The organism is Ensifer adhaerens (assembly GCF_002940685.1).
Taxonomy (GTDB): Bacteria; Pseudomonadota; Alphaproteobacteria; order Rhizobiales; family Rhizobiaceae; genus Ensifer; species Ensifer adhaerens_E.
Window position 1 is genome coordinate 224,483 of record NZ_PNFP01000012.1, and the last position, 53,680, is coordinate 278,162.

Below are 53,680 nucleotides of genomic sequence, written 5' to 3' on the forward strand. Positions count from 1 at the left end.
CGGTGCTGCTGGTCGTTCGCGACGTCGGCAACCCCTTCTATCTCGAAATCCTCAAGGGTGTGGAAGCGACGGCGCGCGCGGCCGGCTACGCCGTTCTCATGGGCAATACCGAGAACGACCCGGACCGCGAGGTCGAGTATTTCAACATGCTGCGCGACGGCCATGCCGACGGCATGATCCTGATGACCGGCAAGCTGCCGCCGCCTGAGCCGGGCGAAAGTGCCGATCTCTCGCATCTGCCTGTCGTCGTCGCGCTCGAAATGATCGAGGGGTCCGGTTTCCCGCATGTGCAGATCGACAATGTCGCGGCGGCGGAGGCCGCCGTCGAGCATCTGATCGCGCTTGGACACCGCCGCATCGCCCATATCGCCGGCCCGCTGCCGGAGGTGATGGCGGCGCACCGGCGTGACGGCTACCGGGCCGCCATGAAAGCCGCCGGCCTCACGATCCCCAGGGGATACGAGGTCCGCGGCGATTACCTGCTCGAAAGCGGCGAGGCCTGTGCGGCGGACTTATTCACTCTGCCGGAGCCGCCGACCGCGATCTTTGCCGCCAACGACGAAATGGCCTATGGCGCGATCCATGCGCTCAGGCGCCTTGGTCGCGACGTGCCCGGCGACGTCTCGGTCGTCGGCTTCGACGATCTCTATCTCAGCAAGGCCTTCTATCCGCCGCTGACGACCGTCAGCCAGCCCCGCGCCGACATCGGCCGCACGGCGATGTCGCAGCTTCTCAATATCCTGTCGGACGACGACATCGGCGCAGAGCCGGCCATCGTCCTGCCGACCACGCTCAACATCCGTGGCAGCACCGCACCGCCGCGAAAGTAGCCGGAGCGGGTTGGTCGTGCGCGGTTCGCGCGCCGGCCGCCGTTACCAAACTCGATAAACGGGAGAAGAGAATGACACAGCTACCGAAGCAGACGCTGCGCGTGGGTTTCGTCGGATCGGGCTTCATCGCCCATTTCCACCTGAAATCGATGATCGGCGTGCGCAATGTCGAGGTCACCGGCGTCTTCAGCCGCAAGTCCGAGAACCGGGAGAAATTTGCCAAGGAAGTCGAGGCCCTCGGTCTTGGCACCTGCCACACCCATGAAAGCCTGGAAGCGCTGCTGACCGCCGACGACGTCGATGCGGTCTGGATCCTCTCGCCCAACTACACCCGCATCGATGTCATGCGGACACTGCACAGGGCGGTCAAGGACGGCCGCAGCAAGGTCTTCGCGGTTGCCTGCGAAAAGCCGCTTGCCCGCACGGTCGCCGAGGCACGCGAGATGCTGTCGCTCGCCGAAGATGCCGGCCTCAATCATGGTTACCTCGAAAACCAGGTCTTCTGCACGCCGGTGCTGCGCGGCAAGGAGATCATCTGGCGGCGCGCCGCTTCCACCACCGGACGTCCCTATCTGGCGCGCGCCGCCGAGGAGCATTCCGGCCCGCACGAGCCCTGGTTCTGGCAGGGCGACAAGCAGGGCGGCGGCGTGCTCTCGGACATGATGTGCCACAGCGTCGAAGTGGCGCGCTACCTCTTGACCGCGCCCGGAGCGCCACGCAACTCACTGAAGATCAAGGCGGTGAACGGCACCGTCGCCAACCTCAAATGGACGCGTCCCCACTATGCCGAGCAGCTGCGCAATCGCTTCGGCAGCGAGGTCGACTATCGCAACCGGCCGTCCGAGGATTTCGCCCGCGCCACGGTGACGCTCGAAGACCAGGACGGCAACGAACTGATGATCGAGGCGACCACCTCCTGGGCCTATGTCGGCGCCGGGTTGCGTATCCAGCTCGAACTGCTCGGGCCGGAATATGCGCTCGAATACAATTCGCTCAGCACCGGCCTCAAGATCTTCATGTCGCGCGAAGTCAGGGGATCGGAAGGCGAAGACCTCGTCGAGAAGCAGAACGCCGAGCAGGGCCTGATGCCGGTGCTCGAGGACGAGGCCGGTGTCTACGGCTATACGGATGAAAACCGCCATATGGTGGAGTGCTTCCGCAAGGGCGAAAAGCCGCTTGAGACCTTCGAGGACGGGCTTGCGGTGGTCGAGATGCTGATGGGTCTTTATCGCTCGGCGGAGATCAACGCGACGCTTCAGTTTCCCGCGCCCGAGCTCGAACACTACGTTCCGGTCGTCGCGCGCCGGAGTGCCTGACGACTGTTTATGAACCAACCATGGGGCGGGGGCCGTAACGGCCTTCGCCGCTTCGCCCAGCGCAAGCATCCGCGCGCCGAGCTTCCCCCCCCGCAATTATACGCTGGCCTCCGTGACCTCCTGTTGACCGGGATCAATGTCGCCGGCCGCGCGCCCGCCTAGGCTGAACCAGATCCCAAATCTGGTCGCGAGGAGGAAATGCGATGACATACAAGACGATTCTCGCCGTGGTCGGCGTCGATCATTCCGCAGATGACCTGCGTGCGGCGGCACGGGTCTGCGCTTCCGCAAATGCCCACCTTGCCCTGCTCGTCGTCAAGCTCGCCGCCGCGCCGCCGATCGGCGATTTTGCCTCCGCCATTTCGATCGATTGGCTGAACGAGCGGCAGGGTGACATCGAGAAGCTCGATTCCTCAGCGGCAAAGGCAAACGACGTTCTTGCGAAGGAAGGCATCTCGTTCAGCGTCGAGACGAAATACACTGAGTTTGCCTGGGCCGATGACGAGATCGGCGAGCGCGCCCGCTACGCCGACCTGACGCTGGTCGGCGATGGCCTGACGCTGGACCCGGAACTGCGCTCGCGCACCATCGACGGCACTTTGTTCAGCTCCGCGAGACCGGTTCTCGTCATGCCCAGGGGCAAGCCCGCGCGGCTTGATCCGAAGACGGTGGTGCTTGCCTGGAATTCCAGGCTGGAAGCCGCCCGGGCAGTGCGGGAAGCGCTGGACATGCTGGTTACCGCCGAGATCGTCTACGTGACGATGGTCGATCCTCGCTCTGCCTACGGCAGGAACGGCGAAGAACCGGGCGCCGATATTGCCGCCTACCTCGCACGGCACGGCGTTTCCGTTTCCGTCGAGAGACTGCCAAGTGGCGGACACCGGGTCGACGAGGTGATCAATCGCTTCGCGTCGGACGTGGCGGCCGATCTGATCGTCATGGGGGCCTATGGCCACTCCCGAATGCGCGAGCGCGTCTTTGGCGGGGTCACCCGTTCGATGCTCGAAAACGCCGTGGTTCCCGTGCTGATGGCGCATTGAGGGCCGTCGGGTACCAGCGCGCAGCCATCCGCCTGCGCGCTGGCGACACTCAGCCGGCAAAGGCTGCGCGTCCGGTCACCTCGTCGATCTCGATTTCGAAGAAGAGATGCGGCGAGGTGCCGGCAATCGCCTGTTCACCGGGCTTCAGGCCGCCCGGCTCCCACCAGTTCGTGCGCTGTTCGAGCAGCGACCAGGCGTTCATGCGCTCGCGGTGCCATTGCTTCGTGTCGGGCAATTCCTGATAGCGGCCGTAGATGACGACGCTTCGCCAGCTCTTTCGGTCCGCTGCCGTGTCGATCTGCAGGCAGACGCGGGGATTGGCCCGCATCCAGTCGATCTTCCGCCCGGGCATCGAGAATCCATAGAGCCTGTTGGCGGCAAAGGCATATTGGATGGGCACGACATAGGGTTGGCCATCCCGGACGCACCCGAGACGGGCGATGTGGTTCTCGGCGACGAGGTCGATGCATTCCTGCCGCGACATTTCCCGGATCAACATGAAGCTCTCCTTTTGAAAGAGGTCATCTGGCACCAGTGTCTGCCTGTCAGGAGAACAGGCATTGATCTGGCTCAATTCGGGCTTTCGGACCTCCAGCGTCGAAAATTGTCGGGCGCGAGCGGAATAAACCGCCCGACGCCCCGTTTGCCCTCCCACGAAATCAGCCCGGTGGCTTCCGTGCGGCGCGGTTGCCGCGCGCGAACCTGGGCCAGCAAAAAGGGAGCGTAGCTATGACCATCAGCCCGGTGATCGCTTCGGAGAAAGACCTCGTCACCCTGAACGCGGCGGTAGCGGAACGCGTTGACGGCCACATGCCTGTGAGCCAGGTGCGCCTGCTCGTCGGCGCGATGCTCGTCGCCTTTGCCGCCGTCCTCATCTTCCTCGCGGCCGACGGCCTGGCGCTGCCGATGCGTCTTTCGCTGATGGTGTTTGCGACGACGCTGATCTGCTGGACCATCTTCGACCTGCCGGAAACGCCGGTGGCGCTTGCCGGGGCTGCGGCATTGGCGGTGACCGGCGCCGTCGGCGAAGAGGCGGTCTATGCCGCTCTCGGCAACGACATCGTCTGGCTGATGATGGCGGCATCGGTGATTGCGGCGGTGTTGCAGGCATCCGGCCTCGTCGAGCGACTGGCCTTCCGGCTGCTCGCCCGCTTCCGCCACGTCAGCCGGCTGTTCTGGTTGGTGACACTGACGATCTTTGCGACCGCCTTCATCATTCCCTCGACCTCGGCGCGGGCGGCGATCTTCATGCCGGTCTTCCTGGGGCTTGCCTCGACCATCGGCCGCCCCGGCATCACCCGCGCGCTGGCCCTCCTGTTTCCGTCGGTGATCCTGCTTTCGGCGGCCGCCTCGCTCACCGGCGCCGGCGCCCATCTCGTCGCCGTCGACTTCATCCGCCGCAGCGGCGGCGAAGCGCCGGGTTTTCTCGGCTGGGCCTTGCTTGCAGCACCCTTCGCGCTGCTGACGAGCCTGATTGCCTGCGGCCTGATCCTGCGCTTCTTCCTCGACGATGCCGATCGCAACTGGCGCCTCGACCTGCCGGCCGCGCCGACGGAGAAGCGTCCGTTTTCCGCGCGGGACAAGGCGATCCTCGCCGTCACGGCGGCCACCGTCGTCGCGCTTGCGACCTCGGACCTGCATGGCATCGCGCTGCCGGTCGTCGCCCTCGTCGGCGCGCTGATCCTGGCGTCGGAGAAGATCTCCGGCATGCCGTTCCGCAAGGCGCTGAAGGGGGTCGAGTGGAACCTGCTTCTGTTCCTCGCCGGCACCCTCGTCATCGGCGAGGCCCTGCTTTCGACCGGAACGGCGACCGAGCTTGCCGACCGCCTGATCGGCGCCTTCGGCCAGATCGGCAAGCCGCCGGCATGGATGGTCGTGCTTCTCGCCATCGCGGTGGCGACCTTTGCCCATATCGTCATTGCCTCGCGAACGGCGCGGGCGACGGTGCTCATCCCGGCCGTCGCGCTGCCGCTGGCGGGCTTCGGGGTCAGCCCCGCCAGCCTGATCATGGTGACAGCCATAGGTAGTGGCTTCTGCCAGACGCTGATGGTTTCGGCCAAGCCCGTCGCACTCTTCGGAGGCATGGAACCACCCGCCTTCAGCCCGTCCGATCTCCTGCGCCTGGCCTTGATGTTGGCTCTCCCGTTCATCGCGCTGCTTGCCCTGTTCGCGCTTATGATCTGGCCGGCGGTGGGGTTGGAAGCATGACGCTAAGTATCTGATATAGAGTATTTTAAAGAGCCGAAGCGGCTATCGCTTCGGCTCTTTTTCTTTTCTTTTCGCAAAAGAAGGAATTCTGCATTTCGGCCGGAATAAACACCGCGGGCCGCCGTTTCTCCCCTGCATCCGCATTGTCACAAAAGTGCAAGGAGATTGTCACATGTCACTTACCATTCTGGTTGCACCGTCCGGTTTCAAGGAAAGCCTGTCGGCCGAGGAAGCTGCCGACTGCATCGAGAAAGGCGTGCTGCGCGCCTGCCCGAACGCTGAGGTCATCAAGGTGCCCATGGTCGACGGCGGCGAAGGTTTCACCAAGGCGCTGGTTGCGATCACCGGCGGCAGCCTGCACGAACTGACGGTCACCGGTCCGCTCGGCGAGCCCGTCGCCTCGCATTTCGGCTTCCTCGGCGGCCAGTCCGAGCGCACTGCCGTCATCGAAATGGCTGCGGCCGCCGGTTTGCGGCTGGTGCCGCGCGATCGCCGCAATCCCTGCATCACCACCAGCTACGGCGTCGGCGAACTGATCCGGGCGGCGCTCGACGCCGGGGCGCGCCGCATCCTGCTTGGCTGCGGCGACAGCGGCATCAATGACGGCGGCGCCGGCATGGCCGCAGCGCTCGGCGTGAAACTGCTCGACCGGGAGGGCAAGCCGCTTGCGCCCGGCGGGGCGGCGCTCGCGTCGCTGGCGCGCATCGACATTTCGGGCCGCGATCCGCGCCTCGCCGAAGTGCGCATCGACGCGGCCGTGAACTGGCACAATGTGCTGCTCGGCGAGCGTGGCGTTGCCCGCGTTTTCGGGCCGCAGAAGGGCGCGACGCCCGAGCAGGTGGAACTGCTGGCGGCGGCGATGGAGACCTATGCCGCCGCCATCGGGCAGACGACCGGCATCGCCGTCGGCGACGCGCCGGGGGCGGGCGCATCCGGCGGCCTCGGTGCGGCTGTCATGGGGCTGCTCGGCGGGGCGCTGCACCCGCGCTACGACATCGTCATGCGCTATCTCGAACTCGACGGCATGATCGCCAAGGCTGACCTGGTGATCACCGCCGAAGGCAGCCTCGACGGCCAGACGCCGTTCGGCAAGGTGCCGGCCGAGGTCGGGCACAGGGCCAAGGAGGCGGGCCGCCCGGTCATTGCGCTCGCCGGAACGATCGGCAAGGGCGTCGCGCTGAACTTCGACCATGGCATCGACGCCTTCGCTTCGATCCTGAAGGCGCCCTGCACCCTCGACGATGCCATCAACGCCGCGCCGAAACTGCTCGTGCGCGCCGCGGAAGACGCAGTCCGCATGGTGCGCGTCGGCATGCTCCTCAACGAACGCGGCCTTGCCGCCTGACGAAGCGGCCACAGCTCTGGCGGGGCGGCGGCGCTGCCGTCTCCCGCCGGAGCCGCGCGGCGCTCGCGCCAGGAGAGGCCGTCGGGCGAAGCGCTGGACGTTTTCGTCGCGCCGCCATGCAATCGCCAAGGTTGCTCTCGCAGTCTGCGCACCACTGCATCACCGATCACGGGGGCCGATTTCCAATGACGAACGGATGGGAGGAATCTGCGCAAGCCTGGATTTTCGGGCTGGGCGCCGAGGGGGATTTTGCGCGGCGCTTCGTGCTCGATGCGCCCATGCTTGAGAGGGCGCGGCAAGGCGGAGCAAGGACTGTCCTGGACGTCGGGTGCGGCGAGGGCCGGTTCTGCCGGCTGCTTGCGGCAGAGGGGATGCGCGCGGTCGGCATTGATCCCGCCGAGACGCTTGTCAGCCAGGCGCGACGACTGCATCCCGATGGTGATTACCGCATCGCACAGGCCGAAGAGCTGCCTTTCGAGCATGCGACTTTCGATCTCGTCGTTGCCTATCTCAGCCTTATCGACATTCCCGATGTGCGGGCGGCGATCGGCGAGATGAACCGGGTGCTCCGCCCGGGCGGTCATCTGCTGATCGCTAACCTGACCAGCTTTTACAGCGCCAGCAACCCGACCGGCTGGCGCGATGGCGCCGATGGCAATCGCAGTTTCATGATCGATCACTACATGGACGAACGGTCCGACTGGATCGGCTGGGGCGATCTGCGGGTGATGAACTGGCACCGGCCGCTCAGCACCTACATGTCGCTTCTGCTGGGAGCGGGCCTGCAGTTGCGCTCCTTCGACGAACCACTGCCGCACGGCGGCGACTCGGAACAGAGGGACCTCTTTCGAAGGGTCCCCTCGTTCCTGGTCATGGATTGGCAAAAGCCATAGCCGGCCAGCGCCGTTTCCCGGCGCTTGCGGTGTGCACGCGGACTAGGAGCGGCAGAGCTCGCGGGCGTTCAAGACACCCCAGCCGAAGACGGGATCCTTGCCCGGGGCGCCGAGATCCTGCGTCGTCTCGGTGACGAGTCCCGCGATTTCTTCGGCCGAGAGATTGGGGTGCGATGCCCTGAGAATGGCCGCGGCGGCGGTGACGAAGGGGGCGGCAAAGGAGGTGCCGGTCTTCGGTGCGGCTCCCTCGATCGAGGCCGCCGTCCAGACGCTGGTGCCGAGTGCGGCGACATCGATATGGTCGCCTCGTCCAGCACGGCGATAGGGCCTGAAGTTGCGGTCGACAGCGGTGACCGCGATCATCGCCGGATAGGCGGCCGGGTAGACGGGCTTTGCCCGCGGGCCGTCATTGCCGGCGGCTGCCACCTGGATGATGTTCCGCTCGGCAACGAGTGCGACCGTCTTTTCGAGCAGCAGATTGTGCGGCCCGGAGAGGCTCATATTGATGACCGTGACATTGCGCGAGGCCAGCAGATCGATGGCGCGCACCAGATCGTAGGTCTCTGCGATGTCGGTCTCGCCTGCTTTGCGCTGGAAGGCGTCGACGGCGATCAGATGGGCATTGCCGAGCAGGCCCGGCGCACGGCTGTCGCTCCGCCCGGCGATCAGGGCTGCGACTGCGGTCCCGTGCTGGCGGCCGGATTCCGGTGCCTCCTCATCCGCCAGCCTGACGATGTCGAGTCTGACGTCCTTGAGCGAGGGATGGGCGGGGTTGATCGCTGTGTCGATCAGCCCGATGGGACCGGCGGCCGTGCAGGCCGCGCCGGCATCGGGCCAGCCGATGGCGGTGCGGACGAGCGCACAGCCGCCATCGGCGCAAGGCGCTGGTGAAGCCGCGCCTTCGTTCGGCTCAAAGTAATGGTTGAGGTCCGCGATCGCGCCGGGCGTCGCATCCGCGACCTGCTGGCGGGCATTCTCGAGCGTCATGCCGCGGGGAACGCCGAGTTTGACGATCTCGGTGCTGGAAAGGCCTACGGGCTCCCTTTCGCGCACCGCGAAGCCGCTTTCCTGAAGGCGCTGGATGGCCGCATCGTTGAGGCCGAGCGCGATGATTTCGCCGGGAACATGGGTTGCGCGGCGGGCTGGCGGACGCTGGCGCACGACACGCCGCTCCGGCGTCGCGCGAAAGAGATCAAGCAGATTGCCGCCACCGCGCCAGGTGTCGCTCGAGTTGCGATCGCTTGAACCGCGCGACGAGCCACCGCCGCCATCATCATCGTCGTCATCGTCCGCCTGGGCCTGGCTGACCCAGGCAAAGCGAACGGCCGAATTGCCGTCGCCGCCGCCAAAGGAGAGGTCCCCTGCGCCCGCTGCCAGGCCGCACAACGACAGGACGGTCAGTCGAAACAGACGGTTTTTCAAGGCTCTCTCCTTGTGTAGCGGCATCCGAAAACGAAAGCTTACCGTGAACGAAAGGACCATAAGTGGTGACTTTCGGGTGCACTTCCCATAACGCTCAACGGATGAATGGACAAATTATTCCACCGGTGACGAAGGGCGGCGCCGAAAGGAGCGCGCGATGAGCGATCCGACCATCGCCTTTGGCGAGCGCCTGGTCGCGTTTCTGCCGAACCTGCGCCGCTTTGCCATTTCGCTTTGCCGGTCGCGGGACGTGGCCGACGATCTGGTGCAGGCCGCCTGCGAAAAGGCGCTTGCCGGTTCTGACCGCTTCGAGCAAGGCACGCGCTTCGACGCTTGGATGTTCCGCATCCTGCGCAATCTCTGGATCGACCAGCTGCGCCGGCAGAAGACCGCCGGCCCGACGGAAGAGATCGAGGCGCAGGCTGAACTTGCCGTTCCCTCCGGCGAGGCCGGGAGTGAGGCGCGCATGGCGCTGAAGAGCGTGGCGGCGGCGATCGACGGCCTGGTGCTGGAACAGCGCGAAGTGCTGATCCTCACCTGCGTCGAGGAGCTTTCCTACAAGGAGGCAGCCGAGGTCCTCGGCATTCCGATCGGAACCGTCATGAGCAGGCTTGCCCGGGCGCGCAAAAATCTTGCGGAGGCAACGGGAATAGAACCGCCGGTCGCGCGTTCACAGGACATGAGAGGCGGGACAAGATGAGCGACACGGAATTCAGCGATGAGATCTTGATGGCGTTTGCCGACGGCGAACTCGACGAGGAGACGACGCGCCGTGTCGAGGCGGCGTTGGAAACGGACGACGACGTGATGGCGCGCGTCGCGATGTTCATGGAAACGCGCGCCGCGGCAAGCGAGGCGCTGAAGCCGGTGCTCGACGAGCCGGTACCGGACGAACTGGTTGCCAAGGTGCGCGCCATGGCGGCGGCGAGCGGCGCAGCGCGCGCGGCGGATGCACCGACGGCAGCCGGCGACAATGTCGTGGCCTTCCGGCGCCCTGCCGATCAGCCGGCGTCGCCGCGTGGTGGCCCGTCGCGGCTGCTGATGGCGATGGCCGCTTCCTTGCTCGTCGTCGTTGGCGGCGCCGGCGGCTACCTGCTTCGCGGCGGCGGGCTGGCGGATGCCGGCTCGGTACACGTGGCCGGCACAGTCGGCCCGGCGCTCTCTGCCATCCTCGACCAGGCAGCCTCGGGAGAAGACGTTGCTGTTGGCGAAGGGAAGGGGACGGTGCGGCTGGTGTCGGCCTTCGAGCTCGGCTCGGGGCAGCTCTGCCGCGAATACGAACTCACGCAGCCCGGCGAACCCGGCCTCGTTTCGGTCGCATGCCGAAGGGCCAACGTCTGGCAGACGCGGCTCGCCGTCGCCAGGCCGGAGGGCGGCGACGGATACGCGCCCGCCTCGTCGCTCGAGACCGTCGATGCCTTCCTGACCTCGATCGGTGCCGGGCAGCCGCTCGATGCGGACGCCGAGAAGAAGGCGCTCGCCGCTTCGAAGTGAGCGCGTGATGTTGAGGCATCCGCGCGGGGTGCCGAGCCTCTGCCCTGCTAGAGCGGGACCGAAAGCCCGACCTTCACCGGATCCATCGTCACGAAAGTGCGAAAGCGCTTGATGTTCGCATTGCCGAAGAACATGCGGCGGGTGAAGGCCTCGTAGTCGGCCATGGTCGGCACGATGACGACGAGCATGAAATCGACATCGCCGGTCACGTAATAGCATTGCTGCACTTCGGGTGCCGCGGTAAATGCCGCTTTCGCCGCGTCGAGCAGCGCGATCTGCTCGCTCTCGACCTCCACCTCCACCAGGATCGTCAGCGCCTGGTTGACGCTGACCGGATCGATCAGCGCGACATTGGCGCGGATGACGGCTGCTTCCTCCATGCGCTTGATCCGCCGCTGGACGGCTGGCGCCGACAGATTGACCGCCTCGCCGATCTGGCGTTGCGGCGTCGTGTTGTCCTTCTGCAGGATGGCAAGGATCGCGAGATCGAAACGATCGAGCTCGACCTGGGGTTTCTTCGACGGGGCCATCCGGTGCCTTTCGGTTCGCGGGGTCGGAGCGGCTGCGCGCAACACACCATGCGTCGGCCCCTCAGCTTTACAAACTTGCATCCATGCATCTCATTTAGAGCGCAATTCTCGGCAGCGATGAAATAGATTTTCGTGAACCTACGGAGATTGCACCATGTTTCTTGCCAATACCCTTGCCGAATTCGGCCGCCCCCTGCTGCCCGAAGATGCGGAGATGCTGTCGCTCGCGGCCGCCGCCGATGTCGAACAACAGCTCGCCCGGCGTCCCGATCACAGGCCGACACCGCTTCATGCCTTGCCCGCTCTGGCCGGTGAACTCGGTCTTGCCGGCGTCTTCGTCAAGGACGAGGGGTATCGTCTGGGACTCGGCAGCTTCAAGGCGCTCGGCGGTTCCTATGCGGTGATCCGGCTGGTGGTCGAGGAGGCGGAACGGCGCCTCGGCCGCAGTGTCGATCCTGACGAGCTGGAACAGCCCGAGGTCCGGGCGATTGCCGCGGCGATGACGTTTGGCTGTGCCACCGACGGCAATCACGGCCGCTCGGTCGCCATGGGCGCCAGGCTGGTCGGTGCGAAATCGGTCATCTTCGTGCATGCGGGCGTCAGCGAGAAGCGCATCGACGCGATCGCTGCTTACGGCGCCGAGATCGTTCGGGTCGCCGGGACCTATGACGATTCCGTGCGCGAGGCAGCAAGGGTTTGCGACGACAACGGCTGGACGGTCGTCTCGGACACGACATGGTCGGGCTACGAGTACATTCCCGGCCTGGTGATGCAGGGCTATACGGCGCTGCTCAGCGAGGCGCTGCGGCAGATGGAGGAGCCGCCGACCCATGTGTTCGTGCAGGCCGGCGTCGGCGGCATCGCCGCGGCCACCGCCGGACATCTGGCCGTGCGCTATGGGGCGGAGCGGCCGCGTTTCGTCGTTGTCGATCCGGCCCGCGCGGCCTGTCTCTACGAGAGCGCGAGCGCCGGCCGTCCCGTCAAGGTGGAGCATGGCGAGCCGACGATCATGGCGATGCTCGAATGCTACGAGCCGTCGCTCGTTGCCTGGCGTATCCTGTCGCGTGTCGCCGATGCCTTCATGACCGTCGAGGAGGAGGACGCCGTTTCGGTCATGAACCGGCTGGCGCGGCCGCAGCGCGCCGACCCGGCGATCGTCTCAGGCGAAAGCGGCGGCGTCGGCCTGGCGGGGCTGCTTGCGGTGGCCCGCGATCCGGCGCTGCGCCAAGCGCTCGGATTGACCGCGCAGTCGCGCGTCTTCGTCATCAATACCGAGGGCGCGACTGATCCTGAGCGCTACGCCGCCCTTGTCGGCCTGTCGTCCGAAGCTGTCGCGAACACACCGAACGAGAGAGGGTGACCCATGACGGGAATGGATTTCGACCGGCTTCAGAAGGACATGACCACCTGGCGTCGCGACCTGCACGCCCACCCGGAGTTCGGCTTCGAGGAACAGCGCACCGCGTCCTTCGTGGCGTCGAAGCTTCGGGAGTTCGGGCTCGACGAGGTGGTGGAAGGCGTCGGCGGCACCGGTGTCGTCGGCCGGCTGAAACGCGGCAGCGGCAACCGCGCTGTCGCACTTCGGGCCGACATGGATGCGCTGCGCATAGCGGAGCAGGGAGAGCTTTCCTACCGATCGACGAAGCCCGGCACCATGCATGCCTGCGGCCATGACGGTCACACGGCGATGCTGCTCGGCGCCGCCAGGATGCTTTGCGAAGACGGCGGTTTCGATGGTACCGCGTGCTTTATCTTCCAGCCGGCGGAGGAGTGGGGCAAGGGCGCGCTCGCGATGCTTGAAGACGGCCTGATGGAGCGTTTCCCCTTCGACGAGATCTACGGTCTGCACAACATGCCGGGGCTGCCGGTCGGCCGTTTCGAGACCCGCGTCGGCGCGATCATGTCGGCGGAGGACAATTTCGAGATCGTGCTGAAGGGCGTCGGCGGGCATGCGGCCCGGCCGCACTGGGGCAACGAGACGCTGGTCGCCGCCTGCGCCACCGTCGTCAATCTGCAGACAATCGTTTCGCGCCGCCTGTCGCCGACCGATATCGGCGTCGTCTCGGTGACCGAGCTTCTGACCGACGGCACGCGCAATGCCTTGCCCGGTCTCGCCCGCATTCTCGGCGATGCCCGCAGCTTCCGTCCCGAGGTCAGCGCCAAGATCGAGGCGGAGATGCGCGTGATCGCCAAAGGCACGGCGGATGCCTATGGCTGCGAGGTCGAGGTCAACTACACGCGCGAATTCGTGCCGCTCACCAACGACCCCACCTTGACCGGTCATGCCTTTGCTGCGGCCGAAGCGGTGTTCGGGGCGGAGAATGTCGCAACCGCCGCCGAGCCGATGACCGGTTCGGAGGATTTCGCGCGCTTCCTCGAGCACGTGCCGGGCTGCTTCGTCTTCATCGGCAACGGCGAGGCGTCGGCGCCGCTGCACAATCCGCGTTACGACTTCAACGACGAGGCCCTGATCTTCGGTGCCCGCTACCACGCCGAAATCGTCAGGCAGAGACTGGCCCCGGCCGACAGCCAGTCATGAGCAGAAATTCAAATGAAAGCAGGACAGAGATGCCAGTTTCTTCCATCGACGCTGTGCGGCTGATCGGCCGCATCCGTGAACTCGGCGAAATCGGCCGCGATGCGGAGGGGCGACTGACCCGGCTTGCCGGGTCCGACAACGACAAGGCCGGTCGCGATCGCCTTGTCGCCTGGATCGAGGCGGCAGGACTCGACGTTGCGGTCGACCGTATCGGCAACATCTTCGGCATCTGGCGCGGCGAGGAGAACCGCGGCGAAGGGCCGATCATGCTCGGCTCGCACATCGATACGGTCATCAATGCCGGCATCTATGACGGATGTTATGGCGTACTCGCCGCGCTCGAAGTAATCGAGACGCTGAAGGACCGTGGCGTGACGCCGGCCCGACCGATCGTCGTTGCCGCCTTTACCAATGAGGAGGGCGTGCGTTTTGCGCCCGACATGCTCGGCTCGCTCGTCTATGTCGGCGGCCTGCCGCTGGACGCAGCGCTCGCGACCATCGGCACGGATGGCTCGTCGCTGGGCGAGGAACTCGAGCGGATTGGCTATGCCGGCAACGTCGAGCCGGGCTTCCTTGCGCCCCACGCCTATGTCGAGCTCCATATCGAGCAGGGGCCGGTGCTGCAGCGCGAGGGCTTTGCGATCGGTGCCGTCGAGAACCTGCAGGGCATTTCCTGGCAGCGCGTCACGATCGATGGCATTGCCAACCACGCCGGCACCACGCCGATGGCTATGCGCAGCGATGCCGGTCTTGCCGCCGCCCGCGTTGGCCTGCTTCTGCGCGAGCATATCGCCCGGTCGAACGCGCCGAGTGTCGCGACCATCGGCACCATGCGTTTCGAGCCCGACGCGATCAACGTCATCCCATCGCGTGCCGTCTTCACCGTCGATCTGCGCGATCCGGACGAGGATCGGCTGCAGGCGCTCGAAGCGGCGTTTTCGGACTTTCTGGTGCGCATCGGCGCGGAAGAGGGGGTTACGATCTCGGTCGAGCGGCTTGCACGCTTCCAGCCGGTCGTCTTCGACCAGGGCATCGTCGAGGCGATCGAGGCTTCGGCCAGCGCGCGAGGCCTCAAGAGCCGGCGCATGACCTCTGGCGCCGGTCATGATGCCCAGATGATCGCCCGCATCGCGCCGACGGCGATGATCTTCGTCCCAAGCCGCGACGGCATCAGCCACAATCCGCGCGAACACACGGAGCCGGGCGATCTGGTGGCCGGCGCCAACGTGCTGCTCGATGTGGTCGAGCGGATTGCTTGCAGCGGCTGGAAAGGCAGATAGGAACGGGCGCGGTTTTCACGTATCAGAACCCGTCTCTGCACGCACATCCGGAGTCCGGTGTCGAGAAAGAGCGCAGGTCCCCTTCGTTGCCACGAAGTTGACCTCAATTCAGCGGCCTCAATTCGTGTGAGTGTTCTTCTGTCGGGCAGACGATTGAGGCTGGCTCTGTTCGCCATCCTTTTCCGGCGTCTGACGGAAAAGGTTCAGGAAATTGCTGCCGCCGTGCCAAACGTTGCCGCTTGGTCCGTAATCCCGTTGGTCGCGCCCGGATGAGTGGTGCTCGCTAGGGCTATCGCCGTCGCTATCGCTGTCGCTATCGCTATCGCTATCGCTATCGCTAACGGCAGCACCTCCGCCGCCTGCGCCGGTACCGCCGGGCTCAAGGCCGGGCTCAGGGCCTGCGCCGCTACCGTCGCCGGTGCCCCAATCGCCGCCACCCCCATGGCCGCCACCCCCATGGCCGACACCTTCTGTGCCGTTGCTTCCGCCGCCCTCGCCGCTTTCGCCACCCTGGTCGCTGCCGCCTGTGCCGGTTTCACCATTCCCACCGCCGGTATCGGCGCCGTCCGCATGGGCGGCGGAAATCCAGGAAAAACCCGCGGCTAAACTGCCGTCATCGTTAAGGTGTGGCAAATCTCCGGCCAGTGCCGCAAGGCCGCCTATCGACAGGGCCGTCAGTCTCAGCAGGCGCGTCCTCAAGTCTTTCTCCTCGTAAACGGCGTTACTCGTCGTCTTGCAAGGCGTCGCAGAAGATCGCAGCCTGGCATGAATGACGGGTTCGCCGGCGGCGACTTTTGCGTGAGCCTTACATATCGTTCAACCGCTGAGGGGGCAAGCCATTCCCCCAGGGGCCCAGCATCCGCCTTGCCGTCGGGAGGGAGTACGAGGCGTCCCTCCCGACGTGTTGCGCCTTAACTCTTAGGCTTCGACCTCAGCGACCGGCATATAGAGGTCGCCGCCCTCGCGGTACTTTGCCGCCATCGCCTCCAGCCCTTCCTTCTGCGCTTCGGCCCTGATGTCGTGTGAGATCCGCATCGAGCAGAATTTCGGACCGCACATGGAGCAGAAATGCGCGACCTTGTGCGCCTCCTTCGGCAGCGTCTCGTCGTGGAAGTTGCGGGCGGTCTCCGGGTCGAGCGAGAGGTTGAACTGGTCCTCCCAGCGGAACTCGAAGCGCGCGCGCGACAGCGCGTCGTCGCGCACCTGGGCTGCCGGATGGCCCTTGGCGAGATCGGCGGCATGGGCGGCGATCTTGTAGGTAATGACGCCGACCTTGACGTCGTTGCGGTCGGGCAGGCCGAGATGCTCCTTCGGCGTGACGTAGCAGAGCATAGCGGTGCCGAACCAGCCGATCATCGCCGCGCCGATACCTGAGGTGATGTGGTCGTAGCCCGGCGCAATGTCCGTCGTCAGCGGTCCGAGCGTGTAGAACGGCGCTTCCCCGCAGACGGCGAGCTGCTTGTCCATGTTCTCCTTGATCTTGTGCATCGGCACGTGGCCGGGGCCCTCGATCATCACCTGACAATCCTTGGCCCAGGCGATCTTCGTCAATTCGCCGAGCGTTTCGAGTTCGGCAAATTGCGCCGCGTCGTTGGCATCGGCAATCGAGCCGGGGCGCAGGCCGTCGCCGAGCGAGAAGGAGACGTCATAGGCGCGGCAGATGTCGCAGATCTCCTCGAAATGCTCGTAAAGGAAGCTCTCGCGATGGTGATGCAGACACCATTTGGCCATGATCGAGCCGCCGCGCGAGACGATGCCGGTGACGCGGTCGACGGTGAGCGGAATGTAGTGCAGCCGCACGCCGGCATGGATGGTGAAGTAGTCGACGCCCTGTTCGGCCTGCTCGATCAGCGTGTCGCGGTAGACCTCCCAGTTGAGATCCTCGGCAATGCCGTTGACCTTCTCCAGCGCCTGGTAGAGCGGCACGGTGCCGATCGGAACCGGCGAATTGCGGATGATCCACTCGCGGATGTTGTGGATGTTGCGGCCGGTCGAAAGATCCATGACCGTATCGGCGCCCCAGCGCGTCGCCCAGACCATCTTCTCGACCTCCTCGGCCATCGACGAGGTGACGGCGGAGTTGCCGATATTGGCGTTGATCTTCACCAGGAAGTTTCGGCCGATGATCATCGGTTCGGATTCCGGATGGTTGATGTTGGCCGGTAGAATTGCCCGGCCGCTGGCGATCTCCTGGCGCACGAACTCCGGCGTCACGTGATCGGGGACATGGGCGCCGAAGCTCTCGCCGTCGCGGACTTTCGCACGCGCTGCGTCGCGGCCGAGGTTCTCGCGGATCGCGACGAACTCCATCTCCGGCGTGATGATGCCGGCGCGGGCATAGGCAAGCTGCGTCACCGCCCTTCCGCCCGTCGCCTTCAGCGGCACATGCTGGAACGGGAAGGTCGGCGTCAGCCGGTCGCCCGTGGCAAAGCCGTTGTCCTCCGGCCGGACGATTCGCCCTTCGTAGCTCTCCACGTCGCCGCGGCCGACGATCCAGTTGCGGCGCAGCCGCGGCAGCCCGTCCTCGATGCGGATCTCCGCATCGTCGGCGGTATAGGCACCGGAGGAATCATAGACCGTGACCGGCGGTTCGCCGGAGGTTGGGTGCAGAGCGATCTCGCGCATCGGCACGCGGATATCCGGATGGAGAACACCCGGCTTGTGGACTTTCCGGGAGGCCGGCAGCGGGCCTTGGGTGACCGCGAGGGCTGCGGGTTTGGTGGCAATATTCATGACGAGGCTCCAAGTTTGCGATTGGAGACCCAGTTCTGATGCCGGAAGGATGAAAGACGCTCCGCCAGGTGCTCACCGCACGGAATCCTGGCTTCGATATCTGCACCGTCCCTACGCCAGTATGAACTGGATCAGGTTCAACGGGTCACTGCGCCACAGCCGGGAAACCGGCCATCCAGCAGAATCTCAGCCCCTTGCGGGACCCCCCTGGTGAATGCCTAGATGATAGCCATCGAACGGCCTTGGTCGTCAAGCGTGAATTCGCCCGCCGATGAAGATGCACCTATTGCGTGCATTTTCGCAATTGGGTTCGATACTAGCGCTCGGCCTTTTCCGGCGTGCCGCGCCCGGCGTAATCGGCGCGGTTGATGCCGTGGCGCTGGAGCTTGTCGTAGAAGGTCTTGCGCGGAATGCCGAGCGCTTCGATCGTCGCCTTGACGTCGCCGCGCTGGGCGCGCAGCGCCTCCTTCAGGATCTCCGCCTCATAGCGTTCAAGCCGTTCCGGCAGCGCAGATCCGGGCTGTTCGACCGGCGCAGAAGGCTGTCCGAGCGGCCCTTCGACGCCCAGCGCCACGCGTTCGGCAAAGTGCGAGAGCTCGCGCACGTTGCCCGGCCAGGCATGGCTCATCAGGTGCCGTTGCACCGCCGGCGAGATCGCGGGAACATCGCGCTTGAAGCGTTCGGCCGCCCGCGTCAGGAAATGCGAAAAGAGCAGCGGAACATCGTCGCGGCGTTCGCGCAGCGGCGGGATTGACAGCGTTACCACGTTCAATCGGAAGTAGAGGTCCTCGCGGAAGTCGCCGCGTTGCGCCGGATCGCCGAGATCGATCTTGGCGGCGGCGATGACCCTGATGTCGACGGGACGGACCTGGTTGGTGCCGAGCGGCGTGATCTCGCGGGCCTCGAGCACGCGCAGCATCTTCACCTGGGTTGCCGGCGGCATGGCCTCGATCTCGTCCAGGAACAGCGTGCCGCCGCTCGCATGTTCGATCCGGCCGATGCGCTTCTTCAAGGCGCCGGTGAAGGCGCCCGGTTCATGGCCGAAGAGTTCGCTTTCGATCACCGTTTCCGGCAGCGCACCGCAGTTCAGCGCCACGAAATTACCGTTGCGACGCCGGCTCCAGTTGTGGAGCAGGCTCGCCACCACTTCCTTGCCGCTGCCGGTTTCGCCGGCGACGAGCACGTCGACGTCGGTATCGGCGATATGCCGGATCGTCTGGCGCAGCCGTTCCATGACGGGCGTCTGGCCGATCAGCGGCAGGCTGTCGCCGGCCGTCTCCGCCGCCCGTTTCAGCGCGCGGTTCTCCATGACCAGTTTCCGCTTTTCCAGCGCCCGGCGGACGCTCTGCACCAGCCGGTCGGCGGCGAAGGGTTTGGGGATGAAGTCGTAGACACCGTCCTGCAGCGCCTGGACCGCCATCGGGATGTCGCCATGGCCGGTCACCAGGATCACCGGCAGGTCCGTATCGAAGGCGGCGATACGGCGATAGAGCGCCAGACCGTCCATGCCGGGCATACGGATATCGCTGACGACGATGCCGTCGAAGTCGCCATCAAGCCTCTCCAGCGCCTCGGTGGCGCTGGCAAACGAGGTGACTGCCAGGCCGGCGAGTTCCAGCGTCTGCGTCATCGCCTTGCGCAGATGGTTGTCGTCGTCGACGAGATAGACGGTCGGCTGCATCGCTCAGGCCCTCTTCAGGCGCACCGTGAAGACGGTGCCCTTGTCGCTGGTTTCGACCGTGATATCGCCGCCATAATCGGCGACGATCTCCTTGGAGATGGCAAGGCCGAGCCCGAGCCCGTCGTCCTTCGAGGTGTTGAACGGCGTGAACAGATCCTCGCGGATGTGTGGCGGAATGCCCGGGCCGTTATCGCCAACGACGAGCGAAACCGTGCCGGAGGGGCTGTCCTCACAGCGCACACGGATCTCGGCGTCGCCGCGCTCCCCGAGCGCTTCCAGCGCGTTCTGCAACAGATTGATCAGCACCTGTTCGAGCCGGATGCGGCTGCCGAGCACGCTGAGGCCATTTTCCGGCAGGTCGATGACGATCGCATCCATGCGGCCGGCAAAGCGGCTGCGCAGCAGCATCATTGCCCCCTCGATCACGTCGCGCATCGGTGTCGGCTCGGCGACAAAGCGACCCTTGCGGGCGAAGCTTCTAAGCTCGTCGGTGATGGTGCCGACGCGGTCGGTGAGTTCGGCGATGCTGACGAGGTTTTCGACCGCCGTCTGCTGCTGGCCGCGATCGAGGAACGTGCGGGCGTTGTCGGCATAGGCGCGGATGGTGGCGACCGGCTGGTTGATTTCGTGCGCGACGCCGGCGGCCACCTGGCCGAGGATCGCCAGCCGGTTGGCCTGGACCAGCTCCTGCTGAACTGCCTGCAGCTTTTCGCCGGTGCGCCGGTGATCGGCGATCTCCGTTTCGAGATGATCGCGGGCAAGGCTGAGGTCATGGGTGCGTTCCGCCACGCGGACCTCCAGTTCGTCGCGCGCGGCGCGCTCCCTCGTGGCGACCAGTGTCAGGGCCTGGCGTCGGCGCAGCAGGAAAGCGGCGAGCGCCAGCAGCGGCACGACGACGGCGAGCGCGAGAAGCCGCGCTTCTCGCGTTGCCGCCGCGATCGCGCCATCGAGTGGTGCCAGTTGTTCCAGCCGCCAGCTCGTCGTCGGAACCATGGTCTCGACCCGCAGGAACCGCCGTTCGCTGTCGCCGGGCAAGAGCGCGCGCAACTCGCTGGAACCGTCGCTCGTCGGCTCGATGTCGCGGAAGGGTAGCGGCAGCAGCGAGGCGTCGCCGAATTGCAGGCTGTCGCGGATCGCAGCGACGCGATCGCGCGGAATGGCCCGGGTCGTCATGAAGCGCCAGGATGGGAAACTGGTGATCAGCACGATGCCGCGCCGGTCGGTGACATAGACCGGCTTGCCGGTGGCGAGCCATTCGGATTCCACGTCGTCGAACTCGAGCTTGGCGACGACGACGCCGATCGGGCCGTCGGGGCCCTGGACCCGGCGGGAGATATAGAGGCCGGGCCGCTTGCTGACGTTGCCCATGGCGAAATGCTCGGCCTTGCCGTCGCGCATCGCCATGCGGAAATATTCACGAAAGGCATAGTCGTTGCCGACGAAGCTCGTCGGCTCGCGCCAGTTGCTGGCAGCGACGGCGATGCCGTCGGTGCCGATCACGTAGATGACAGCGGCATCCGTATTGGCGGCGAGCGCCTGCAGCTTCTCGTCCAGCCGCTGCAGGGTCTCTGTGCTGCGGGTCGAAAGTGCCGCCTTGACCTCGACATCGTCGGCCAGCACCAGCGGTGTCGAGCGCTGGCGTTCCAAGACGGCGCGCAGCAGCGACGCCTTCAGATTGGCATCGATCCGGCTCTGGGCGTCGACCGTTTCCAGTGCCCGGGCGCGGCCATACGCGCCGGCGAGAAGGAGTGCTGCGACCAGCAACGCGACGGCGAGGCCGGCAAATGCCAACCAGCTGCGGCGCATGGACCGGTCGAGATCTGCCAGGTCGAAGGGGGTGGACGGGGGCTTGAACATGGGTCTGATTGTGCATGTTTTCGCCCTGCCTTCCAGATGACTTGTGCGGAAATCCGCTCAACTCTTCGTGCTCACCCAGCCATGGGCAGAAAAGATCGTCATTGATTCAATGGTTTAGCTGACGTCGCGGCGAACTGGCACGGCCGTTGCAAATGACATCCTCATGACAGCCCGAGCTGTCGCGCATCGGAAATTGACCCGGGAGGCCCGGCATGACGCCGGACTGGGTCCAGTGGAGGATCTCATGATTATCGACCAATCCGCGGAACCGCGCGGCAAGACACCTTTTTATCGTCATCTCTATGTCCAGGTCCTGGCGGCGATCGCAGCCGGCATCCTGCTCGGGCATTTCTATCCGTCGCTCGGCACCGAGCTGAAGCCGCTTGGCGATGCCTTCATCCGTCTCGTCAAGATGATCATTGCGCCGGTAATCTTCCTGACGGTCGCGACCGGCATTGCCGGGATGACCGATCTTGCCAAGGTCGGCCGCGTCGCCGGCAAGGCGATGATCTACTTCCTGACGTTTTCGACACTGGCGCTGATCATCGGCCTGATCGTCGCCAATGTCGTCCAGCCCGGCGCCGGCATGCACATCGATCCCGCCTCGCTCGACGTCAAGGCGGTGACGACCTATGCCGAAAAGGCGCATGAGCAGACGATCACCGGCTTCCTGATGGGCATCATCCCGACGACGCTGGTCGGCGCCTTCGCCGATGGCGACATCCTGCAGGTGCTGTTCATCTCCGTGCTCTTCGGTCTGTCCCTCGCCATGGTCGGCAAGAAGGCCGAGCCGGTCGTCGACTTCCTGCATGCCCTGACGCTGCCGGTATTCAAGCTCGTCGGCATCCTGATGAAAGCCGCCCCGATCGGCGCTTTCGGCGCGATGGCGTTTACCATCGGCAAGTATGGCGTCGGCTCGATCGCCAACCTCGCGATGCTGATCGGCACCTTCTACATCACGTCCTTCCTCTTCGTGTTCCTCGTTCTCGGCGCTGTCGCCCGCTACAACGGCTTCTCGATCGTCGCGCTGATCCGCTACATCAAGGAAGAGCTGCTTCTGGTTCTCGGCACGTCCTCGTCGGAAGCGGCGTTGCCGGGCCTGATGAGCAAGATGGAAAAGGCCGGCTGCAAGCGCTCGGTCGTCGGTCTGGTCATCCCGACCGGCTATTCCTTCAACCTCGACGGCACCAACATCTACATGACGCTGGCGGCGCTCTTCATCGCCCAGGCGATGGACATTCCGCTTTCGCTCGGCGATCAGGTGCTGCTGCTGCTCGTCGCCATGCTGAGCTCAAAGGGGGCTGCCGGCATCACCGGTGCCGGCTTCATCACGCTGGCTGCAACACTTTCGGTGGTTCCGGCCGTGCCGGTCGCCGGCATGGCGCTGATCCTCGGCATCGACCGCTTCATGTCGGAATGCCGCGCACTCACCAACTTCGTCGGCAATGCGGTCGCAACCATCGTTGTTGCGAAGTGGGAAGGGGAACTGGACGAGGCGCAGATGGCGGCCGTTCTTGGTGGCCGTACGCCGGAAGCCCTGCCGCAGCCGGCCCTGCAGCCGGCGGAGTAAGTTTGCCTCCCAAGGCATGACTGCCCTGGAGCATCCCGCATTCAATTCCTTGAAAGCGGACAAGGTGCTCCAGAATCAAAGTGCTAGAGCGTCCTTTGCGCGTTCATGGGAACGCGCGGCGCTCTACCGCAGTCCGAACGCGGTCCGTGGCAACACGGGCCGCGTCGTCGTTTTAGCTATTGACCGCTCAGCTTCATCTTCGACGTCTCGGGAGCGCCTGCGTTCAGATAGGCGATGAACTCCCGCAGCATCGGCACCCGGCGCGGACGGAAGCTCTCCTCCGTCATGCTGAAATCGACGATGCGGTCGACGCGGAACTTGCGGTAGCCTTCCCTGAGGCAGCACCAGGCGAGAAGCACCAGCACCCGTTCCAGATAGACGATGGCAAGCGGCAACACCTGTCGGTCGGTCCGCTGCCCGCCGGCATCCACATAGCCGATGACGACGGCGCGTTCCTGCCAGGAGGCTTCGCGCAGCAGGGAGACGTCGACGGGCGGCGGATCCCTTTTGTCGAAACGATAGACCTGGGAGACCGCATGAAGCGCCTGGCGTTGCAACCGATCGGGCAGTGTCGCCGTTATCTTGGAAAGAACGGCGCGTGCGGCTGCCGCGAGATCCGGCTCGCCCATGTGCTGCACCTCGGCAAGGCCGAGCACCAGCGCCTCGATCTCGAGGCGGGTAAAGGTTTGCGGCGGCAAGGCGATATCCTCCGTCAGCCGGTAACCGAAACCGCGCTCGCCGTCGATGACGGCGCCGGCAGCCCGCAGACTGTCGATGTCGCGATAGAGCGAGCGCAGCGACACGCCGGTCTCCTCGGCAAGGCGCGCGGCCGTCACCGGGGAGGGGAGGGTGCGGAGTGCCTGGAGCAGGCGGAACAGACGATCGCTACGAGCCATGACCGAGAGGATAGATGAAGCCTACTGACGAAAACTGGCAGTTGGCCGACTGTATATGCTTGGCATCGACAAACACAACCGAGGACCCAAGACCATGTTGACACTCTTTCACGCTCCCCGTTCGCGCTCGTCGCGCATCATCACGCTGCTTCGCGAACTCGACGCGATTGACAAGGTGGAGATCGAGATCGTCGACATCACCCGAGGCGACGGCAGCGGCGGCAAGGATCCGAGGAACCCGCACCCGGAGGGCAAGGTGCCGCTGCTCGTGCACGACGGCGTCGTGCTCTGGGAAAGCATCGCGATCATTCAGTATCTGACGGATCTTTTCCCGGAGAAGAAGCTGGCTCCGCTTGGCGGTGATCCGCAGCGTGGTCGCTATCTCAGCTGGCTTGCCTGGTATGCCGGTGTGGTCGAGCCGGTGCTGATCGCGCAAGCCGCGGGGGTTTCGCACCCCTATTTCGACGCCACCTTCCGCGGCCCGACAGAGATGGCGGCACGCCTGGCAAACGCGTTGAAGGACAGTCCCTATCTGATGGGGGAGCACTACTCGGCGGCCGACCTGCTCTTGCATTCGCCCTTCGCCTGGTACCCCGCGGCAACACCGGATAGCGCCGTCATCAAGGACTGGGTCGAGCGCTGTGGCGCGCGGCCGTCGCTGCAATGGACTGCGGATTTCGATGCCCGGGTGGCAGCGGTAGCCTGACGGCGCCGGCAACGCGCCAATTCCCACCCAGGAGGGGATGGAGGCGCAAGGCTATTTTCGCTTGAGATTGATCTCGCTCGTGACGATCCGCTTGCCGGAAGCGGGATCGACATCGATCGTCTTCAACTGCATCCCGTTGGCGCCGACCTTGCGTAAGGTCAGGTCGGCGCTGCGGTCGCCATTGACCTCCTTCGCCCATCGAATGGTGAGGTTGATCGCATCGCCGCGTCGTGTGCCATTGAGCCCGGCGCGGCCGCCGCGAGGGCCGAGATAGGAGCCGCTATAGGTGGACCCGGTAAAACGCAGCTTCGCGTCGATGGATCGCGAAATCAGCAGCATGCCGCGGCAGACGCCCTCCATCGACAGGGCGGCGTCGCTCGCCTTGGAGCTGAAGTTGCAGGAAATGTTCATCGGCGACATGTGGGCACGGATGCGCACCGTTCCGGTGCCCGCCCAATTGCCGCCAAGGGTTTTCAGGAACGCACCCTCGTCTGCCCGTGAGGCACTCGTGGACGGCAAGATGAGTGCGGCCATCAGGAGCCATCGCCACATGCCCTGCACCTCCCGTTTGGTGGATGCTGCAACACCCCGTTGCCGCACACGAGCGTCAACGCAAGATGTGGCGGCGAAGTTCCTCAGGGGCTTCTTTATCCGGCCGGATTCCACGGTCGATCAAATCGGACGACGCAGCCGGCAGCCATCAAAAATGTAATCCCCGGCGCTGTTTTATCAGATTTGCGTGCCCGTGCGCTGCCGTTTCCAGTGCCCTTGTTAACGTTGATCTCCGAAACAGCGTCTCGTCGTCTCCATCCGTAAAAACGGGTAAAGACTTCGTTACCGTCTAAGTATAGACCTCGATCCGCGCTGTCTGTCCAGTTTAGCTATTGGTCACCGGGGCAGGAGGGGACTGGTTTATGTTCGGTGTCACGTGTTTTTTGCTTTCTTCAATTGCTCGGGGTGGCCGGATCCGCCTTGAGGCACCCGCCAGCCACCGGTTCATTTCAAGCGGTCGCACGCAGCGAACAGCGGCTACGCTGCCAGGAGGCTGCCCGTGACGGCGCAACCCGCAAGTCTGCGACCCCCGGGCGGCGAAACGCCGTTCACGCTCGAGCGGCTCATTGGCTATCCGCTCTATGGGGAGGCGTTACGTCAGGCGGCCCTTCATATGGTTGCGATACATGACGCCGCTCCGCGCATCGTGCGCTATACCGCAAGCCTGAGAAAGTGGCTGCTCACCCAAGCCATCCTGACGCTGCATTTCGAGCGTCTGACCGACCCATCCCGCCCCGAGCTGACCACGGCAAGGCTGGTCGACTTTATCGCTGGCAACAACGTTGCCAGCAAGAACACGGCGGCGGCGCACCTGGCCGAGATGCGCAACTATCGACTGCTTCTCGATGCGCAACAGGGCGGCGACAGGCGGATCAGGCCCCTGATCCTTTCCGATGTCGCCGAGGGCCTGATCCGGCAGTGGTTCGACGGGCACCTTTCGTCGCTCGACAGGCTCGACGAAGGAACAAGGCTGGCGCAGTCGCAAACCCAGCCGACCTTGATGCACTATGCACTGCCACGCGCAATGCGGCGGCTCATCGCCGATCCCGCCTGGTGCGACCCGCCCGAAAGCGTCGCTTCCTTCGTCTCGACGGAGTCGGGCAGCAACATCCTGCACGATCTGGTGGCACGGCTGCCGACGGATGTTTTGCCCGATCAGCGGATTTGGGTCGGGCCGCTGAAGCTGAGCGAAATCACCAGCCGCTACATCATCTCGCGCACCCATGCTCAAAGGGTTTTCTCGCGCGCCGGTGATCTCGGCATCCTCGGCTGGGAGAGTCCCGGCAGCCGCGGTCCGCTCTGGATTTCGCGTGACCTGGTCGACGATTACCGCCATTGGCAAGCGGTCAAGTTTGCGGCACTCGATGAGGCCTTCGCCTGGGCAACCCTGCAGGCAAAGTGAAAGGCGCGGCCCGAGCGCGTGCAGATTGCTGCTTGCGATGCGTACCGGTCGGCTGTCGCTTTCAGGATGCGTCGACCTGCCCTTGCCGCTGGACGTGGCGCAGGGCGGCAAGGAACGGGACGAAAAGCATTTCCGGCCTGCCTATAGACCGTGCAGAACCTGGGTGGCCTTCACCGCAGCGGATGCCCGGTTCTCGACGCCGAGCTTGACGTAGATCTGTTCCAGATGCTTGGTCACCGTGCGCGCGCTCAGGCCCAGGATCTCGCCGATGTCGCGGTTCGCCTTGCCCTTGGCGATCCAGAGCAAGACTTCGGATTCCCGCTGCGTCAACGCGAAATGCTGCCTCAGCACCGCGTCGTCGGACCGGCGGTTTTCGGCGGTCAGGCGGAAGAGATGTTCGTTCGGGCCGATCGAGCCGAGGAAAGCTATCTGCAGCGCCGACAGGTCGGGCTGGTCGAGCGTGAGGGTGCCATCGTCCGGCGCGCCGCCGCGCGGCCGGTTCGCCATCCAGCCCGCGATGCGTCGAGTGACGATCGCCAGGCCATCGTCGCGGCCGGTTGCGGCGTTGACGAGCCGGGTTGCCTGCGGCGTCGACCAGCACACGCCGCCGTCGCTGCGGACGGCGAGAAGATGGCGGCCGGCCGCATCGAGCGCGACGCGCGCGCTCTGGGCGGAGCGGGCATTGGAGAGATGGACGCGGATGCGCGCCCTCAGTTCATCGATGTTGATCGGCTTGGTCAGATAGTCGACGCCGCCGGCCTCGAGCGCACGCACCACATGTTCGGTCTCGGTCAGCCCGGTCATGAACAGCACCGGCGTCTGGCCGACGGCGGCATTGGCCCTGAGACGGCGGCAGGTCTCGAAGCCGTCGATGCCGGGCATGACGGCGTCGAGCAGGATGACGTCGGGGGTGATGCGTTCGGCAATCGAAAGGGCGGCATTGCCCGATGTCGCGATCAGCACGGAAAAGCCCGATTGCTCCAGCGCTTCGGTCAGAAAGCCGAGCGCCTCCGGGGAATCGTCGACGAGAAGCACGATGTCGCGGCGGTCGTTGGTCTCAACCATGGGCATCGTCTCCGTTGATTTCCGTGTTCTTGAGGAAGGCGTCGTAGCCCGAGAGGTCGAAGGCCTGCACATAAGCGCGGGCGGCCTCGGCGAAAGGCTGGTGTTCCGGCTGCAGGGCGATCTCCGTCAGTTTGGCCTCGATGCCCCTGACGTAGCCGATCTCGCCGAGGCGGATCAGTTCTTCCAGATGATTGGCGTCGGGACGCATCAGCGGTCTTGTCACCGGTGTCGGGTCGGCATGCTTCTCCTCCCCTTCGTGAACCCAGGTGAGGCCCAGATGCACGGCGAGCTTGTCTGCGAGCTGGCCGACGGCGAAGGGCTTGGCGAGCGTGTCGTTGTGGCCGCGGAGAGTCCCGGTCGCCGAACCGTCGCCGATATTGGCCGAAAGCATGATGATCGGCGCGACCTGCCCACTTCCGCGCAGCTGTTCGACGAGCTCCCAGCCGCTCATGCCCGGCATCGAGATGTCGATCAGGAAGAGGTCGGCGCCAACGTCGCGAGACAGCGCCAGGCAATCGGCCCCGGACGCGGCGGCAAGCACCGTGAAGTCCATCGGCGCGAGGATCTCGCGCATCAGCGCGCGGTGGTCGGCATTGTCGTCGACGACGACAATGGTGCGCCGCGGTCCGAGATAGGAGGTGATGCGGCGAAGGGCTGCGGGCGGTAGCGGCCGATCGACCGCGGACAGCATCAGCCGCACGCGGAAGGTGGTGCCCTCCCCAAGCGTACTGGTGACGGCGATTTCGCCGCCGAGCGTCTGCGTCAGCAGCCGGGTGATCGTCAGGCCCAGACCGAGGCCCGGCATGCTGCCGAGATGTTCGGCCTCCCCGCGCTGGAACGGGTCGAAGATGCGCGGCAGGTCCTTGTCGGCAATGCCACGGCCGCTGTCGGCAATCGTGAAGGTCGCCACCTGGCTGCGATAGGCGACGTCCAGGCGAATGCCGCCGCGTTCAGTGAATTTCAAGGCGTTGGAGAGCAGATTGACGAGGATCTGGCGCAGGCGCTTCTCGTCGGTCTTCACATAACGCGGCAGGCTGGCGGCGCGTTCATGCTCGAAGCTGATGCCCTTGGCCAATGCCTGCGGCCGGAACATTTCGACGACCTGGTCGAGGAAGTCGTGAATGTTGATCTCGTTGGAATAGACCTGCAGCTTGCCGGCCTCGATCTTGGAGATGTCGAGCAGTCCGTCGATCAGACCGGAGAGGTGATCGGCGCTGCGCTTGATCACCTTGATCGCGCCCTGGCGCGCCGGCGGAATGCTCTCGTCGCGCTCCAGCACCTGGGCATAACCGAGCACGGCGTTGAGCGGCGTGCGGAGCTCGTGGCTGAGGCCGACGACATAGCGGCTCTTGGCGCGGTTGGCGGCCTCGGCCGTCTCCTTTGCCTGTTGCAGGGCGGCGTCGGTCTTCTTGTGGGCGGCGATTTCCTTCAGCAGCAGGGTGTTCTGGCGCGAGGATTCCTCCTCGGCGACCACGCGGCTGTCATGGGCAAGCACGTAGAACCACGAGACGATGCCGGCAAGCACGGCAAAGACGAAGAAGACCACGGCGACGGTGCGTTCGACGACTGCAGCGACCTCGGGGGATGAACCGGCGGTCTGGTGCGCGATCATTGCCAGAATGAGGCCGATGCCGGCGATCGAGAGAACCGCCGAGATCGCATAGCGGCCAAGCCGCGTCGCGAGCTTCTCGGTGACGGCGCGCGGCAAAAGGGTGTTGGCGACGGTTGCGACCTGGGCGTTGAAGCGCGCCTTCGGTTTGCACATGTCGTGGCAGCGGCTGTCGAGCGAGCAGCAGAGCGAACAGATCGGCGCGGCATAGGCGGGGCACCAGGCCGTGTCCTCCGGCTCGAACGGATGTTCGCAGATCGAACAGGTGATCTCGCTCTGGTTCGCCCAGCTCCGGCGCGGCTTGCGCGCGAGGTAGAACCTGCCGTCGGTCAGCCAGGCAATCAGCGGCGAGGCAACAAACGCGACGACCAGCGCGATATAGGGCGCAAGCGAAGCGGCGATCTCGCCGAAGGCGCCGAAATGCGCCGCCAGCGCCACCGTCGCCGAGATCGCCATGGCGCCCAGGCCGACCGGGTTGATGTCGTAGAGATGGGCGCGCTTGAACTCGATTCCGGGCGGCGAGAGGCCGAGCGGCTTGTTGACGAAGAGATCGGCCGAGATCGTGCAGAGCCAGGCCATGGCGATGATCGAGAAGACGCCGAGCGTTTCCTCGAGCAGCCGGTAGATGCCGAGCTCCATCAAAAGCAGCGCGATGGCGACGTTGAAAATCAGCCAGACGACCCGGCCCGGATGGCTGTGGGTCAGCCGCGAGAAGAAGTTCGACCAGGCGAGCGACCCGGCATAGGCGTTCATGACGTTGATCTTCAGCTGCGACACGACGACGAAGGCGACCATCAGCAGAAGCGCTGCCGTGTCAGACGGGAACATGTAGCCGAAGGCCGTGTAGTACATCTGCGCCGGATCGGCAGCCTTGGTCGAGGGCACGCCGGTCGAAAGCGCGAGCACGACGAGGAAGGAGCCGGCGAGCAGCTTCGGCGCACCGACGATCACCCAGCCGGAGCCGGCGAGGAACACGGCGATGCGGTGATGCAGCTTGCGTTGGCCATCCGGCGGCAGAAAGCGCAGGAAGTCGACCTGTTCGCCGATCTGCGCCATCAACGCGAAGATGACGGCAGACGCCGCGCCGAATTCGACGAGATCGAACGGCGCGAAGGTGCCGGGCGGGCCCGAGGCGTGGTGAATGCCCGAATAGGCAAGCCAGGCGCCGACTTTCTGCCAGTCGGCAAAGGCGATGAAGACGAAAGGCAGGACGTTGAGCACGATCCAGAAGGGCTGCGTGAGCAACTGAAACTTGCTGATCAGGCGGACGCCGTGGGTGACGAGCGGGATGACCACGACGGCGCTCAGGATGTAGCCGATCCACAAGGGGATGCCGAGCGCCAGTTCGAGCGCACCCGACATGATCGAGGCCTCGATCGCAAAAAGAATGAAGGTGAAACTCGCATAGATCAGCGAGGTCACGGTGGAGCCGATGTAGCCGAAGCTGGCGCCGCGGGTGAGCAGATCGATATCGACGCCGTGGCGGATGGCGTAGCGGCTGATCGGCAGCCCCACGGTCAGGATCATCAGGCTGGCGACGACGATGGCGACGATCGCATTGGTGGTGCCGTAGGACATGGTGATGGCGCCGCCGATGGCTTCCAGCGCCAGGAAGGAGATCGCGCCGATGGCGGTCTGGGAAATGCGCTCGGAGGAAAAGCGCCGGGCGCTCTTGGCGGTGAAGCGCAGCGCATAGTCTTCCAGCGTCTGGTTGGCGACCCAGCGATTGTATTCACGCCTGACAGGAATGATGCGCTGGCGTGCCGCCATGGGGATCCTAACGTGCCATCGATGGAGTTTCTGCCTTTTTTCTTAGCACGGAAGGTTTCTGCTTAAAATTGCTGCAACTGAGAAAATGTGCGTTGCAGCAAAGAAATGTCCGCCCGGTTTCGGTCATTGCCAGAGCCGAGACCGGGGCGTTTGAAAGTGTCGGGGGTGCTTGAGCGCCGCGAGCGTCAGGCGGGACGGCAATAGACCGGGTTGCTGATCGCGCGCCGGATGGCTCGGCTTGTGAGATCGTCCTCGGAAAGTTCCCAGGGCAGGCTTTTGCCCGGAAGCGCATCACGGAACCCATCGACGATTGCTGCCCGGCTCTTAACGGCGACGATCTCTGTGCGCAGGAAGCGCGCGGGCGAGCCGACATAGCGGCCAGTCCAGTCGTCCGTTTCGATCGTTTGTTCGCCGATGATGCCGGAGGCGTCCATCCATACAAGCCTGTCGCCCCCGGCGCCGCGGACCCTGGCCTCCGCGGTCACCGGGCCGGTGACCGCGGAACCCATCGGTTGGCCGTTGGCGGTCAGTTCCAGATGCGGGCCGGTCGGGCTTTCCGTCACGTAGCCGTGGCCCGATTTCATCGCGCCGAGCACCGCGTCTTCGGAGAGTTCGTCCAGGTAGAGGACCGTCGTCGGGCGGGCGAGCACAAGCGGTCCCTCGGGCATCAGTCGTGCCGGCTGGTGGAAGTCGCTGCCGCCGATCGCCGAGATCTTCAGGCCCGAGGCGAGACGCTGCTGGTAACGCTCAAGCGACACCCAGTTCCAGGCAAGCCAATGGGACTGCCAGACCTCCATGCAGTCGATCGCGGGTAATTCGTAGTCCCAGGGGATCGTCGGCTTGTCGTGGTTGACCGAGAGCAGCCCGCCGCGCCCGTGCACGAGGTGTTCGAGCGTATGGGCGTGCTCGGGCCGCGTCATGCGGAAATCGATCCAGTCGTCGACGCCGAAGACATTGGCATGGCCGGTCGCCGTGGTGATTTCCATCGCACGAATGAAGACGAGATCGGGCGATGAATGCGGATGGAAGTAGCGCCGCTGGGTGATGGTGTTGTGGTCGGCGACCGCAAGGAAATCGAGGCCCGCCTGTCTGGCGGCGGCGTGCAGCAACTCGGGCGAGCCGGCCGCATCCGAATGGAAGGTGTGGCAGTGCAGATCGCCGCGATACCATCCGGCCTGTTTGCGCACAGGGAAACGTCGTTCCGGCTGGGGCGCGACCGGGCGCGGGTTATCGCCGAATTCGACCGTCACCCGGATGTCGGCGCCGCCCTCGGGGATCTTGTAGAGACCGAGCATCACCTTCCATCGGCCTGACGGGATTGCGCCGTGGACATAGCCGGGCGTCGCGTCGTCTGTGGCAATGAAGAAGCGGTCGCGTGCGCCGCCGCTCCAGCCGCGAAAGCCTTGGCTGGTCGGATAGTCGGTGGCCCGCGGATCGAGCGCGCCGAGGTCGATGATGCACGCTTCAGACTTGGGGTAGCTCAGCGTTACATCGATGCGCGTCACGCCTTTGGGGACGTCAAAGGGCATGTAGAAATAGGGATCTTCGGCCTGATGCTCGCGGGTGATCCGCGCGGAAAATTCCTGCATGGCGGTCTCAGCGCTCGTCGGCGGCGGGAATGCGCGCACCGCTGTCGTCGAATAGGGTGACGTGCCTGGTGTCGAAGGCGAGATGTACGGAGGTTCCGACCCTGATCTCGTCGTCGGTAAAGATGCGCGCGGTGACCCGGCCGTTGTCGCCACGCTCCAGCGTGACAAGGCTTTCCGGCCCCATGTTCTCGTTGGCGAAGAGGTCGCCGGAAACCACGTTGCGGTCGCTTGGCTCAGCGATGCGAAGATGCTCGGGGCGAACACCGAGCGTCATCCTGCCTGATGTCGCCGCCTTGGCGATGGCGTCGGTGAGCGCGATCGGCGCAAGCTGCAGGCCGTCGGCCTTGAGATGCAGGGCGCCTTCGCCGATCGATGCTTCGACAGCGATCAGGTTCATCGGCGGATTGCCGACGAAGTTGGCGACGAAGGTGGTCGCCGGACGGCGATAGATTTCGATCGGCGGCGCGAACTGGACGATGCGGCCCTTGTCCATGACGGCGATGCGGGTCGCAAGCGCCATGGCCTCGGCCTGGTCGTGGGTGACGTAGACGGCAGTCATGCCCATGTCGCGCTGCAGGTGGTTGAGGAAGCCGCGTGCCTCGAGCCGGAGCTTGGCATCGAGGTTCGAAAGCGGTTCGTCGAAGAGATAGACCTCGCTCGGATAGACCAGCGCACGCGCCAGCGACGTGCGCTGCTGCTGGCCGCCGGAGATCTGGCTCGGCAGCCGTTTCATCAGGTCGCCGATCTTCAAGACGTCGGCCACTTCCTTGGCGCGGGCGTGGCGCCTGGTCTCCTGCTCGCCGCGCACCTTCAAGGGATAGGCGATGTTGTCGGCGATGTTCATGTGCGGGTAGAGCGCATAGTCCTGAAAGACCATGGAGATGCCGCGATCCTTCGGATGCAGGTAGGTAACGTCGCGCCCGCCGATCATCACCCGGCCGGAAGAGGGCGTTTCGAGACCTGCGATCATGCGCAGGCTGGTCGTCTTGCCGCAGCCCGAGGGCCCGAGCAGGCAGATGAATTCGCCGTCGGCGATCTGGAAGCTGATGTCGGGCACGGCGACGAAGGCGCCGAAGGTCTTGGAGATGTTCTGGAATTCGACAGAGGCCATGGCAGGTTTCCGATTACGACTTGATGCCACCGAAGAACCGGAAACCGAATTTCCAATTCACGAAGAGATAGAGGGCGATGACCGGCAGCGAATAGATCAGCGAATAGGCGGCAAGCAGCGTGACGATCGGCGTGCCAGCTTCCGAATAGAAGGAATAGATGGCGACCGATGCCGGCATGAGCTTGTCGCTGCGCAGGAGGATGAAGGGGATGAGGAAGCTGCCCCAGATGTTGACGAAGGCCCAGACGACCACGACCACGATGCCGGGCCGGATGACCGGCAGCGCCACATCGAAGAACGCCTGCAGCGGCGAGGCACCGGCGACCATGGCGCTTTCCTCGTAGGAGCGTGGAATGGCGTCGATGAAATCGCGAAGAATGAACATCGCCGTCGGCAGCAGCCCGCCGGCAAAGACGAGGATGACGGCGAGATGGGTATCGATCAGCCCCGCTGCCGAGATGATCAGGAAGATCGGCACCATCGCCGCCGAGCCGGAAACGACGGACGAAAACAGCAGCAGGATATAGGTGACGGCGCCCTTGCCAGGGATCGGCGAGCGCGACAGCGCATAGGCCGCCAATGTCGCCGCGCCCCCGACCAGCACCACGCCGCCCGCCGCCTGGATGAGGCTGTTCAAAAGCGCCTGCATGGCGAAGGTGTTCTGGAATACGGTGGCGAAATTCGACAGCGTGAAAGGCGACGGGATCGCAAGTCCGAGTTCGGCGCGCGCATTGAACGGCGCGAAGATGAACCAGACGAGCGGCAGGGCAAAGATCGTGCCGAGGAAGGTGGCGGCGGCCGCAAAGATCGTGCGCCGGACGAAGATGTTCTGGGTTCTCTTCCGCATCATTCCGCCTCCACCGGCTTCTTGTGGGCAAGGCGAAGGTAGACGAGCGCGAAGGCGAGGTTCATCAGCATGATCACGACGCCGACGGCAGCGCCCTTGCCGAACTCGAAATCCTTGAACGCGATGCGATAGGTGTAGATCGACAGGATCTCGGTGCGATAGGACGGCCCGCCATGGGTGAGCAGGAACGGCGTGAAGACGTTGAAGGTCCACATGGTGATGAGGATCAGGTCGGTGACGACATGGCCGCGGATCAAGGGCAGGGCAATGTCGCGCAGCTTCTGCCAGGAGGTGGCGCCGGCGACGTCTGCTGCTTGAAAGTAGCTCGGCGGGATTGACTGGAAGGCCGAGTTGAACAGCATCATCGAGAAGGCCGCACCCCGCCAGGTGTTGAAGAACACGATCACCCAGAACGGTTGCTGCAGCAGCCAGTCGCCCGGCGGCAGGCCGAGGCCGCGCAGGATCATGTTGAGCGTGCCGTTGTCGTAGTCGAGAAAAGCGAACCAGGCGAAGCCGATCACCACTTCCGGCAGGATCCAGGCGGCGATGACTGCGGTCTGCAGGAAGGATTTGAGCGTCGGGGTGACCGTCTGGCTGAGCCAGGCGAGCAGCAATCCCAAGAGCGCCTGGCCGATCAGCGCCGACAGCAGCACGAACTGGATCGTCAGGATCAGCGAAAAGCCGAACTGGCCGCGGGTGAAGAAGGTCGCGGGATTGAAGAGGGCGAAGTAGTTCTGCAGGCCGACGAAGTCAGGGTCGACCGCCGTGCGCCCGAGCAGCGTGCGGTTGGTGAAGGAAACGAAGATCACCCAGAAGAAGGGAATGATGACGAAGACCCCGACCAGAGCCGAGGCTGGCGCGAGAAAGAGTGCGCCGGCGCGCGTCGAAAGCAGTGAGAATTTCTTCATGCGCGTTTCATGCCCATATCCTGGATCGGGAGCCCGGCCACGGATGGCAGCCGGGCGCTCTGTCGTTGGATCGAAGCGGGATGAGGGCCTCTTTGCGGCCACATCCCGCATTGGCTTTAGAGCGTGCTGACGGTGTTTTCTTCGCCGACGATGGCGATGACGGCCGCCTTGTACTGTGCCATCGCATCTTCAGGTGAGAGCTCGCCGGAAACGACGCTTTCGGTCATGCGCTGGATCTCGGTCGAGACCTTGTTGTAGTTGGCGTCGTTGGGACGCGCCGTGGTGATCGGCAAGAGCGTGGTCGCCGTTTCCGTCAGGAACGGCGAGTTCGGGATCGCCACGTCGTCGCGGATGCGGATCGCCGGCTGGATTTGCTGGAAGGCGTCGAGCTGCTCCTTGCTGTTCATGAACGAGAGCAGCGCCCAGGATTCGGCAGGCGCGTCCGTATGCGGATTGATGACGAAGCCGGTGCCGCCGGACATCGTGACGAAATCCTGGCCGCGCAGGCCCTTTCCGGGTGCTGCGGCGGGCATCTTCTTCCAGGTCATGGTGTTGTCGCGATCGGCGACGGCGAATTCGGCGCCGGGTGCGGTCACCGAACGGTAGAACCAGTCGCCTTCGACGAGCATCGCCGTCTTGCCGTCGCGGAAGTTGGCGAAGGTGCGGTTGCGGCCGTCGGCGAGCAGCTGCGCGCGCTGGTCGCCGAGCTTGTCGTCGACATAGATGGTCTTGTAGAGCTTGAGGGTGTCGAGGATGCCCTGGCTCGAGACGATGTATTTGCCGCTGTCGTCGGTGACCTGTTCGCCGGTGCCGAGCAGCGCCATCCAGTAGCCCTGCATCGTCGTCGCCTCACCCATGGAGACGCCGGCGTTCAATTGCAGCGGGAAGCTCTCGGGGGCGGCCGCCTTGATCTTGCGCGCGGCGTCGAGCAGTTCGTCCCAGGATTTCGGCTGCCAGCTGTCGGCGTCGAGACCGGCCGACTTGAAAAGGTCCTTGCGCACGAAGATCATGCGCGCATCAGTGCCGAGCGCGATGCCGTAGGGCTTGCCCTGGTAGCTCATCAGCGCCTTGGTGCCATCGGAAATATGCTGCCAGCCCTCCCATTTCGGCACGTCGGGGCCGGCCACTTCCTCAAGCGACTTCAAGAGATTGCCCTGAACGAAGCTCGGGATCAGGAAGCCGTCGAAACCGGAGACGTCAGGGCCGGCGCCGGTCGAAAAATCGAGCGCGAGCTGCTGCGTCAGCTGTTCGTCTTCACCGCCGAACTGGGTGAGCTTGACGGTGACGTCCTTGCCCTCGGCCTTCATCTTCTCGGTAAAGGCCGGAATGACCTTCTTTTCGATCCACTCGGCCATGCCGCTGTTTACGCCGCCAATGACGCAGCGGCAGGTGATGTTGAGTTCGGTGGCGCTCACCGGTGCTGCAAAGGCGATGGCCGCGGCGGCGCTGAGCAATAGGGAATGAAACCTGGTACGCATGTTTTCTCCTCCCGATAGGTCCGTTCAAGGACCTGAATGTCTGGTGCGACAGGCCGTCCCTCCTCCAGGTTCGGCGTCCCGGGTCAAGAATGAACACGCTTTCATTTTTGTCAACACGGATCACGCGTTCCGTGCGCAAATATTGGCGGAATACCTATTCCACTTGACGAAATCGTTGTGTTGCTCTCTTTTGTTGATGAACACGTTTTCATTTTGTGACGGACTGATGAACGATCGCGCCGACAAGAAAGCCGCCCGAGCCACCGCAGACCAGGTGGCGCGCGAGGCCAATGTTTCCCGTGTCGCGGTGTCGCGCGCGTTCAATCCGAACGCGTCGCTGAAGCCGGAAAAACGCGATCGCATCCTGCAGGTGGCGCGGGAGCTGAACTACACGCCCGACATGGCAGCGCGCTCGCTGGTGACCGGCCGCTCGCATCTTGTCGGCATGATCGTGCCGGATGTCTGCAGCCCCTGGGAAAGCCAGGAGATCGACGCCCTGACGACAGCACTCCAGGCGGAGGGGTTTGCGACCTTGCTGTTCAAGGCCAAGGCCGACTTCAGCATGGATCCGCGCCTGCTCACCTACATGCGTGGCTTCAATCCGGATTCGGTGATCGCCTTCACCGAGAATATCCTTCCCGATGTGCTCTGCGGTTTTCTCGACCGCGCCGTGCCGATCTACGTGATCTATGACGACGTCGCACAGTTTGCAGGCGCGGCTTCGGGAACGCTCTACGACCGGCTGCTCGTTCGCCAGAAGAACGGTATCGAGCAGGCCGTGGCGCTGCTCCAGGGGTATGGCGTCCGCCGCATCGCCTATCTCGGCGGCAAGGCGCAATCGCTTGCCAATGCCGAGCGCGAGCGCACGCTCAAGGAAACGCTTGCCGAACGCGGCATGGATGCGCCGATCGTGCTTGCCGGCGACTACACCTATGACACCGCCTTTCGGGCGACGCTCGATCTCTTCCGGATTGGCGAAGGAGCCGACGCGATCTTTGCGGCCAACGACGTCGGTGCCTTCGGCGCGATCGATGCGCTGCGCCACGAGCTCGGTCTCTCCGTGCCTGAGGACGTCAAGGTCGTCGGCTTCGACGACATCCCGCAGGCGCACTGGAAGAGCTACAACCTCACCACCGTGCGCATCGACCTCGAAGAGCGCGTGCGTGCGCTCGTCCGCCTCATCCTCATGCGGCTCAGGGCACCTGATGCCACGCCGTTTACCGAGACACTCAACACCCGCCTGATCGTGCGGGGCACTGTCGGCTGAAGGTAGCGAACATGACCGAAAAACGCATCCACGTCGTCTTCAAGACCCATCTCGACATCGGCTTTACCGATCATGCCGAGAAGATCCGCAAGCAGTATCACGAACGCTTCATTCCGCAGGCGATCGAGACTGGGGCGCATTTCTTCAACGAGAATCCGGACGATCCGCTGTTCGTGTGGACCACCGGCGCCTGGCTGATCTGGGATCATCTGAATTCGCGTTCAAAGGAGGAGGTCGCCCGCCTGGAGCAGGCGATCGAGCGCGGCCTGATCCGCTGGCATGCGTTGCCCTTCACCACCCATACCGAACTGATGTCGCCGGACCTTTTCAAGGCCGGGCTCTCCTACGGGCAGGAGCTCGACCGGCGCTTCGGGTTGACGACGATCGCCGCCAAGATGACCGATGTGCCCGGCCATACGCTCGGCATGGTGCCGCTCTTGGCGCAAGCGGGCGTGCGCTTCCTGCATATCGGCGTCAACTCGGCTTCGCCGCCGCCGGAAATCCCTGACGTGTTCCGCTGGCGGGCGCCTGGCGGCGAGGAGATCGTCGTCATGTACCAGCGCTCCTATGGCGAGACCTATTTCCCCGAGGGCCTCACCGACGGCCTGAGCTTTGCCCATACCAGCGACAATATCGGCCCGCAGAGCGTGTCGCAGACGGCGGAGGCCTATCGCGAGATCCTGAAGCACGAGCCGGGTGCCGCCGTGCGTGCGGCGACGCTGGAGGACTACGGCAAGCTGATGTGGGAGGCGCGCGAGCGGTTTCCGGTCGTGGAGAAGGAACTCGGCGACAGCTGGATCCACGGCAGCGGCACCGATCCGGAAAAGATCGCCCGCTATCTGGCGCTGCAGCGGCTCTATGATCGCTTCGCCGGGGAGCGGTTGACGGCGAGCCGCCAGGCTTTCGGCCGCAAGCTGGCGCTGGTGGCAGAACACACCTGCGGCGTCGATATCAAATCCTTCCTGCGCGACGAGAAGGCCTGGGCACGACCGGCCTTCGAGGCAGCACGGAAGGCGGATCCGCGCTTCCACTATACCGAAGCGTCCTGGGCCGAGCAGCGGGCCTATCTCGATCAGGCGGTGGCAGAGCTGGAGGCCGAGGATGCGGCGCGCGCCGAGGCGGCGCTCGCCGAGATCGCCGTTCCGGTGCGCCCGGAGGTCGCCGGATCCGCCACGCGGCTCGATGTCGGTGGCTGGATCGTCGAAATCGACCCGTCAACCGGCGACGTTGCCGCATTGACTGCGCCCGACGGCCAGACGATCCGCGGTGCCAATGGCTCGCTTATTGCCTATCGTTACGAAAGCTACGATGCCGGCGACGTGCGGCGCCACATGGATACCTATCTCACCCATTGGATGGACTGGGCGGTGCTCGACCACGACAAGCCGGGATTGGCGCAAGTCGCCGAAGCGCGCTCGGACGTCCATCGCCCGCAGTTTCGCGGCACATCGGGAACGTCGGTCGTCGCTGCAATGACGTCCGAGGCGGTCGAGCGATTTGGCGCGCCGGCGGAGATCGCCATCGAATTCTCCCCCGGCAAGGACGGGCTCGACATCCGGTTGTCCCTTTATGGCAAGAATGCCAATCGCATGCCGGAGGCAAGCTTCCTGTCGTTCACGCCCGAGGGGCAGTCTGCGTGGGATGTGCGCAAGATGGGGCATTGGCACGCGACGGACAACTTTCCCCGCGCCGGCGGCGCGCAGTTGCAGGCGGTCACGGCCGTCCGAGGGAAATTGGCGGGCGGCGCCGAACTCACGGTCGAAAACCTCGATACGCCGCTGGTCGCGCCGCAGTCCTGGCCGTTCATGACCTTCTGCAAGAACCTGCCAGACTACTCCGCCGGCGTCCGCTTCAACATCCACAACAACAAATGGGGCACCAATTTCCCCATGTGGTGGGGCGGCGATTTCACCACGCGCTTCAGGCTCCGCCTCTCCGATCGGGCATAGAAATACACGAGATCCGATGGCCGCGGATACGCGCATTCCGAGTGCGGGGCCATGCCATCGGTGATAGGATGGGTTGGCGGCCGAACCATGGGAGGTGGGAATGCGTCGCCTGTTCATCGTCCTTGTTGGCGGCATGCTTTGCGCCTCGACCCTTGCGGCGGGAGAAGCTACGGTCTTCCATTCGGAGCACTTCAGTGACGACACGGTCGTCAGCCTTGCACTCGCCGGCAACAGCACGGCGCGGCTGGAGGGCTACGACTACGACGTGATGATTTCGATTTCCTCCAGGCGCGACGCCGACGGAGCCGTCTACAACGATCCCGGCCGACACCGGGCACTGGTCAGATGCGACGATCCCGCCAAGGTCTCCGTCCGGGGCGTCGATTATCCCATAGGGATGTCAGCTTCGGGCGAAACCGTCGGCTGGAAGGCCGATCTCTGGCGCGTGGTCTGCCTGGCTCCCATCTCGTAAGTCTGGAGCCCCGGATGATCCGCCGTGGTGGCGGCGCAAATACCAGACATCGACGGGAAGCCGGCGTCCGGGCAGTGCGACATCGGTCTGCGACACCCAGTCGGCAGGCGGTGCGGCTGTCTGTAGACGCGCCATCAACGCATCCGACACCACGAGCGGGGCGTCGAAAGACTTGCTGAGGTTTTCCAGGCGCTGGGCAACGTTGACGGCGTCGCCGATCACGGTGAACTCGCTGTGGCAGCCGCTGTCGAGAACGCCGCCGACGACCGTGCCATAGTGCAGGCCGATGCCGGCATCGAGGACCGGGTGGTTGTTCAGGGCGTTGTGGTTCTTCCAGTCCGCGAGGATATCGACGAGATCGAGCGCGCAGGCGAGCGCCCGGTCGGCATCGTCATCTTTCGGCCGCGGCTGGCCGAAGACCGCCATCACACCGTCGCCGATGAACTTGTCGACGGTTCCGCCGTGTTCGAAGATCGTCTGCGAGACGAGCTGGCGGTATTCGGCGAGCACGAAGGCCAGTTCCGGCGCCGGCGCCGCCTCGGCAAAGCTGGTAAAGTCGCGCAGGTCGACGAACATGATCGCGGCGCTGCGTCGCTCCAGGCCGAGCGCGTCGCCCTGCTCCTGCAGTGCTGAGACGACCAGGGGTGAGAAAAACCGTGAGAGGTTTTGCCGTCGCTGGTCGGCCTTGAGCGCCTCCTTGCGCGTCCGGTCGTGGTCGCGCGCAAGGAGATAGATGGCGAACGCAGTGAAGCCGAAGCTGACGGTCAGGCCGAGATCCTGATTGAAGAATGCACCCAGGAGCGAAAGCGGACCGGCCGCATCGTGCCTGGCAGCGGTCAGAGCCAGCATCGTCACCCAGGACGTGAGCACGATGCCGGAGAAAAGGAGGACCAGCCGTCGCTCCAGCTTGAGGCCGACATGGACGAGCAGGATGAAGGCGACGACGAGGCTGGTGGTCGTCAGGTTGTGGTTTGCGGTCACCGGACCGGCCAGGATATGGGCATAGAGCAGCAGTGCGACCAGAAGCGCATCGAGAACGACGAAGAGGGTCGTCAGCCAGGAGCGGCCGGGCAGGTAACGCGCCGTTGCCACCGACGCCACGCTGATGGCGAGATAGCTGCCGACGACGATCGCGTGCATGCGCTCCGCGCCCTCGTTGCCGCCAAGAAGGAGGTTTGCGAGCAGGATCGCGAAGGCGACGAAGCGAAGCACGATCGACCGCATCTCGCGGGCGAAATCCCATTGGGGGTGCAGTGAAGACGTCATGCGTGTCGGCCTTGAGATCTGAAACATCCTGACCCGTGGCCACCCTGACGTTGCTATCGACTGTCCGCATTGCTGACAGCCGATTCGCGTCTATTCTGTGGCGCGGGCGCTGGCATCTCGCGCGTCGGGCAATCCAGGTTCTAGCGGTTCCAACGATGGTAAGGTCAAGGGGAGGAATGCGTGCCGTCGGCATCCGCGCGCAGGCGGGCGGCGCACGGGTGCCATGCCCGTCACCGGCGACGCGAGCCCTTGACCGGTTCCCCGATCAAGGGCTCGGGTACTTCGTTAGTAATGGCGAGCGTCCTAGATCCGCACGCGCCGCAATCTGAGTGCGTTGCCGATGACGCTGACGGACGACAGCGCCATGGCGGCCGCCGCGATGATCGGTGACATCAACAGCCCGAAGGTCGGATAGAGAACGCCCGCGGCGACCGGGACGCCCAAGGCATTGTAGATGAAGGCGAAGAACAGGTTCTGGCGGATGTTCTTCATTGTTGCGTGGCTAAGCTGGCGCGCCCGGGCAATGCCGTTGAGATCGCCCTTGAGCAGGGTGACGCCGGCGCTTTCGATCGCGACGTCGGTCCCCGTGCCCATCGCAATGCCGACGTCGGCGGCCGCAAGCGCCGGAGCGTCGTTGACGCCGTCCCCGGCCATCGCGACGACACGACCCTCCTTGCGCAGGCGCGCGACCACATCGCTCTTGTGGTCCGGCAACACCTCCGCTTCGACCTCCTCGATGCCGAGCCGCCGCGCGACCGCTTCGGCCGTGGTCCGGTTGTCACCTGTCAGCATGACGACACGAACACCTTCGTCCAGGAGGGCCCGCACGGCATTGGGGGTGCTCGCCTTGATCGGGTCGGCGATCGCGAAAAGACCGGCAACGCGACCGTCGACGGCAACAAAGATCACCGTCGCGCCCTCGGCCCGCAGCGCTTCGGCCCTTTCGGTGAGGCGGGCCACGTCGATGCCTGTCTCCTTCATGATGCGGTGGCTGCCGATCACGAGCTTGTGGCCATCGACCGTGCCGGTGACGCCTTTGCCAACCGGACTGTCGAAGTCGTCCGCCGTGCCGAGCGCAAGGCCCCGTTCGGTGGCGGCCTCGACGATGGCCGTCGCCAGCGGATGCTCGCTTGCCCGTTCGAGCGTCGCTGTGATCCGAAGCAGTTCGGTTTCGTCGAGTTCGGCGGTCGGAACGATTGCGGTTACCTTCGGCTTGCCCTCGGTCAGCGTCCCGGTCTTGTCGACGACGACGGTGTCGACCTTCTCGAAACGTTCCAGCGCCTCGGCGTTCTTGATCAGCACGCCGAGATGGGCGCCGCGCCCAACGCCGACCATGATCGACATCGGGGTGGCCAGCCCGAGGGCGCAAGGGCAGGCGATGATCAGGACGGCGACGGCGGCGACCAGCCCGTGGGCAAAGCGTGGCTCCGGTCCAAGCCACATCCAGGCGAGGAAGGCGATTGCGGCTATGCCGATGACGAGCGGCACGAACCAGCCGGAGACCTCGTCCGCAAGCCGCTGGATCGGCGCGCGCGAGCGCTGGGCGTCGCCGACCATGCGCACGATCTGGGACAGCATCGTATCGCGCCCAACCTTGCCCGCCTCCATCACGAAACCGCCGGTCTGGTTCATGGTGCCGCCGATGAGGTTTGCACCGGCAGTCTTGGTGACGGGCATCGATTCACCGGTGATCATCGATTCGTCGACCGCGCTTCTGCCCTCGATAAGCGTCCCGTCCACCGGCACCTTTTCGCCCGGGCGCACGCGCAGCCGGTCACCCACTGCGACAGCCTCGAGCGGCACGTCCTCGTCGTTGCCGTCATCACGGATCCGTCGCGCGGACTTTGGAGCAAGGTCAAGCAGGGCACGGATGGCGCCGCCCGTCTGTTCGCGCGCCTGCAGTTCCAGCACCTGGCCGAGCAGCACCAGCACCGTGATGACGGCCGCAGCCTCGAAGTAGATCGGAACCGAGCCGTCCATCGAGCGGAAAGTCGCGGGGAAAAGGCCCGGGGCTGCCGTTGCGACGACGCTGTAGAGCCAGGCGACGCCGGTGCCCATCGCGATGAGCGTGAACATGTTGAGGTGGCGGGTGACGACCGAGCGCCAGCCGCGCTCGAAGAACGGCGCGCCGGCCCACAGCACGACCGGGGTCGCCAGCACGAGCTGGAGCCAGTTCGATGCCTGGGGGCGGATCAGTATATGCAGATCGAAAAGATGGCCGCCCATCTCGATCAGGAAGACCGGGATCGCCAGGACCAGGCCGATGAGGAAGCGGCGGCGCATGTCGATGAGCTCGGCACTCGGACCGGTGTCGGCCGTCACCGTTTCCGGTTCGAGCGCCATGCCGCAGATCGGGCAGTTTCCGGGCCCCGGCTGCCGGATCTGCGGATGCATCGGGCAGGTGTAGATCACCCCTTCCGGCTGCTCTGCCTCAGGCGGTGCGGCCGATGCGGCGGCGTGATCGTGAGGGTGATGGCCGTGATGATGGTGGTCGTGGTGACCATGGCCTTTGGATGTCGTCTGGTCGTCCATTGGGCGCTAGCTCCTGATGGTCGTCGCTCTGCCGGAAAGGGCTCGTTGTCAAAGGACCTTGCGCCCGCGTCACACGAGAGCGCAAGAAACGCGGCTGGCGCCGCGCAAAGAGGCTCGGCCGAGGGTTAGCCGGCGTTCTCGTAGGCCACGAAGGACATCATGCCGGCCGCCATATGGTAGAGATGATGGCAGTGCAACGGCCAGCGACCGGGATTGTCCGCATCAAAGGCGATGCTGACCGTTCCCATCGGCGGGATCAGCACCGTGTCGCGCATGGCGCCCGGAAGCGCCTTGCCGTTGATGCCGACGACCTGGAAATGATGGCCGTGCAGATGCATCGGATGGGCCATCATCGATCGGTTCCCGATGGTGATCTCCACCCGCTCGCCGCGCTTGACGGCAAGTTTGTCACCGCCTTCGATCTGCCAGCTGTAGCCTGCCATGTTGCCGCTCAGCGCAAGTTCGAAACGACGGTCCGCCGGACGCGCTGCAAGCGGCTCCACCGCCTTCAGGAGCTGTTCGAGTTCGAAGCCGAGCACCGGGCCATTCTCTGATCCGGCGGTGGCCGTGCGGGTGACCTTCGCACCCCTGGTGGAAAGGATGATGCCGGTGCGCTCCGGAGCGCCTTCGCGCAGGGCCAGCACCGGGTGCGCGCCGCCGTCCTTCGGGATCTCGACGAGGATGTCGATGCGCTGGCCCATCGACATCGGGAAGCGGCTGCCATCGATCGCGCGCACGGCTTTTCCGTCGACCGCGACCAGCCGTCCCCTGAGTGCTCCGGTGTCGATGGTGAAAGCGGTCGCGGTCGCGCCATTGATGATGCGGAGCCGGACGCGTCCGCCCTTTTCGACCAGAACCACCTCGGGATCGTCGAGCGTGCGGTCATTGGCGAGGTAAGCGTCGTATTCGATATCGTTGAGGTCCATCGCCGCCATGCCCGACATTGACATGCCCGACATGTCCATTCCCGGCATGTGCCCTTGATGCCCGCCAACGCCTGTGCCGGGCGTTCCCGCCCCGTGGTCCATGGCCATGCCTGCGCCTTCGCCCCTGAGCTTGGCGAGCAGCTCTTCGGCCGGCGTGAAGGAGAAGTCGTGCAGGAGGATCACGACATCCTGTTCGTCACGCTTGATCTCCTCGGCAGTGCGCACGATCAGGGGGGCTGCAAGCAGGTTCTGTTCCTGCAGGGTATGGGCATGCATCCAGTGCGTTCCGCCGGCGCCTACCGGAAAGGTGTAGCGACGCTTTTCGGTTGCCGGCAACAAGCTCGCGGGATTGTCCGGCACCCCGTCCATCGCCCAGGGCGGGGTCAGGCCGTGCCAGTGGATGAGCGTCGGCTCGCCGATGTCGTTTGCGAGCGCGACGTCGAACGTGTCGCCGGCCTGAAATGTCAGGCCCGAGCTGCCATCCGGCTGCACGAGGCCGAAGACATTGGCCGCCTTGCCATTGACCTCGATGACCCGCTTGGCGACGGAGAGCGATCGTGCAGCGGTGCCGGGCGACGGCGTTGCTTGCGCCTGTGACCAGGATGATGTGGGGAACAAAGTGGAGGCGGAGCCAGCGAAGGCGGCGCTTGCCAACACATGCGTCAGGAATTCTCGGCGTTTCATTTGTCTGACCTCATTTGCCTTGCCGGCGATGCCGGCGCAATGGCTGCCTTCAGTTCAGGCAGCCGGCGTGTCCGCTCGACAAGCGGACCATGGGCTCAGGCGAGACGTCGGGGCGGGCCAAGGGCCGGTGGCGTGGCAAGGCCACTGATTTCGGTCTGCCGCTCGAAAAGCCGCTCTGCGCGCTCCCTGCTTTGAGCGACAAGGTCAGGAGCCGGCAGGACGAGGCTGCACCAGGTGCAAATATTGCTGCAACAGGACTTTTGCTGGCCCTTGTGGTTGTCGCCGGCCCGGTGCTGACCCATTGCGGTCGCGACGTCGGATGGTTTGGTCGAAGAAGCGTCCGGGTGGGTTGCGACCGTTGCCTGATCGTTGCACGGCATGGGCGTCGCGCCGGCAAGCGGCACGGCGAGAAAGACGATTGCGACCAGAACGGCCAGCAATCCTCGAACGTATCCATCCATAGCCCGGCCTGTTGCCATCGTTTCCGCGCTCGAACCTACATCCCCATTCAATCACTGTGCCGAATGGTTGCAAGGGATGTCTTGACCTCGATCAAATACAAACGGCGCATGCGCGTAAAGGTTTCATCGTCACGGGCGCGGGTATCGAAGGAGCGCTGCTTGAGCAGATGCTGCGCCGCATCAGTCCGACGGGCCGCCGCCCCCCTTCCTCTTTGCCCCCGGCGTCTACGTAGAATGACGTATGTGCAGTGCAGCGAGACTGCCCGATGATCCCTCAAAGCAGCGGTCCAAAGCACGAAGGCCGCACTGCTTCAAGAACGAGAGGGGTTCAATCAGATGACTATCAAGGCCAGCCTCACCGGGGCATTCCTCGCAGCCGTCCTGTCGACGACGGCGCTTAACGCCGCTTTCGCCGCCGACGACACGATCAAGGTCGGCATCCTGCATTCGCTCTCCGGCACCATGGCGATCTCAGAGACGACGCTCAAAGATGCCATGCTGATGCTGATCGACGAGCAGAACAAGAAGGGCGGCCTGCTCGGCAAGAAGCTCGAAGCGGTCGTCGTCGACCCGGCATCCGACTGGCCGCTCTTTGCCGAAAAGGCGCGCGAGCTGGTCTCGGTCGACAAGGTTTCGGCCGTCTTCGGCTGCTGGACGTCGGTGTCGCGCAAGTCGGTGCTGCCGGTGTTCGAGGAGTTGAATTCGATCCTCTTCTATCCCGTCCAGTACGAGGGTGAGGAAAGCCAGCGCAACGTCTTCTACACCGGGGCGGCTCCGAACCAGCAGGCGATCCCGGCCGTCGACTACCTGATGGCAAACGAGAGCGTCGAGCGCTGGGTGCTCGCCGGAACCGACTATGTCTATCCGCGCACGACCAACAAGATCCTCGAAGCCTATCTGATCTCCAAGGGCGTGAAGCCCGAGGACATCATGATCAACTACACGCCCTTTGGGCACTCCGACTGGCAGACGATCGTTTCCGACATCAAGAAGTTCGGCTCGGCCGGCAAGAAGACCGCCGTCGTCTCGACCATCAATGGCGACGCCAACGTGCCGTTCTACAAGGAACTGGCGAACCAGGGCGTCAAGGCGGAGGATATTCCGGTCGTCGCCTTCTCGGTCGGCGAAGAGGAACTCGCCGGTCTCGATACCGGCCCGCTCGTCGGGCATCTCGCCGCCTGGAACTACTTCCAGTCCGTCGACACGCCCGCCAATGCCGAGTTCATCAAGACCTGGAAGGCCTATACCAAGAACGACAAGCGCGTGACCAACGATCCGATGGAAGCGCACTACATCGGCTTCAACATGTGGCTGAAGGCGGTCGAGAAGGCCGGCACCACCGATACGGACGCCGTTCTCGACGCGATGATCGGCGTCTCGGTGCCCAACCTTTCGGGCGGCTATTCGACGATGATGCCGAACCACCACATCACCAAGCCGGTGCTGATCGGCGAAATCCAGGGCGACGGCCAGTTCGAAACCGTGTGGGAAACACCCGGCCTTGTGGTCGGCGACGAGTGGTCCGACTACCTGCCGGACTCCAAGGACCTGATCTCCGATTGGCGCGCACCGATGTCCTGCGGCAACTTCAACGTTGCCACCGGCAAGTGCGGCGGCAAGGGCTCCTGATTTCATCACCTAGTCATAGGCCGGGCGGGGTAGCCGCCCGGACAGTGCTTGCATGACGAAACCCTAGGCAAAGCATGCCCTTCGTTCGGCGGCGCGCACGGACGAAGGGAGCCTGCTTGGGGTCATGGCGGGTTTGCGCATGCACAGCATGACCAGACCCGGATGAGGGGCCCATGTACCGAATTCTGCAAATCCTGTTTGTTGCGCTCTGCCTGTTGATCTCGGCCCATGTGGTCGGGTCGCGTGCGGCGGACGACCTCGGCGTGCTGGTCGATCAGCTCGGTGCCGCAAAGCTCTCGGACATGGACGATCGCATCGCAGCGCTCGCCAAGACCGGAGATGCGAAGGTCATTCCGGTTCTCGAGGCGCTCGGCGAGGGCGAACTCTATCAGCGCAAGTCCGATGGCAAGGTCTTCCTGGTCAAGGCGGGTGGCGCCGACCTTCAGCTCGTCGATCCCGTGACGGGGGCAGATGCGGGCGCGACGCCGAAGGCGGCCATGCAGAAGGTCAAGGTCAACAATGCGGTGCGCCGCGCGGTGCGCAGCGCCCTTGGCGGACTGACGCTGTTCAGCGAAGACACAGGCGCCCGCCTGAAGGCGGCGCAGTCGATGCTGCAGACGCCGAATGCCGATGCGCTCGAGGCGATCGAAACGGCGATCGCTGCCGAGAAAGACGGGAGCGTGCGCAAGGTTCTCGTTGAGGCCCGCGCGGTGACGCTGCTCGTCTCGGATCGCCCGGACGATCAGAAGCGCCAGGCGATCGCGCTGCTTGCCGAAGGCAATGGGCGAAACGGCCTTGCCGTTCTGACCTCCGCTCTGGCCACAGCCGATGTTTCCCTTAAACCCGATATCGAGGCGGCGATCGCCCGGATCGAGCAGACCCAGGCCTTCTGGAGCGCCGGCCAGAACGTCTGGTACGGCCTGTCGCTCGGCTCGGTCCTCTTGCTGGCGGCAATCGGCCTTGCCATCACCTTCGGCGTCATGGGCATCATCAACATGGCCCATGGCGAGATGGTCATGCTCGGCGCCTACACGACCTTCCTGGTGCAGGAGGTGGTGCGCAATTCCTACCCCGAACTCTTCGACTGGTCGCTGGCGATCGCCTTGCCCCTTGCCTTTCTCGTGACCGGCGCCGTTGGCCTTGCAATCGAGCGCGGTGTCATTCGCTTTCTCTACGGCCGTCCGCTCGAAACCCTGCTTGCCACCTGGGGTATCTCGCTGATCCTGCAGCAGTCGGTGCGCTCGATCTTCGGCCCGACCAATCGCGAGGTCGGCAATCCCTCCTGGATGTCCGGCGCGTTTGATCTCGGCGGCCTGACGATCACCTGGAACCGCCTGTGGATCATCGTTTTCGCGCTGGCGGTATTCGCAGCGCTGCTGTTCCTGCTCAAGAGGACGTCGATGGGCCTTAAGATGCGGGCCGTGACCCAGAATCGGCGCATGGCGTCGTCGATGGGTATCCGCACCCCCTGGGTGGACGCGCTCACCTTCGCGCTCGGCTCCGGCATCGCAGGAATGGCCGGCGTTGCGCTCTCGCAGATCGACAACGTCTCGCCCAATCTCGGCCAGGGCTACATCATCGACAGCTTCATGGTCGTCGTCTTCGGTGGCGTCGGCAATCTCTGGGGCACGCTCGTCGGCGCCTTCTCGCTCGGCATCCTCAACAAGTTCCTGGAGCCCTATGCCGGAGCGGTCCTCGGCAAGATCCTGGTCCTGGTGCTGATCATCCTCTTCATCCAGAAGAAACCGCGCGGCCTCTTCGCGCTCAAGGGAAGGGCGGTGGAAGCATGATCACGTCATTTCTGATGCGGTCGTTCGACCGCAGCATTCTGATCGCCGTTGCAATCCTCGTCGGCCTCGCCATGCTTGTCCCGGCGCTCAACCTTTTGACCGCGCCCGATCATCCACTGCACGTGCCGACCTATCTTGTGTCGCTGTTCGGCAAGTACCTGACCTATGCGCTGCTGGCGCTGGCGCTCGATCTCGTCTGGGGTTTCTGCGGCATCCTTTCGCTTGGGCATGCGGCCTTCTTCGCGCTCGGCGGCTATGCCATGGGCATGTATCTGATGCGCCAGATCGGCGCGCGCGGCTCCTATGGCAATCCACTGCTGCCAGATTTCATGGTCTTCCTCAACTGGAAGGAACTGCCCTGGTTCTGGCATGGCTTCGACATGTTCTGGTTCGCGGCACTGATGGTGGTGCTGGTGCCCGGGCTGCTCGCCTTCGTTTTTGGCTGGTTCGCCTTCCGCTCGCGCGTCAACGGCGTCTATCTCTCGATCATCACCCAGGCGATGACCTACGCGCTACTGCTTGCCTTCTTCCGCAACGACATGGGCTTCGGCGGTAACAACGGACTCACCGACTTCAAGGACATCCTCGGCTTCAACATTCAGGCGGACGGCACACGCGCCGCATTGTTCGCCGCCTCGGCGCTGATGCTGGCGCTCTGCCTGATCCTGTCGTCGGCGATCGTGCGCTCCAAATACGGCAAGGTGCTCGTCGCCGTTCGCGATGCCGAAAGCCGGACGCGTTTCCTCGGCTACCGCGTCGAGCACATCAAGCTCTTCGCCTTTACCGTCTCGGCGATGATGGCCGGCATTGCCGGCGCGCTCTACGTGCCGCAGGTCGGTATCATCAATCCCGGCGAGTTCGAGCCCGGCAATTCGATCGAGGTGGTGATCTGGACCGCGGTCGGCGGCCGCGGCACGCTGATCGGCCCGATCGTCGGCGCCATTCTCGTCAATGGCGGCAAGAGCATTTTCACGGCGGCCTTCCCGGAATTCTGGCTGTTTGCGCTTGGCGGCCTGTTCGTGCTCGTCACCCTGTTCCTGCCGAAGGGGGTCGTGGGAACGGCAGGAGCCTACCTTGCCCGTCGCCGTGCACAGCGGAAGGCGCAGGCGGACCAGATGCCGGACAATCTTGCCGCTGAACCCATGGCTGCGGAGTAGACGACATGAACCAGACGATCGGCCAGACCAGACCGACCAGCCTTCTCTACCTCGATGGCGTCTCCGTCTCCTTCGACGGCTTCAAGGCGCTGAACGCGCTCTCCTTCGTCATCGAACCGGGGGAACTGCGGGCGATCATCGGCCCGAACGGTGCCGGCAAGACGACGATGATGGACATCATCACCGGCAAGACGCGGCCGGACGAGGGCCAGGTGTTCTTCAAGGGTGAAATCGACCTCACGAAGAAGGATGAGGCCGAGATCGCCTCGCTCGGCATCGGCCGCAAGTTCCAGAAGCCGACCGTGTTTGAAAGCCACACGGTGTGGGACAATCTCGAACTCGCCTTGAACCGCAAAAGGGGGGTGTTTCCGACGCTGTTCTATCGGCTGACGGCAGAAGACCGGGCGCGCATCGAGGAGATCCTTGTCACCATCCGCATGTCGTCGCGCCGCGACGATCTCGCCGCCAACCTTTCGCACGGACAGAAGCAATGGCTGGAGATCGGCATGCTGCTGGCGCAGGAGCCGGAACTGCTGCTCGTCGACGAACCGGTCGCCGGCATGACCGATGCCGAGACGGCCGAGACGGCCATCCTGCTGAAGGAGATCGCCAGGACGCGGTCCGTCGTCGTTGTCGAGCACGACATGGGCTTTATTCGTGAACTCGGCGTCAAGGTCACTTGCCTTGCCGAAGGCGCGGTGCTGGCGGAGGGCTCGATCGATTTCGTCAGCAGCGATCCAAAAGTGATCGAGAACTATCTTGGCCGGTGATGGCCCACACCGAAAATCACGAAGGAGGGCGCGCCATGCTCAGCGTCGAAAACGTCAATCTTCATTACGGCGCCGCGCAGGCGCTGCGCAACGTGTCGATCACGGCCGAAATGGGCAAGATCACCTGCGTGCTCGGGCGCAACGGCGTCGGCAAGTCGAGCCTGCTTCGGGCCATCTCCGGTCAGCATCCGATCAGCGCCGGCGCGATCGGCTTCAACGGCGCAGCGCTCGCCGGCATGGCGCCCTATCGCCGGGCAAAAGAAGGCATCGGCTACGTCCCCCAGGGGCGTGAGATTTTCCCGCTGCTGACGGTGAAGGAGAATCTGGAGACCGGCTATGCGCCGCTGAAGCGCGGCGATCGCTCCATACCGGAGGATGTCTTCAATCTGTTTCCGGTGCTGCGCTCGATGCTCGGGCGGCGCGGAGGCGATCTCTCCGGCGGCCAGCAGCAGCAACTGGCAATCGGCCGGGCGCTGGTCACGCGGCCGAGGATCCTGGTGCTCGACGAGCCGACGGAGGGCATCCAGCCTTCGATCATCAAGGATATCGGCCGGGCGATACGCTACCTGCGGGACTCGACCGGCATGGCGATCCTCCTGGTCGAGCAGTATCTCGATTTCTGCCGCGAGCTTGCCGATCACGTCTACATCATGGACCGGGGCGCCGTGGTGCACGAGGGCGCGCCTGAAACACTGGACACATCAGAGGCACGCCGGCATCTGACCGTCTAGGCGCGTCGTCCTGAGCAGCACATCCTTGCCGAAGCGGCGGGCTTTTGTTCGCTGCGGGGCGCGTTCGTTCTTGCGTCCGATACCGGCAAAAAGGAGACCCATGACCGGAGAAATTCCCTCCGTGCCATAAAAGCGCCTACTAAAATCACTAAATCTATACAGTAACTGACGTATCTTGTTGAGAATGGTGCAGTTTGGGTGTAGGACATCCTAAGCGAAAAAGTGCGGCCGTCACAACCCGTTACCTCCGGTGAATGCCGCGGGAGCGGCGTTGTGGCGGCCTTCCTTGTTCAGGAAAGCGAAGTGACATGTTGACCAAAAAAGGAAAATACGGGCTCAAGGCCCTTGTCGACCTGGCTCAACTGGAGCCCGGGGAGACCGCCTTCATCACCGAGATCGCCACGCGGAACAATATTCCGAAGAAGTTCCTGGACGCGATCCTGCTCGAACTGCGCAATGCCGGCATCCTGCGCTCGAAGAAGGGCCCCGGTGGCGGCTATTCGCTCTCCCGGCCGGCCTCCGACATCCGCATCGGCCAGGTCATCCGCACGCTCGACGGGCCGCTTGCGCCGATCCGCTGCGCCAGCCGCACCGCGTTCGAGGCCTGCGACGACTGTGCCGATCCGGTCAACTGTCATGTGCGCAAGTCGATGAGCGACGTTCGCGACGCGATCGCCTCGATCCTCGACAACATGACGCTCGCCCAGTTTGCCGCCAACGACAACGCTTCCGAAATCGTCGCCCTGAGGGACGCCGAGGCAGGCTGACCTCCGCGCATCCTGGGCTGCGCCGTGCGCATGAGATGCGGCCAGGCAACCGCGATGTCAGAGCGTTCTGATGATCGTGGCGGCGGCGTTCCGCTAGTCGGCGGGTAAAGTGCAAGCTCTTTTCGCGCTATTCATAGCGGAAACGAGGTTCTTATAGTCGTCGAGAGGTGGCCCAGAGCAGCGGGAGGATCGCGTCCTGAGCTACTGAGATAACCACACTTTGAGGGGTCCAAGCTTCGCCAACCGGATTTCTTGGGTGGCCAATTCGTCAGCAGACCAACATACGATCGGTAGCCCTCTCGAAGCCGATGCGGCAGCTTGCAGCACCCCAAGACGCGCAAACGGATCGCAGGCGACAGAGAACCAGTTAGACAATCCAAGCGAAAATCCAGTGTCAAAACTGATGAAGCCTGCCTCGATCGCGCCAGGCTCGCCCTTAAACCAAAAAGTTACCCGGTTGTCTTCGAGCAAGCTGCTAGGAAAGATCGTTCCACCATGAGTCCCCCACGCTTGTTCCCAGAGTTCCAACTCGGTCGCGTCCCCACAAGTGGTGTAGCTGGGCGGTAGCGAAGCCGCTCGCGAGCGCGCCCTCGACAGCGCCGTAGCGA

General features: G+C 64.5%; 42 protein-coding genes, 2 pseudogenes and 1 riboswitch (1 of these 45 only partly in view). Of the genes and pseudogenes, 23 read left to right on the forward strand and 21 right to left on the reverse strand.

Annotation, left to right across the window (positions count from 1 at the left end):
- The 3 genes from C1A35_RS23305 to C1A35_RS23315 all read left to right on the forward strand — a co-directional run.
- Window positions 1–830, forward strand: the 3' portion of a protein-coding gene (locus C1A35_RS23305; protein ID WP_104666634.1) for a LacI family DNA-binding transcriptional regulator. The gene continues 190 nt to the left of window position 1, outside the view; the window shows 830 of its 1,020 coding nt (coding positions 191–1,020); its start codon lies beyond the left edge, outside the window; its stop codon occupies window positions 828–830.
- Between the two features lie 71 nt (window positions 831–901).
- Window positions 902–2,146 (forward strand): Gfo/Idh/MocA family protein, encoded by a 1,245-nt coding sequence (locus C1A35_RS23310; protein WP_104666635.1) that lies wholly within the window; start codon window positions 902–904, stop codon window positions 2,144–2,146.
- A 203-nt stretch (window positions 2,147–2,349) separates the two neighbouring features.
- The gene (locus C1A35_RS23315; RefSeq protein WP_104666636.1) at window positions 2,350–3,186 is read left to right on the forward strand and encodes a universal stress protein; all 837 of its coding nucleotides are present in this window, start codon (window positions 2,350–2,352) and stop codon (window positions 3,184–3,186) included.
- Window positions 3,187–3,235: 49 nt separating this feature from the next.
- Here C1A35_RS23315 and C1A35_RS23320 read toward each other — a convergent pair whose 3' ends face one another.
- Window positions 3,236–3,685, reverse strand: a complete 450-nt coding sequence (locus C1A35_RS23320) for a pyridoxamine 5'-phosphate oxidase family protein (protein ID WP_104666637.1) — start codon at window positions 3,683–3,685, stop codon at window positions 3,236–3,238.
- 230 nt (window positions 3,686–3,915) lie between these two features.
- Here C1A35_RS23320 and C1A35_RS23325 point away from each other — a divergent pair, with 230 nt between their 5' ends.
- From C1A35_RS23325 to C1A35_RS23335, 3 genes are all read left to right on the forward strand, one after another.
- On the forward strand, window positions 3,916–5,394 hold the full coding sequence (locus C1A35_RS23325) for an SLC13 family permease (RefSeq protein ID WP_234822962.1): 1,479 nt from the start codon (window positions 3,916–3,918) through the stop codon (window positions 5,392–5,394).
- 172 nt (window positions 5,395–5,566) lie between these two features.
- Entirely contained in the window at window positions 5,567–6,739 is a 1,173-nt protein-coding gene (locus C1A35_RS23330) for a glycerate kinase family protein (protein WP_104666638.1), read from the forward strand.
- Between the two features lie 185 nt (window positions 6,740–6,924).
- Window positions 6,925–7,632, forward strand: a complete 708-nt coding sequence (locus C1A35_RS23335) for a class I SAM-dependent methyltransferase (RefSeq protein ID WP_104666639.1) — start codon at window positions 6,925–6,927, stop codon at window positions 7,630–7,632.
- A gap of 42 nt (window positions 7,633–7,674) precedes the next feature.
- Here the strand turns inward: C1A35_RS23335 and C1A35_RS23340 are convergent, their stop codons facing one another.
- Window positions 7,675–9,054: a S8 family serine peptidase gene (locus C1A35_RS23340; protein WP_234822963.1), complete on the reverse strand. Its 1,380-nt coding sequence runs from the start codon at window positions 9,052–9,054 to the stop codon at window positions 7,675–7,677.
- Between the two features lie 157 nt (window positions 9,055–9,211).
- Here C1A35_RS23340 and C1A35_RS23345 point away from each other — a divergent pair, with 157 nt between their 5' ends.
- Window positions 9,212–9,754 (forward strand): RNA polymerase sigma factor, encoded by a 543-nt coding sequence (locus C1A35_RS23345; RefSeq protein ID WP_104666640.1) that lies wholly within the window; start codon window positions 9,212–9,214, stop codon window positions 9,752–9,754.
- On the forward strand, window positions 9,751–10,548 hold the full coding sequence (locus C1A35_RS23350) for an anti-sigma factor family protein (RefSeq protein ID WP_104666641.1): 798 nt from the start codon (window positions 9,751–9,753) through the stop codon (window positions 10,546–10,548). Before C1A35_RS23345 ends, C1A35_RS23350 begins: the two co-directional genes overlap by 4 nt.
- A gap of 47 nt (window positions 10,549–10,595) precedes the next feature.
- Here the strand turns inward: C1A35_RS23350 and C1A35_RS23355 are convergent, their stop codons facing one another.
- The gene (locus C1A35_RS23355; RefSeq protein WP_104666642.1) at window positions 10,596–11,078 is read right to left on the reverse strand and encodes an Lrp/AsnC family transcriptional regulator; all 483 of its coding nucleotides are present in this window, start codon (window positions 11,076–11,078) and stop codon (window positions 10,596–10,598) included.
- Between the two features lie 154 nt (window positions 11,079–11,232).
- On the opposite strand from C1A35_RS23355, the gene C1A35_RS23360 reads away from it, so the two are divergent.
- The 3 genes from C1A35_RS23360 to C1A35_RS23370 are packed head-to-tail and all read left to right on the forward strand — an operon-like array spanning window position 11,233 to window position 14,897.
- Window positions 11,233–12,438, forward strand: a complete 1,206-nt coding sequence (locus tag C1A35_RS23360) for a diaminopropionate ammonia-lyase (RefSeq protein ID WP_104666643.1) — start codon at window positions 11,233–11,235, stop codon at window positions 12,436–12,438.
- A 3-nt stretch (window positions 12,439–12,441) separates the two neighbouring features.
- Window positions 12,442–13,617, forward strand: a complete 1,176-nt coding sequence (locus C1A35_RS23365) for a M20 aminoacylase family protein (RefSeq protein ID WP_104666644.1) — start codon at window positions 12,442–12,444, stop codon at window positions 13,615–13,617.
- Window positions 13,618–13,646: 29 nt separating this feature from the next.
- A complete protein-coding gene (locus C1A35_RS23370) occupies window positions 13,647–14,897 on the forward strand; it encodes a Zn-dependent hydrolase (protein WP_104666645.1) in 1,251 nt (416 codons plus the stop codon).
- Window positions 14,898–15,014: 117 nt separating this feature from the next.
- Here C1A35_RS23370 and C1A35_RS36020 read toward each other — a convergent pair whose 3' ends face one another.
- From C1A35_RS36020 to C1A35_RS23390, 4 genes are all read right to left on the reverse strand, one after another.
- Complete coding sequence (locus C1A35_RS36020) at window positions 15,015–15,596, reverse strand: hypothetical protein (protein WP_158665137.1); 582 nt, start codon at window positions 15,594–15,596, stop codon at window positions 15,015–15,017.
- 219 nt (window positions 15,597–15,815) lie between these two features.
- Entirely contained in the window at window positions 15,816–17,630 is a 1,815-nt protein-coding gene (thiC, locus tag C1A35_RS23380) for a phosphomethylpyrimidine synthase ThiC (RefSeq protein WP_104666647.1), read from the reverse strand.
- A 90-nt stretch (window positions 17,631–17,720) separates the two neighbouring features.
- A riboswitch (TPP riboswitch) is annotated at window positions 17,721–17,849 on the reverse strand.
- 97 nt (window positions 17,850–17,946) lie between these two features.
- Entirely contained in the window at window positions 17,947–19,311 is a 1,365-nt protein-coding gene (locus tag C1A35_RS23385) for a sigma-54-dependent transcriptional regulator (RefSeq protein WP_104666648.1), read from the reverse strand.
- Window positions 19,312–19,314: 3 nt separating this feature from the next.
- Window positions 19,315–21,168, reverse strand: a complete 1,854-nt coding sequence (locus tag C1A35_RS23390) for a sensor histidine kinase (protein ID WP_104666649.1) — start codon at window positions 21,166–21,168, stop codon at window positions 19,315–19,317.
- A gap of 244 nt (window positions 21,169–21,412) precedes the next feature.
- Between C1A35_RS23390 and C1A35_RS23395 the strand changes: the two genes are divergently transcribed.
- Window positions 21,413–22,738, forward strand: coding sequence for a dicarboxylate/amino acid:cation symporter (locus C1A35_RS23395; RefSeq protein WP_104666650.1), 1,326 nt, complete (start codon window positions 21,413–21,415; stop codon window positions 22,736–22,738).
- A 176-nt stretch (window positions 22,739–22,914) separates the two neighbouring features.
- On the opposite strand, the gene C1A35_RS23400 is transcribed toward C1A35_RS23395, so the two are convergent.
- Window positions 22,915–23,634, reverse strand: a complete 720-nt coding sequence (locus C1A35_RS23400) for a helix-turn-helix transcriptional regulator (RefSeq protein WP_104666651.1) — start codon at window positions 23,632–23,634, stop codon at window positions 22,915–22,917.
- A 94-nt stretch (window positions 23,635–23,728) separates the two neighbouring features.
- On the opposite strand from C1A35_RS23400, the gene C1A35_RS23405 reads away from it, so the two are divergent.
- Window positions 23,729–24,340, forward strand: coding sequence for a glutathione S-transferase family protein (locus tag C1A35_RS23405; protein WP_104666694.1), 612 nt, complete (start codon window positions 23,729–23,731; stop codon window positions 24,338–24,340).
- Window positions 24,341–24,391: 51 nt separating this feature from the next.
- On the opposite strand, the gene C1A35_RS23410 is transcribed toward C1A35_RS23405, so the two are convergent.
- A complete protein-coding gene (locus C1A35_RS23410) occupies window positions 24,392–24,892 on the reverse strand; it encodes a hypothetical protein (protein ID WP_104666652.1) in 501 nt (166 codons plus the stop codon).
- Between the two features lie 499 nt (window positions 24,893–25,391).
- On the opposite strand from C1A35_RS23410, the gene C1A35_RS23415 reads away from it, so the two are divergent.
- Entirely contained in the window at window positions 25,392–26,294 is a 903-nt protein-coding gene (locus C1A35_RS23415) for a hypothetical protein (protein ID WP_234822964.1), read from the forward strand.
- A gap of 141 nt (window positions 26,295–26,435) precedes the next feature.
- Here C1A35_RS23415 and C1A35_RS23420 read toward each other — a convergent pair whose 3' ends face one another.
- The 7 genes from C1A35_RS23420 to C1A35_RS23450 form a co-directional block, all read right to left on the reverse strand.
- Entirely contained in the window at window positions 26,436–27,365 is a 930-nt protein-coding gene (locus C1A35_RS23420; RefSeq protein ID WP_104666653.1) for a response regulator transcription factor, read from the reverse strand.
- Window positions 27,352–30,738: a hybrid sensor histidine kinase/response regulator gene (locus C1A35_RS23425; protein ID WP_104666654.1), complete on the reverse strand. Its 3,387-nt coding sequence runs from the start codon at window positions 30,736–30,738 to the stop codon at window positions 27,352–27,354. The genes C1A35_RS23420 and C1A35_RS23425 overlap by 14 nt, the downstream gene beginning before the upstream one ends.
- Window positions 30,739–30,923: 185 nt before the next feature.
- On the reverse strand, window positions 30,924–32,327 hold the full coding sequence (locus tag C1A35_RS23430; protein ID WP_104666655.1) for a CehA/McbA family metallohydrolase: 1,404 nt from the start codon (window positions 32,325–32,327) through the stop codon (window positions 30,924–30,926).
- Window positions 32,328–32,334: 7 nt separating this feature from the next.
- Complete coding sequence (locus C1A35_RS23435) at window positions 32,335–33,438, reverse strand: ABC transporter ATP-binding protein (RefSeq protein ID WP_104666656.1); 1,104 nt, start codon at window positions 33,436–33,438, stop codon at window positions 32,335–32,337.
- Between the two features lie 13 nt (window positions 33,439–33,451).
- Window positions 33,452–34,288 carry a carbohydrate ABC transporter permease gene (locus C1A35_RS23440; protein WP_234822965.1) on the reverse strand — a complete coding sequence of 279 codons (837 nt, stop codon included), beginning with the start codon at window positions 34,286–34,288 and terminating at the stop codon, window positions 33,452–33,454.
- Window positions 34,285–35,193: a carbohydrate ABC transporter permease gene (locus C1A35_RS23445; RefSeq protein ID WP_104666657.1), complete on the reverse strand. Its 909-nt coding sequence runs from the start codon at window positions 35,191–35,193 to the stop codon at window positions 34,285–34,287. The genes C1A35_RS23440 and C1A35_RS23445 overlap by 4 nt, the downstream gene beginning before the upstream one ends.
- Window positions 35,194–35,309: 116 nt before the next feature.
- Complete coding sequence (locus C1A35_RS23450) at window positions 35,310–36,671, reverse strand: extracellular solute-binding protein (protein ID WP_104666658.1); 1,362 nt, start codon at window positions 36,669–36,671, stop codon at window positions 35,310–35,312.
- A 226-nt stretch (window positions 36,672–36,897) separates the two neighbouring features.
- Here C1A35_RS23450 and C1A35_RS23455 point away from each other — a divergent pair, with 226 nt between their 5' ends.
- From C1A35_RS23455 to C1A35_RS23465, 3 genes are all read left to right on the forward strand, one after another.
- A complete protein-coding gene (locus C1A35_RS23455; RefSeq protein ID WP_104666659.1) occupies window positions 36,898–37,938 on the forward strand; it encodes a LacI family DNA-binding transcriptional regulator in 1,041 nt (346 codons plus the stop codon).
- Between the two features lie 11 nt (window positions 37,939–37,949).
- A complete protein-coding gene (locus C1A35_RS23460; protein ID WP_104666660.1) occupies window positions 37,950–39,887 on the forward strand; it encodes a DUF5054 domain-containing protein in 1,938 nt (645 codons plus the stop codon).
- Window positions 39,888–39,987: 100 nt separating this feature from the next.
- Window positions 39,988–40,359: a hypothetical protein gene (locus tag C1A35_RS23465; RefSeq protein ID WP_104666661.1), complete on the forward strand. Its 372-nt coding sequence runs from the start codon at window positions 39,988–39,990 to the stop codon at window positions 40,357–40,359.
- Here C1A35_RS23465 and C1A35_RS23470 read toward each other — a convergent pair.
- From C1A35_RS23470 to C1A35_RS23485, 4 genes and pseudogenes are all read right to left on the reverse strand, one after another.
- Window positions 40,272–41,625, reverse strand: a pseudogene (locus tag C1A35_RS23470) (adenylate/guanylate cyclase domain-containing protein). The gene C1A35_RS23465 and the pseudogene C1A35_RS23470 overlap by 88 nt on opposite strands.
- Before the next feature lie 303 nt (window positions 41,626–41,928).
- Window positions 41,929–44,157: a copper-transporting P-type ATPase gene (locus C1A35_RS23475; protein WP_104666662.1), complete on the reverse strand. Its 2,229-nt coding sequence runs from the start codon at window positions 44,155–44,157 to the stop codon at window positions 41,929–41,931.
- A gap of 125 nt (window positions 44,158–44,282) precedes the next feature.
- Complete coding sequence (locus C1A35_RS23480) at window positions 44,283–45,767, reverse strand: multicopper oxidase family protein (RefSeq protein WP_104666663.1); 1,485 nt, start codon at window positions 45,765–45,767, stop codon at window positions 44,283–44,285.
- Window positions 45,768–45,862: 95 nt separating this feature from the next.
- Window positions 45,863–46,207 (reverse strand): hypothetical protein, encoded by a 345-nt coding sequence (locus C1A35_RS23485; RefSeq protein WP_104666664.1) that lies wholly within the window; start codon window positions 46,205–46,207, stop codon window positions 45,863–45,865.
- Window positions 46,208–46,564: 357 nt separating this feature from the next.
- On the opposite strand from C1A35_RS23485, the gene urtA reads away from it, so the two are divergent.
- From urtA to C1A35_RS23515, 6 genes are all read left to right on the forward strand, one after another.
- On the forward strand, window positions 46,565–47,857 hold the full coding sequence (gene urtA / locus C1A35_RS23490) for an urea ABC transporter substrate-binding protein (RefSeq protein WP_104666665.1): 1,293 nt from the start codon (window positions 46,565–46,567) through the stop codon (window positions 47,855–47,857).
- A 173-nt stretch (window positions 47,858–48,030) separates the two neighbouring features.
- The gene (gene urtB, locus C1A35_RS23495) at window positions 48,031–49,647 is read left to right on the forward strand and encodes an urea ABC transporter permease subunit UrtB (RefSeq protein WP_104666666.1); all 1,617 of its coding nucleotides are present in this window, start codon (window positions 48,031–48,033) and stop codon (window positions 49,645–49,647) included.
- Window positions 49,644–50,804: an urea ABC transporter permease subunit UrtC gene (urtC, locus tag C1A35_RS23500; protein WP_104666667.1), complete on the forward strand. Its 1,161-nt coding sequence runs from the start codon at window positions 49,644–49,646 to the stop codon at window positions 50,802–50,804. The genes urtB and urtC overlap by 4 nt, the downstream gene beginning before the upstream one ends.
- A gap of 5 nt (window positions 50,805–50,809) precedes the next feature.
- Complete coding sequence (gene urtD / locus C1A35_RS23505) at window positions 50,810–51,574, forward strand: urea ABC transporter ATP-binding protein UrtD (RefSeq protein WP_104666668.1); 765 nt, start codon at window positions 50,810–50,812, stop codon at window positions 51,572–51,574.
- A 35-nt stretch (window positions 51,575–51,609) separates the two neighbouring features.
- Window positions 51,610–52,305, forward strand: coding sequence for an urea ABC transporter ATP-binding subunit UrtE (gene urtE, locus C1A35_RS23510; protein WP_104666697.1), 696 nt, complete (start codon window positions 51,610–51,612; stop codon window positions 52,303–52,305).
- Window positions 52,306–52,613: 308 nt separating this feature from the next.
- Entirely contained in the window at window positions 52,614–53,072 is a 459-nt protein-coding gene (locus C1A35_RS23515; protein ID WP_104666669.1) for an RrF2 family transcriptional regulator, read from the forward strand.
- Between the two features lie 201 nt (window positions 53,073–53,273).
- Here the strand turns inward: C1A35_RS23515 and C1A35_RS36560 are convergent.
- A pseudogene (locus C1A35_RS36560) lies at window positions 53,274–53,680 on the reverse strand (hypothetical protein); the annotation flags it as partial.

Bases quoted from the DNA above. Each gene is read 5' to 3' on its own strand.
- C1A35_RS23310 (WP_104666635.1), top strand. From the start codon at position 902: ATGACACAGCTACCGAAGCAGACGCTGCGCGTGGGTTTCGTCGGATCG.
- C1A35_RS23315 (WP_104666636.1), top strand. From the start codon at position 2,350: ATGACATACAAGACGATTCTCGCCGTGGTCGGCGTCGATCATTCCGCA.
- C1A35_RS23320 (WP_104666637.1), bottom strand. From the start codon at position 3,685: ATGTTGATCCGGGAAATGTCGCGGCAGGAATGCATCGACCTCGTCGCC.
- C1A35_RS23325 (WP_234822962.1), top strand. From the start codon at position 3,916: ATGACCATCAGCCCGGTGATCGCTTCGGAGAAAGACCTCGTCACCCTG.
- C1A35_RS23330 (WP_104666638.1), top strand. From the start codon at position 5,567: ATGTCACTTACCATTCTGGTTGCACCGTCCGGTTTCAAGGAAAGCCTG.
- C1A35_RS23335 (WP_104666639.1), top strand. From the start codon at position 6,925: ATGACGAACGGATGGGAGGAATCTGCGCAAGCCTGGATTTTCGGGCTG.
- C1A35_RS23345 (WP_104666640.1), top strand. From the start codon at position 9,212: ATGAGCGATCCGACCATCGCCTTTGGCGAGCGCCTGGTCGCGTTTCTG.
- C1A35_RS23350 (WP_104666641.1), top strand. From the start codon at position 9,751: ATGAGCGACACGGAATTCAGCGATGAGATCTTGATGGCGTTTGCCGAC.
- C1A35_RS23355 (WP_104666642.1), bottom strand. From the start codon at position 11,078: ATGGCCCCGTCGAAGAAACCCCAGGTCGAGCTCGATCGTTTCGATCTC.
- C1A35_RS23360 (WP_104666643.1), top strand. From the start codon at position 11,233: ATGTTTCTTGCCAATACCCTTGCCGAATTCGGCCGCCCCCTGCTGCCC.
- C1A35_RS23365 (WP_104666644.1), top strand. From the start codon at position 12,442: ATGACGGGAATGGATTTCGACCGGCTTCAGAAGGACATGACCACCTGG.
- C1A35_RS23370 (WP_104666645.1), top strand. From the start codon at position 13,647: ATGCCAGTTTCTTCCATCGACGCTGTGCGGCTGATCGGCCGCATCCGT.
- thiC (WP_104666647.1), bottom strand. From the start codon at position 17,630: ATGAATATTGCCACCAAACCCGCAGCCCTCGCGGTCACCCAAGGCCCG.
- C1A35_RS23385 (WP_104666648.1), bottom strand. From the start codon at position 19,311: ATGCAGCCGACCGTCTATCTCGTCGACGACGACAACCATCTGCGCAAG.
- C1A35_RS23390 (WP_104666649.1), bottom strand. From the start codon at position 21,168: ATGTTCAAGCCCCCGTCCACCCCCTTCGACCTGGCAGATCTCGACCGG.
- C1A35_RS23395 (WP_104666650.1), top strand. From the start codon at position 21,413: ATGATTATCGACCAATCCGCGGAACCGCGCGGCAAGACACCTTTTTAT.
- C1A35_RS23400 (WP_104666651.1), bottom strand. From the start codon at position 23,634: ATGGCTCGTAGCGATCGTCTGTTCCGCCTGCTCCAGGCACTCCGCACC.
- C1A35_RS23405 (WP_104666694.1), top strand. From the start codon at position 23,729: ATGTTGACACTCTTTCACGCTCCCCGTTCGCGCTCGTCGCGCATCATC.
- C1A35_RS23410 (WP_104666652.1), bottom strand. From the start codon at position 24,892: ATGTGGCGATGGCTCCTGATGGCCGCACTCATCTTGCCGTCCACGAGT.
- C1A35_RS23420 (WP_104666653.1), bottom strand. From the start codon at position 27,365: ATGCCCATGGTTGAGACCAACGACCGCCGCGACATCGTGCTTCTCGTC.
- C1A35_RS23425 (WP_104666654.1), bottom strand. From the start codon at position 30,738: ATGGCGGCACGCCAGCGCATCATTCCTGTCAGGCGTGAATACAATCGC.
- C1A35_RS23430 (WP_104666655.1), bottom strand. From the start codon at position 32,327: ATGCAGGAATTTTCCGCGCGGATCACCCGCGAGCATCAGGCCGAAGAT.
- C1A35_RS23435 (WP_104666656.1), bottom strand. From the start codon at position 33,438: ATGGCCTCTGTCGAATTCCAGAACATCTCCAAGACCTTCGGCGCCTTC.
- C1A35_RS23440 (WP_234822965.1), bottom strand. From the start codon at position 34,288: ATGATGCGGAAGAGAACCCAGAACATCTTCGTCCGGCGCACGATCTTT.
- C1A35_RS23445 (WP_104666657.1), bottom strand. From the start codon at position 35,193: ATGAAGAAATTCTCACTGCTTTCGACGCGCGCCGGCGCACTCTTTCTC.
- C1A35_RS23450 (WP_104666658.1), bottom strand. From the start codon at position 36,671: ATGCGTACCAGGTTTCATTCCCTATTGCTCAGCGCCGCCGCGGCCATC.
- C1A35_RS23455 (WP_104666659.1), top strand. From the start codon at position 36,898: ATGAACGATCGCGCCGACAAGAAAGCCGCCCGAGCCACCGCAGACCAG.
- C1A35_RS23460 (WP_104666660.1), top strand. From the start codon at position 37,950: ATGACCGAAAAACGCATCCACGTCGTCTTCAAGACCCATCTCGACATC.
- C1A35_RS23465 (WP_104666661.1), top strand. From the start codon at position 39,988: ATGCGTCGCCTGTTCATCGTCCTTGTTGGCGGCATGCTTTGCGCCTCG.
- C1A35_RS23475 (WP_104666662.1), bottom strand. From the start codon at position 44,157: ATGGACGACCAGACGACATCCAAAGGCCATGGTCACCACGACCACCAT.
- C1A35_RS23480 (WP_104666663.1), bottom strand. From the start codon at position 45,767: ATGAAACGCCGAGAATTCCTGACGCATGTGTTGGCAAGCGCCGCCTTC.
- urtA (WP_104666665.1), top strand. From the start codon at position 46,565: ATGACTATCAAGGCCAGCCTCACCGGGGCATTCCTCGCAGCCGTCCTG.
- urtB (WP_104666666.1), top strand. From the start codon at position 48,031: ATGTACCGAATTCTGCAAATCCTGTTTGTTGCGCTCTGCCTGTTGATC.
- urtC (WP_104666667.1), top strand. From the start codon at position 49,644: ATGATCACGTCATTTCTGATGCGGTCGTTCGACCGCAGCATTCTGATC.
- urtD (WP_104666668.1), top strand. From the start codon at position 50,810: ATGAACCAGACGATCGGCCAGACCAGACCGACCAGCCTTCTCTACCTC.
- urtE (WP_104666697.1), top strand. From the start codon at position 51,610: ATGCTCAGCGTCGAAAACGTCAATCTTCATTACGGCGCCGCGCAGGCG.
- C1A35_RS23515 (WP_104666669.1), top strand. From the start codon at position 52,614: ATGTTGACCAAAAAAGGAAAATACGGGCTCAAGGCCCTTGTCGACCTG.